Genomic DNA, 57,671 nt, shown 5'->3' with positions numbered 1-57,671 from the left:
CAAACTAAACAAAATCGGAAGTCTAGATGATTCGACTAGACCGCCATTCTGCCCAAATCGCTCACCCCCCCCCCAACTAAGGTGCCTGGCGACTTTGCTCATTTGTCGGGTGGCGGTCGGCGCGGAAAGGTCACAGCCTCACAGCGTCCGGATGGAGAGCGAAGCGAGCGATAGGAGACCAGAGGCCGCGACGCGGGTGAGCAGCACGGCGCAAGGCGAACCAAGCAGGCGACGGCCATCGCCCAACTGACCTTCCGGAACGCCCCCGATGGAGAGGCCACGCATTCGATCGTTTGCAAGCCGCTCGCCCATTGCCGACTACGCCGTTTCGGCCTATCTTGTTAGCATTAATCGGCTTAAGAAGTCCAGGGTTGAGGGTAAGCCAGATGTTCGACCGCTCGGATCTGAAGAATGTCCTTGTCTATGCTTCGATCTTTATCCTCATCGTGTCAGTGCTGATTCCCTGCTTTGTTCCTCACACTGGACAGGACTGGCCGCCCACCCTGGGCGACTGGGGTGACTATCTTGGCGGTATGGGGACCCTTTTGGCTCTGATCTGGGCAATTGGCGGATACTTCTACGTTCATCTTGAGAACCGCGAAACCCAGCAGGTTATCGAAGACCAACTGGACATCAATCGCAGCTCCGTCGGTGCCTTAACCCAGATCGCCGCCAAAATGCAGGCCGAATTCGCGGAAGCAGTCGATGCGGCAACGCCGCGGTTTGTCAGCCTTGGTAGCCTCGCCCCGACTCCCGACCCTACGAACCGGTTTGTCCGGGCCATCTCCCCCACTGGATATATCGAGTTGCGTAACGACGGCGCGGGCGTGATGATCCATTCGGTAGAGAGTCGGCTCGGAACGTGGAAGATCCAACTTCAGAAGACGGGGTTTATCCGGCACGGGGAGCAACTGAAGCTTCTCGTCGAGACGGAGAAAAATATCAGGGCGGGAGGACCGATTCAAGCGATCATCCGATTCGAGAATCGCCTCGCCATGCACGGTTGGTTCGAGGTCAAATCCTCGGCTACCGCTGAAGACATTCAGGTTGGTGATCCGGTTATGGGCGAGCCACCGGCAAAGGAAGTGACCGCGTAAAACGTCGTCGAATCGCCTCCAACTTCCGCTTGCGCTTCCTGCACGGGGAGCGGAAGGGAATAATTCGGTGTCAGATCATAATTAATCCTGATGCTGTCTGAGCGACCGCAGAGAACATCGAGAATAATATGATCTGACACCGAATTATTCCCAAGGGCGAGCGGGGAGTGTTAGCTCCCTATCTGCTGGCCAATTCCAAACCCAAGCGACAAAGCCAGGGTGCTCACTTACCAGCGTCGAGCTTGGTGTGGGCTTCGGCCAGGTCGTTGGAGATGGCATCGTCGGGGTCGAGCATGGGTGTACCCACGTCTTTGGTTGGGAGACTGGGGCAATTGTAAGGTGGGGCCAGCTAAGGGGATAAGTGGACGGGTGGGGGGGGGGGGGTCGGGAGCATTGGCGGAGTTGGTTGATCCTTTGGAGGTGACAAGGGGGCTTCACAGCAATGAAGCGTTCTGAGAAGAGTCTGCCATTGCGATAAGCGAGGATGGTCGGATAAAGTCAGAGATGTTAGGCAGCGGTGGCGGCATTTGAGGCGGGGTGACACGTGACCCGAAACGAAGCAATAAAAATATTAGCCGACAAATATGAGAATGAAGGCTACATGCTAGCTTTCTATCCTTATCATGAATACGCCACATTTTTTGATGTTCCTGATATTGATCTAATTGCGACAAAGGGACCTGAAGTCTTAGCGATTAGTATCAGACTCCACGACGGCAAGGATGAGGAATCGCAAGTTACGGTGTCAGGCAGGATTCGCTTAGATTACAGTTTGTCGTTGCTCAGAGAAGCGGAAGGCCTTTTGAGTCCGCAATCTCAGCGCGCCGCCTTGTTGATGTCATGGATAGCATTCGAAGCGGCTGCAAGAGAAGTACTAAAGGAAGAATTGCCTCGCAGCACATTCGCGCCTGGAGTACTTAACGAACTTCTGAGCAAGAATTTCATCAATCGAAGTCAATTTGAGATGCTCCGGCATGCTAGACACGTCCGGAATATGATTGTTCACGGCATTGAATCCGACGAGTTATCGCCAGAGATCATTTCGTTTTTGCTGGGATTGGTCCGAAAACTCAAACATCCCCAATTGATGGAGCAACTGCAATTTCATGGCGGCGCATCCGCTACAATTATCAGAAAGGGTGTTAACCAGAATCCGCGGTTGTTGAAACAAGTCGAGGTTGCGACCAGGGTTCTGGGCGAAGTTCTGGGTGCATCCCGTAGTCTTGTCTCAATGGACTGGGATCAGGGCGAAGATGGCCAAGGCCAGCCAATTGTTATCCTCAAACTTTCTGATTTCACTGGCACGGTTGCGGCCACATTCACGCCAGAAGAATTAGTGGATGAAGTCCACATGAGAACTCGGCTTTATGGGCTTTGGGGCGATCTTCTCCAGATTCGTAATAAAGAGCGATTGGAGCGAATTACGGGGAAGAAGGGGGACGCTTAAATTGCCTTTCAGCAAAGCAGAAAATGAGAGAGTCTCCGAGATCGAATCGCTTGCAAAAGGCCTCTCCCAGGAATTGGAAGCCTTTAAAGGTCTTGTCAAAGGCCTTGCCCTAGAGCGCCTCACAGTTGCATAGCATACGCCGCACGGTCCTGGAACCATCCGGCGATGTTTTCGTGTGCGTCCGGTGAACCCCTTCTTGTGGCCCATGCTACGATCGGAGCATGGCCGAAAGGGGGTGAACGATGGGCCGAGTGGCAGGATCGAGAAACGGGCGGGAGCCGTACTGGCGGCTGGTTCTGGCCCGGTGGAAGCGGAGTGGACTGTCGGTCCGGGCGTTCTGCCTGGCCGAGGGCGTGAGTGCGCCGTCGTTTTATTGGTGGCGGAGGGAACTTCAGCGGCGCGACCAGCCCAAGCCCGCGTTTCTTCCTGTGCATGTGCTCGCCGACAAGGCTGAGTCGCCCGCCGGGAGCATCGAGGTCGTACTGGCCAACGGACGCTGCTTGCGGGTCGGGGCCGGGTTCGACCCCCAGACCCTCGTGCAAGTCGTTGAACTGCTCGAAGCCGGAGGACGGTCATGGTGAGCTTGGCTCCGACCGTCCGGATCTGGCTCGCGGCGCAGCCGGTCGATCTGCGAAAATCGTTCGACAGTTTGGCGGCCCTGGTCCGCGAAGGGCTCCAGGGCGATCCGCTCTCGGGAGACGTCTTCGTCTTCCGCAACAAGGCCGCCGATCGCATCAAGCTCTTGATCTGGGAAGAGGACGGATACGCGATCTGGTACAAGCGATTGGAAGCCGGCACCTTCCGCTTTCCGCCGACTCTGGAGGCTCAGCCACGCCTCGAGGTCCGCGCCGCGGACCTCGTCATGCTCCTCGAAGGGATCGACCTCTCGAGCGTGAAACGCGGCAAACGCTATCACCGACCCGTCCCCAGAGCCACGGTGTGAGTCCCCGGCCGGCCGCGGTGTTTTTCCGAAGAATCATCGAATAATATAAGGACCTCATACGTCTAAGAGGGCATGAGCGCAGACGCCCGCCCCATCACCCCTGAGACCCCTGCCGATCCCACGGCGACGTTGCCCAGTGACCCCGCCTTCCTCCAGCAGATGATCATCGAACTGCTCGCCGCCCTCCGCGACACACGGCGTCAGAACGAGGAATTGCAGCATCGCCTTGACCTCCTCTTGCGGCGGATCTACGGCCCACGCACCGAACGCTTCGACCCCAATCAGCCGCTGCTCATCCCCGACGCCTTCGAGCCGCTCGCCCCGGAACCGGAACCCGCGGCCACCGGCGACGCGGTCCCACCCGAGTCCGAACCGGGAGCGACCCCCGCGAAGAAGGCACGCCCCCACGGCCGCAGGCCCTTGCCCAAGGACCTCCGCCGCGAGCCTCGGGTCTATGAGTTGACCGAAGCCGAACGCCGCTGTCCGCAATGCGGCGAGACCCGGGCCCAGATCAGCGCCGAACGCAGCGAGCAGCTCGACTACGTGCCGGCGACCCTGTTCGTGGTCGAGCACGTGCGCTGCATTTACGCCTGCCCGCACTGCGAAGGTCAAGTCGTCACCGCCGGCAAGCCAGCCCAGCCGATCTCCAAGGGCTTGCCTGGACCGGGATTGCTCGCTCATGTGATCACGGAAAAGTATGCCGATCATATTCCGCTCCATCGCCAGGAACGCCGCCTGGCCCGGCAAGGGGTGGAGCTGTCACGCTCAACCCTCTGCGACTGGATGGCCGGCGCCGCCCAAACTCTCAAGCCGCTCTACGACCTGATGAAGACATTGATCCTGTTGTGCGGCACGATTCACACCGACGACACCTCGGTGAAGCTGCGGGACTCGGAGCGAAAGATTAAGGCCTTGGCCCGGCTCTGGATCTACTTCGGCGATTATCTTTATCCTTACAATGTTTTTGATTTCACGAGGAGCCGCAAGCGAGACGGTCCGAGTCTGTTTCTCAAGGGTTTTCGCGGTTATTTGCAGGCTGATGCCTTCAGCGGCTACGACGGCATCTACGCGGGCGGCAACGTCGTGGAGGTGGGTTGCAACGCCCACGCCCGCCGCAAGTTCGTCGAGGCGCAGAAGACGGACCTGGCGCGAGCGAGTACGGCCCTGGCCTACTACCGCCAGCTCTACGCGATCGAGAAGGAGATCAAAGCGGAGCTCGCCAAGCTGCCCGAGGACGCCGACGAGCCGACGCGGGCCGCGATTCGGCTGCGGGTCCGCCAGGAGCGGGCGGTGTCAGTTTGGGAGCGCCTCGAGAAGTGGCTGAAGGAGGAGCGACCGCAGGTGCTCCCCAAGAGTCCGATGGGAGGCGCAATCGGTTACATGGAGAACCACTGGGAGGCGTTGAAACGGTACACCAGCTCGGGCTACCTTTCGATCGACAACAACGTAGCCGAGCAACACATGAAAACGATTGCGACTGGACGAAAGAATTGGCTTTTCACCGGCAGTGAGACCGGCGGGAAGACGATGGCTGTGTTATTCAGCGTGGTGTCGAGTTGCCAGCGTCACGGTCATGACCCGTTCGTCTACTTGCGTGACGTGCTGTCCCGGTTGCCGACCCTTCCCAAAGAGAATCTGGCCGACCTTCTCCCCGATCGTTGGTCGCCTCCCCAAGTCGCCGATCCTCCGGCGACCCCAGAGGGTCCCATCGCCGACGGTTCCCCGAGCTGACAACGGCTCCCGCCGGCACTCGAAACGCGGCACGCTCCCACCGCGGAGTTCGGGCCAGGCTCGACACGGGTTGAAGAGCGCGTCGCGTCTGCTGACGCCGGATCATGACACCGCGTGGGGTTCCAACCGACGGTCACCAAATTGGCCAAGGCCCCTCGGCCAATTGCCAAGGGGGACGTGGTCCGCCGGACGCACACATGTTTTCGGGGGTGACGTCATGCAAGGCCGAACCGAACGCCGCATAGACCGTCTCCTTCGTTCGCGCCGCCGCCGACCTCATCGCACCCTTGACCTTCGAAAACATCTCCTCAATCGGTGTCAGGTCCGGACTCCACGGCGGCAACGGCACCACCTCCGCTCCGGCCGTCTCGACGGCCTCGATCGCATCTTCCGACTGGTGCGGCTTGAGATTGTCCCAGATCACCACGTCCCCCGACTTCAACTCCGGGACCAACACCTGTTCCACGTAGGCCTCGAACACGTCGGTGTTGGTGGCGCCCGGGAAGGCCAACGTCGCCGTCACCCCGGAGAGGCCCATCCCGCTGGTCAGCGTGATCGAATCCCAGTGCCCGGGCGTCGTGGAGTAGACGCGTTCTCCCACCGGGGCGCGGCCGTAAGTCCGGGTCATCGCCGTGTTGGCCCCGCATTCGTCCACGAAAACCAGGCGTTTCGGGTCCACGCCAGCGAGTCGCTCGCAGAATTCGCGCCGCTGCTCCTGGACGTCCGGGCGGTCCTGCTCCTGGGCACGGGGCACCTTCTTCTTGCGCGGCAGCCCCAATTGGCTCAAGGCGCGCGAGATGGTCATCAGGCAGCACGAGAGGCCGAGTCGTTGGCGGCATTCCTCGAGTGTGGCATCGGGTTGCTGGCGGATCAATTCTCGAAGCCGTTCCAAGTCCTCGGACCCGAGCACGGCGGGGTTGCCACCGCCGTGCGGTCTGGGTTCGACCGAGCCGGTCGTGCGATGGAGTTGGAGCAAGCGTGTGACGAAGGAGATACTGACCAGGAACCGTTTCGCGATCTGGCGTACCGACCCGTCACCGCGCTGGATCGTCTCGAGGACCCGCAGTCGGAGATCTTGAGAATAGGGTGTCATCGGCCACCTCCTAACTCAGATCTCCTTTCAAATGGCGTGCCATCCAACTGTTAGGCGCTCTAGAGAAGGCAGATATTAATAAGACTGTCACGAGCCAAACAACGAGCATCGCTGTCCACGAACACCAACTGAAAGAACTTACAAGCTGGAAAGACGGTTTTGGCACAATAAACGACATTTTAGTGAAATTAGCAGTTATGCAAACCAATATCGATGATGTGCGTAGACGGCAAGATGAGGAGAAGAAGCAAAGGGACGAGAACGGCAAGTATTTGTGGGGAGTCTTGTTGCTGATTATAGGTGGAGCAATCAAATGGGGTTTTGATCAGTTTAAGCTCTTCAAATAACACATCGCCTCCCCTGCTCCGCCCACAGAAGCGGCTCCACCCAAAACGGTACGGACGCGTCACCCTTCCCCCACCGGCGAACCGTGCGGACGTTGAGGTGTGTGCCGTCTGGCTTCTTCAGGAAGCGGGCACAGCCGATCTGCCAGCCACGCTTCCCGAAGAGCTCGATGCAAAGGGAGCGGAAGTCGTCGGGGTTCATGCGGCTCCCGCTTTGCGATCCAGATACCGCTCGACCAACTTCCTCGGACGAGAGAACGACCGCGCCGTAAGTCCTCATAGCCAATCCTCACCCAACCTCACGAAAAAGGCGTCCTTGCCCTCAATTTGGGCGGGAAGTCCCATGGTCAGATTTGAGGCCAGTAGCAGAGAGTCAACACGGGGATGACGAGCGTAGCGGCACAATTGCCGGTAAATTTCCTTCTTCCTGACTCCTTTGAGTTTCAGTTCGAGCCCGATGCCCTCGACCAGGAAGTCGACGATGTCCGATTCCGTAAGACGGACTTCGCGCTCGTAGGCGATTCCTGCCGCCGTCAGGAGCTGCTCCACGTCCGCCTGGGCTCGCTTCTCGTTCAAGAGGTCGATTCTTGCAGTGCGGAGCAGGTTGATTACCTCGGAGATCATCCTACCACCCTCACGACCGCCGGGCCTCATTGCCCGTGCGGAGCCGAGAATAGGGCAGGTTGTCCGGTTTGGTCAAGGATTATTCGATTCGCTGGCCCCCCCGAAGTGCCAGCATCCCAGATCGCCCTCCATTGTCTTCGTGGGGCCCGACCTCGCCCACCAGGTCAACCTGCGGGATACCATCAAGATGACCGAGACCGTCAATCTCATGGCGGCCACACACTTCGGCCTCTAGTTCGCGGGGCAGAGCGTCGTCATCCGGGAAGTTCGGACACCCGTCATCGGCGAATTGCATAATCTGGTAAGCTTCGGAATCGTCATCTGCGCGCATAGCGTCCACCTCTCGCCCGGCCACGCCGGGCGGCTGAAATTGGCTTCGTGGATCCTGCCGGAGGAGTCCGCCCCCTGGCCCACCCGAATGATTCGGCGATAGGGTTCAGGGGTCGAGGGGAATGGCCAAGATAGCCTGAGATCGTTGAGAAATCGCGGACTTTACCGGGTATTGTTTGAATTGGAATGCGATATCAATTTCATTTAATCGAAAACGCCAAATTGCCCATTTTCACATTTTTGCGCCGATTTTGCATTAATCATTCTCTTTGATTCTCGATCGGTCTAGACCGCACTCGCCAATTTTGGCGTCGTCTAACAGTGGCTATTGCCGCAAGCTTTTGTCCCATGGACCAGGTGTCCATTAGGGGCTTCTATGAACCGAGGCTCGGGATCCCGCTGGCTTCAACGAACGGCTGTCTTCGAGCAGGGCTTTTCACCTGCCCGCTTCAATCCCGCGTCCTTGAGGATGGCGTGATACGTCTTTTTTCGGGATAAGCTGTTGTCGAACGAAGAATTAACCTGCCGCACGGCGGGATGGGCGAGATGCCACCTCTCTTGACGTAACTCCGCGAGACCAGAGAGAATGGGCGTTTTCCACTGGAACCGTCCAGCAGAGGCTTCGATGAGCAAGTTCGACAAGGGAACGAAAGAGTTTGCCAAGAACGTCGCTCACGCAGCGGCTTGGATGGAGAGGCGATACGACGGCTCGAAGCATTGGTGGAAGTCTTGGGTTCTCACCGAGAGGCATACCAGCGATCCCGACGGCGGGCGGCCTGTTTTCGACCCTGAAATGGCTCAGGCGATCTTCAAGAACCTCAATGATCGCGGCCTTTTGGCAGGCGAGGATATAAACGGCGACAAGTTTCCGACCGACGAGCCAGGCGAACCAGTCTTCTATATAAACTTTGATCGGGAGGGCTGGGATAAAGCAGTCAGTGACGGGCGACCGATCTATGGACGTTTTCGGAAGCTTAGGCGGTCCTGGCATATCCTGCTTCTAGGAATTGCCATTGGTCTTTGCATTGACACAATCAAAGACATGATTAAAGATAAAATTACGGCTGGTATCGAGAAAGTGGAACAACGAGCTGAGAAGGCGATTGAGGCGTCCAGCAAGGTGAAGCACAGGGAAGAGAAGAAAGCCGGGCCACTTCCAGAAATGCCTAAGCACGAATCCAGCATTAGGGCTTTGGACAAGAGCGATCCAAAGTCTAAACGCTGAACCCATCGGATTCAAAACGGAACCCCATCCTCTTCGGGATCGCAAACCACCGGCAACTCCACGCTGGCGATCCGCTCCCCCTTATCCAGCCGCTCTTGTAGCACGCGGTCCACGAACCCGCCTACGCCGTGCTCCCAGGCCCTGGCACGCTGGACGCGGAGGTACGCTGCGGAATCGCCGTCAAAGTAACGGTCCACGGTGGCCCGGAAGCCACGCTTTCCAATCTCCTGCATCCAGGTGCGGCCACGCTTCTGGTCGCAAAGCACTTTAAACCCCAGTCCACCTATCCCCATGCGCCACCCCCAACTTACAATTACTCCGTCTCCCAAACCCAAGACGCGGGTACTCCCATGCACGACCCCGACGCGTTCTCCAACGACCTAACCGAAGCCCACGCCAAGATCGACGCCACCCGGAAGGCGTTGCATACGGCAGTCATGGCCAGGCACTTCAAAGGAGGGACTTGGTGAATTTAGGGGAAACAGCTGCCGCGCTGCCAGCCCCAATTCACTACCAAGTACCCCGGCTATACCCAGTCTTAGGTGCCTGGCCGCCGATCCTCCGCGGCGATGACCTGGGAGCGGGCCGAATCTTCGCGACCCGGCTCGGCACCGTCCTCGGTGACGCCTTGCGCCAGTTCCACGAGCGTGGCGGCCTGATCCTGGGCATCTGCAACGGCTTCCAGGTCCTGGTCCGAGCCGGGCTCCTCCCCGGTGGGCCGTCGCCAACCCAGGCCACGCTGACGCATAACGAATCGGGCCGCTTCGAGTCGCGCTGGGTGCGAATGCAGCCTCAGCCCGGCCTCTCGCCGTTCATTACCGACGCGACCCCCATCGAACTTCCCGTCGCCCACGGCGAAGGCAAGTTCCTCCTGGCCGATCCCAATGCCCTCGCCACGCTGGAGGCCGCCGGCCAGGTCGTGCTTCGCTATGTCGACGCGTCCGGCGCGGTGACCGAGGAGTATCCGGCCAATCCCAACGGAACCCCGGGCGCGGTGGCCGGCCTTTGCGACCCGACCGGCCGAATCTTCGGATTAATGCCCCACCCCGAGCGGTTCATCGATCCGATCCACCACCCCCGATGGACCCGACGCGACCCAGGCTCGGCCCCGTCGTGCGATGGCCTCCGCATCTTCCAGAACGCAATCGCATCACTTCGCTAAATGCCGTCCGGCGTTGGAATGTCGAATGCCTTCGAAACGAGAGTGGGGAGCAAAAGCTCCCCATTTTCGTTTCAACACATCATGCCTTGGCAAAACTAAGTTTCCACCCTCATCGCCCGTACAGCCCGACTTTACTCGCTGCGTACGTAGGGTGCGATAAAAGTCCGCATCGCGTCGAGCACTTGGTCGCCGCCCGTGGCGAAGAAGTCATTGTGGCCGGCGTCTTCCACCGTGAATCGCATGACCGGGGCGCGAGCGGCTTTCGCCAGGCGATCGGACATCGCGTGGGGGATCAAGGTGTCGCGGCGACCGTGACCGAGCAAGATCGGGCAGGTCACCTTGGCGATCTTCGTCTCGTTATCAAAGCGGTGTCGCAACAGGAGCGACGCGGGGAGGAGCGGGAGATTGCGCCGAGCCATCTCGGCCATGCTGGTGAAGGTGCAGAACGCGATGACGCCTTGGACCTTACCGCGCGAGGCGAGGTCGAGGGCAACCGCTCCGCCGAGCGACCAGCCGGCGGCGATAATCTTGGAGGGATCGACGTCCTTGCGACTTTTCAAGTGAGCAAGTACGGCATCGGCCGTGGCCTGACAACCCGCTTCGGAGGCTTTGCCGCCGCTCATTCCATAGCCGACGTAGTCGGGTGCGAGCACGTTGACGCCAAGCCGTCGGAAGTGATCGACCTGGTCGATGGCGTCGCTTAGGCACATCGCGTTGCCGTAGAAGTAGATCAGGCTCGGGCACGCGGCCGCGTTCGGGTGGGGTTTTCCGTCGGGGGTCAGCGCCGGGGCAAACAGGGCGACGACGCGGTCGTCATGCGTGGTGGTCAGCGTGACGATTTGTTCGTCGGGACGTGCTTTCACGAGGGTGGATGGATCGCCCTGACGCTTGGCACCCGGGAAGATCAGGTCGACCTGAATCGCGAAGAGCATGACGCCCACACCGATGTAGATGGTGACGGGGAGGCGGAGCAGACGGCGAATCCTCCGGATCAAGCCTGGGGCACGGACGGGCTGCCTCGGCTCCGACTCCGGCTCGGGACTCATGGAGGATGATTCTTGCTCGGTCGTTTTCATGAAGACCGATTCTACCATGATGGGGGAAGCTCCCGATATCACGAAACGAAAGCCACGGCGCGGAGTGGCGCCGTGGCTGGTCGGGATCGGGTCAGCGGAACGCGTCGTTCGGCCGGTCGGTTGATCCAGCCGAAAGACGCGAAGCGCTCAAAGTCCGCTGGCGAAGCCCTGTCCGGACTCGCGGTCGGAGGCAACGCCCTCGACCGAGCTCTCCTTGCGAGGGGGGACGTGGGGCCCGCGGAGCACGGACTGATTGCCCCGGGTATGCTGGGTGTGGCCCCGGAGCGGACCGCGACGCAAGGGGGGCTCGCCCACGGCGCCGATGGCGCCCGGTGCGGTGCTTTCCAACGGCACTTCGTATTCGCCGTCGAGGTCATCATAACGCGAGACGTAGCCGGGCATCTTGGCACGTTCGAGTTCGTCGGCATAGGAGGCAAGGACAGCGCCTTGGATCTTCTCACGGCACATGGAATTGATCGGATGCGCGATGTCGGCGTGCAGCTTGGCGCGGCCGTCGGCGTCACGGATGGCTCGATTCTCATCCAATCGACTGCCACACTGGTTGCAGAACCGGCTCCGCAAGTGGTTCTTCGTTCCGCAGTGGTGGCAACGATCGGTCAACTTGCGGGAAGGCATGGCGACAAAGAAGCCCTTGGCGCCCTCGATGATCTTGAGGTCACGAATGACGAACATGTCATCGAAGGTGATGCTACAAAAGGCTTGCAACCGCTCGTTGCTGCCCGAGTTGTCTTCCATGAGCTTGATGCGGACTTCGGTGATCTCCACAGCCGGTACTCCTTTACGAGGCGTTCTCTGCTGCTCTAGGGCCGCAGGATACGACCCGGACTCGTCCTAGTCCGAGCGTTTCAAGGTGCTGGGCGGCGGCGAGTGCCGCGCCTTGGTTGCGACAAAGCCCAAAGTAGGCTGAGCCGCTCCCGCTCATTAGGTGCCCGTCAAGTAACGGGCCAAGGCTCGCCAGGGCGTCACGGACCCGCGTCAATGCGGGAGCGAGCGTCTCGGCGACGGGTTGGAGCCGGTTGAATAGGCTCTGTCCCAGGGCAGCCGGCCGGTCTTCGACCAGCGATTCGACAACCGGCCCGATCGGCCGAGGCCGTTCGGGCAGTGTCAGATTTCGGTACACGTCGGCCGTGCTCATGCCAATCGGCGGACAGACCAGGACGAAGTGGAGCGGCCTCGTCAGAGTCAAGGCTTCCACGTACTCACCCCGACCTCGGCAAAGGGCGGCCGGACTCTTCCGGAAGAACGCCACATCGCTGCCAATCTCCCCGGCCAAAGCATCCATGGCGCCGGGGGGGTCCGCAAATTCCAGAGCCGGTCTAGGGCCACCAGAGTGGCAGCCGCGTCGCTCGAGCCGCCCGCCAGTCCAGCCTGTGCCGGAATAGCTTTGCGGAGCTCGATCGACGCCCCGTGAGGGCATCCCGATCGCTCCCGAAGACGCTCGGCTGCCTTGACAACCAAGTTGTCGCGGCCAGTCGGGAGGGTGGGATCATCGCATCGGAGCGTGATCTTCCCCGTGGGGTCATCGGTCAAGATCAAGGTGTCATACAGGTCCACGGCAACCATAATCGATTCGATCTCGTGGTAGCCGTCGGGCCTGCGGCCCAAGATTTCCAGAAACAGGTTCAACTTCGCCGGGGCGAGGACTTCCACGCCGCCGGCGATGGGACGGACGATCATTGAACTTTTGTCCAGAGTTCGGCCGTCATGGCAAGACTGAGATCCCGCGACGAATTTGGTAAGCGGTCGTTCCGGAAACCCATTGACCTGTCCTGAGTTTCGTCAATCGGCGTTTCCGCCGAGGTGGGCTTCGGAGCGACTCCAACCGCATCCGTCTCGAACTGCGGATCTTCTATCCCGTTCCAGAAATCATCGCAAGCCGAAAAATCCTTAAAGTCGAAAGATCCGGGCGACCGGTACCCCTCCCGCGCGGTCGGGAGCAGGCCCCGCCAATCGCTAATTCTTCTTTGGCTTTCCGGGACCGCGGGAAGGACCCGACAGGCGGCTCCGCCGTCCCGCGATCAGGGCCTCGGCGATGTTCCGGAGCGACTGCGCCTCGTTCGGCAGACTGAGCGCTTCATAACACTCGATCAGACCGTCGATCGCATCGTAAAACGGGCGATTCGCATCCCGATGTTGCGGGAGACACCCATGGAAACCGGGAGGAAAGGCCCGCTCGGCCAGTTCGAAGGCGTAGCCGAAGTGCCCCCGGGCCAGCGTCGCGTCATTGAAGTCCTCGAGCGCGATCCGCCCCAGCGCCACGTGAACCCACATATTGTCGCCGCACCCCTGCAAAGCGTACCGCAGCGCATCGCGGGCCGCCTCGGGATCGCCGGCCTTGCGGCACTCGATCCCCTCCTCGTAGTCGAGCTCCATCTCAACAACACACTTGGGATGGTCGAGCTCGAAATCCTGGCCCTCGCCCCCCATGAGACGTTTCAGGCGAAGTCCGCCACGTCGCTTCGGCCCCGGGCTCGGCCCTCCGCCGGCCGGTTTGTGACTCCCCTGGCCAGGTCCGCCAGGTCGCTTCGGCGGTCGACTCTCCCCTGCCCCTTGATCCGACATCGTTGCCCCTTGCCCCTTCGTTCGCCCTTGCACCTGCGTCCGGTCGATCATTCTGCACGCCAATGCTTCCAGCATATCGTCCCCCACCCCAGGCGCGGAGTCCTCCCCACGGCCCCAAGTGGCCGAACCAGGCCGCTCGATGGCCCACCCCGCGGGCGTTTCAACAAGCCGTACGCCTCGAAACCATTGACGATCCTCCCCCCAATAAAACTCCCTCTTTAAACGTGTGAGCCCTTCCCCAACGAGGCCCTACGGAGCAAGCCCTTTTTTTTGGCATGCCCGCACAGCTTAAAGGCAAACGCCGGTTTGACGGCCGGGAGCCACTCCCTCGGGTCGACAAACTTAACTCGTTTCCATGAAATCGTTTACAAACCAATATTTCGATCATTTCGGTCTCTGGCATTCGATCTGCAAATAGTGCTGGCGATGATCGAGTCAGGGTCGTGCCTAGCTCATCAATCAGCTCCGAAAAAGACGCCACGCTCATCCGCTTTCGAGGGGATGCGACGCGTAACGAGACCGAGGGCGTGAACTGCTTTCGGGGCGTTATTCCCGGCTCTCCGGGGATGGTGGGAGAATGAGCGTTCCAACCAGCGCGGAGACTTCGACGATGACCAAGGGGCAGCGTGCATTCGTGGCGGGGGCACTCTCCGCCCTCGGACTGTTGGGATTGCCGGTCTGGGCGAATGCGGCGGAGGAAGCCGCCTCGGCGGCCGTTCCCGAGATCAATGGCGCGGATACGGCCTTCGTGATGGTCTGTGCCGCCTTGGTGATGTTGATGACCCCGGGGCTGGGCCTCTTCTACGGGGGCATGGTGCGGCGTAAGAACGTGCTCGCCACCTTCCAGCAAAGCTTCGTCCTCCTGGGCGTGGTCGCGCTCCAGTGGGTCCTCTTCGGTTACAGCTTGGCGTTCAGTCCCGACGTCTACCATGGCCTGATCGGCGGCCTGGATTATGTCGGGCTCAACAATGTGGGCTTCGCCCCCAACGCCGACTATGCCGCCACCATCCCCCACCAGCTCTTCATGGTCTTCCAGCTCATGTTCGCCGTGATCACACCCGCCTTGATCTCGGGTGCGTTCGCCGAGCGGATGAAATTCTCGGCCTACATCCTCTTCACGCTGCTCTGGGCCACGTTCGTGTACGACCCGGTCTGCCACTGGGTCTGGAGCCCGAACGGCTGGATCAAAGGTCTGGGGGCGCTCGACTTCGCCGGCGGCCTGGTCGTCCACATCATCTCGGGGATCGCGGCCCTCTGCTGCGTTCTGGTGATGGGCAAGCGAAAAGGGTTGGGGAGTGAGGATATGCACCCCCACAACCTGACCATGACCGCGCTCGGGACCGGGCTCCTCTGGTTCGGCTGGTTCGGGTTCAACGCCGGCAGTGCCCTGGCGGCCAACACGTCGGCGGTCGCCGCCTTCGTGAACACGAATATCGCCGCCGCAGCGGCCACCGTGAGCTGGTCGTTGATCGAGTATCTCCATAAAGGCAAAGCGACCGTTTTGGGCACCTGCACCGGGGCCGTCGCCGGCTTGGTCGCGATCACGCCCGCCGCCGGCTTCGTCACCCCCTTGGGGGCCACGATCATCGGCCTGCTCGTCTGCGGCGTCTGCTACGGGGCGATCCTCATGAAGAGCAAGCTCGGGTATGACGACTCACTCGACGTCTTCGGGGTCCACGGTGTCGGGGGCATGTTCGGCGCCGTCGCCGTCGGCCTCCTGGCCAAGGCGGGCATCAGCGCGAATCCGGCGGGCCTCTTCTACGGAAATCCAGGGCTGCTGACCTCACAGGTCCTGTCCGTGGCCGCCGCGGCGACCTACAGCTTCATCGTCACCTTCGGAATTTTGAAGCTGGTCGACGCCTTAGTCGGACTTCGCGTCACCGAGGAAGAGGAAGAGGTAGGCCTCGACCTGACCCAGCACGGCGAACGTGGCTACATCATGGGCGCGGGCGAATTCCTGGGCGGCCTCCCCGACCAGGTCCACCCGGCGATCGCGCTGAAGAAAGCGGCCCCGGTCGAGTATTCAGTCACCGTCTGAACAACAACACTCCTGGAAATCAACCCAAGTCCCTCCGTCCGGGCCTTAAAAGCCATGGACGGAGGGGCTTTCTTTGCGCTGTCGTCCCGGCGACTCCCGTACCGATTTCTCCTGGATGGGACCAAGTTGGCCGCCCCGGCGACTTATTTTTTTTGCCCCTTCCGGATCATGATGACCGCTTCTACTATGGTAGGACGACCGACTTCGATCAATTCCAAGAGAAGCACGGCCCAACCCTTGGGACAGGGAGAACGTCGATGATCGGTAGAGTCACGAGCAACCTACTCGGCCTTGTCGGTGCCACACTTGGAGCGATCCTCGGCTTCTATCTCTTTCAGTGGCTGGTGCGCCAGAACCTCTATGGCTTGATGATTCCAGGTGCCATGCTGGGCCTTGGGTGCAGCCTGCTGGCCCAACACCGATCGCCGCCGCGCGGGGTTGCGTGCGCGGTTGCGGCGCTCCTCCTCGGCCTGTACACGGAGTGGAGCTTCTTCCCCTTCGGAGCCAATAGCGGGTTCAAATACCTCGTCGCTCACTTCTTCGACTTGAAGCCGATCACCCAGCTCATGACCGGATTCGGGGCCGTCTTTGCCTACTGGATTGGAAAGGACGCGAGCCCCTTGTTCTCGTTCATTCGAATCGCCGGTAACGATCAACAGCCCACCAGGCCGAATTCCAGCGAAACGACGACCAAGGACTGAAGAGGCGGCGGTCCGCGACCTTTCTTCGAGGCGATGTCGGGGTAGAATTCTCAGTGGGTTCCCCTCCGAGCCATTATTGACCGGTCGGTCGGTGCGACGACCGGACCACACGCCTTTGAGGAGAGTCGTTATGTCCGTCACCGCGTCCGACCGCGCTCACGGTTCTCCCTTGCAGGATCCGCTTCGCGCGAAGCAGGTTCAGCAGGCGGAAGAGCTTCTCTTCTCGGAACCATCGCGAGGGGGATTCGCCAAAGCCTTGTTTCGCGGCGAGTTCCGCAAAGAGGTCGTCTTCCCCTACCCCGAGCTGCCCGAGGCCGATCGGAGCCGGGTCAATGAGGCCGTCGCGGCGGTCCGGCGCTTCGCCGATTCGAGCATCGACGCGGCGGCCATCGATCGCGACGCGGATATTCCCGCCAGCGTGATCGAGGGCCTCGCGAAGCTGGGCGTGCTGGGCATGACCGCGCCTGGCGAATTCGGCGGACGCGGGTTCACCCAATTGGGCTATTGCCGGATCATGGAAGTGATCGGCGGCCACTGCTCGTCGACGGCCGTCTTCGTCAATGCGCATCATTCGATCGGGATCCGCGCACTCTTGCTCTTCGGGACGCCCGAGCAGAAGGCGAAGTGGCTCCCCCCCCTGACCAGCGGCGAGAAGCTCGCCGCCTTCGCCCTGACCGAAAAGGAGGCGGGGTCGGACGCGAGCAACGTCCAGACGGTGGCCGTTCCCAGTGAAGACGGCAAGACCTATCGACTGACCGGCACCAAGCGCTACATCACCAACGGCGCGATCGCCGATGTCCTGACCGTCATGGCCCGCACGCCCGACCCGAAAGGGGGCGACTCAAAAGTGACCGCCTTCCTGGTCACGCCCGACCTCCCTGGGTTCGAGGTGGTCGAGGCGCGGATGCCCAAGTGCGGGATCCGAGGCACGGCGACCGCCCGCCTGGCCTTCCACGACATGCCGGTGCCGGCCTCGAACATTCTCGGCCCGTTGGGGAAAGGGTTGAAGGTCGCGCTGACGGTGCTCGACTTCGGCCGCACCACCTTCGGCGCCAGTTGCACCGGGGCGGCCAAGACCTACCTGGCCGCCGCAACCCGTCACGCCGCCCGCCGCAAGCAGTTTGGCCGACCGCTGGCCGACCTCGAGCTCATCAAGAAGAAGCTGGCCTTCCTCGCCGCGACGGCCTACGCCATGGAGGCCACCACCTACGAGACCGCCGCCTTGATCGATCGGGGGGACGAGGACTACATGCTCGAAACCGCGATCCTCAAGGTCTTCTCAACCGAGATGCTCTGGCAAGGGTCGTACGAAACCTTGCAAGTCCACGGCGGCCAGGGCTACTTCTGCGACGAGCCCTATGAGCGGATGATGCGCGACGCGCGGATCAACACCATCGGCGAGGGGGCCAATGAAGTCCTCAAGGCCTTTATCGCCTTGGTCGGGATGCGCGACATCGGCGAAGGGTTCAAAGCAACCCTTGAGGGCCTGAAACGCCCCACTCGGTTCGTGCCGACCCTTTGGCGGTTCGGTCGAGACCGATTGGTCAGGATGGCACATCCACCGGCGATCCCAGTCGCCTCGCCCCTGCTCCGCCGCGCGGGCGATGCCCTGGCGCGGCGCGTGACCCGGTTCGCCTGGGCGATCGAACGGACCTTGATCAAGCATCGTGAGGCGATTCTCGAAGCCGAGTACATTCAAGAGCGGATCGCCGACGCCGCGATCGCGCTGGTGACCTCGGCGTGCACTCTCGCTCGGCTCGACCGCGAGATCGAGACCGAGTCGGTCTCGCCGGCCAATCGGGACGCGGCTTTACTCTACCTGAGAATGGCAAATCGCCGATTCGACCAGGCCCTGCTCGACCTCGACAACAATGACGACCACCTCACCTCCCAGACGGCGAATGCCCTGGTGAGGGAACTGGGTGAAGGTTAGAGGTCCTTTCGTTGGCGTGGACCCGAACCAGACCAGACGTGGACGACGCGAGGGCAATCTGACTTTTGTAGGGTGGGCACGGCCCACCAGGTATCACCCCGAGAACGATCGGGGCCCCACTCCGGCCACGCCTCTCGTCAAAAGGCGTGGTGGGCCGTGCCCACCCGACGAGATCCGTTCTCACTCTCGCTCCAAGGAACCGGCAAGGACCGACGCGGATTGTTCAGAAGATTCCGGGTTCTTTTGAGAACGATTGGGTTAAGATACTGTCGATCCATCGGTTTCATTGGCCCCTGGCTAACGATCCGCAAGGGTCTCTGTTGAGATTCCCCCTGCCTTCGCCCCCCACCCCCTCCGACGCGAGGCCCTGACATGTTGACGCTCTTCGACCGGGACGCGCGGCAGAGTCGACGATCGTTTTTGCGGATCGGAGGATCGGCCGCGCTCGGGGCGGGTGGGCTGACCTTGTCGGACCTGGCCACCCTACGCGCTCGGGCCGAGGGAATCCCTGGCGTGCTGACGGGGAAGTCGGTGATCTTCCTGTTCCTCCACGGCGGCCCGAGCCAGTTCGAGACCTTCGACCCGAAGATGGGTATGCCCGACGGGATCCGGAGCGCGACGGGCGAAGTCGCCACTCGGATTCCGGGCCTGACCTTCGGCCAGTCGTTCCCCCAACTTGCTGGCCTTGCCGATCGGCTGACCATCGTCCGGTCGTACGTACCGGGGGACGCGAACCACAACCTCAAGCCGCTCGTCGGCCGCGACAGCTTCGAAGCGAATCTCGGGTCCGTCTATTCCCGAGTCGCCGGTGCCAATGACCCGCAAACCGGCCTGCCCACCAACGTCGTCCTCTTCCCCCGCGCCGTGGATGATTCGACACGTCCGGTCACGACCAGCTTCGGCCGGTTCAACGCAACCGGCCCGCTCTCCTCGGCCGACGCCCCCTACGATCCCAGCCAGGGCGGCTCCGCGGCGAACGACTTGCGGCTGGCGATCCCGCGCGAGCGGCTCGACGACCGGCGCACCCTGCTCGCCGTACTCGATCAGCTCGCGCGACGGATGGATCGGAACAAGGCCCTGGAAGGGGTCGATGGGATGCGCGATCAGGCCTACCGCCTGCTCACGGGAGGGCTGGCCGAGGCCTTCGACTTGAGCCGCGAAGATCCTCGGCTCGTGGCCCGCTACGACACCGCCCCCTTGGTCCGGCCCGACGCCATCAGCAAGAAGTGGAAGAACCATAAAAACTACGCCGACAACGCCAAGTCGCTGGGCAAGCTGTTGCTGCTCGCCCGTCGCCTCTGCGAACGCGGTTGCGGGTTCGTGACGGTGACGACCAACTTCGTCTGGGACATGCACGCCGACGAAAACAACGCGACGATGGAAGAGGGGATGCGCTACATGGGTCCCCCGCTCGACTACGCGCTCTCGGCCACGCTCGAAGACTTACGGGCCCGCGGCCTCGACGAAAAAATCCTGCTCGTCGTCTGCGGCGAGATGGGCCGCTCCCCCCGGATCAACACCAAAGGGGGCCGCGATCACTGGGGGAAACTCGGGCCGTTGTTGCTGGCCGGCGGCGGCCTGCCGATGGGCCAAGTCATCGGCCTCTCCAATCGCGACGGCTCGGCCCCACAGTCGGAAGCCGTGACCGCCCGCCACCTGATCGCCACGATCATGCATACCTTGTTCGACGTCGCCCAGTTACGACTCGTCCCCAACCTCCCCCGAGAGTTCGCCCAGACGATGGTGAGCTGGGATCCGATCCCCGGCCTCGCGACCTGAGCCATCGTCATTGGCAACGGAAAACCGCTGCAAGTCGCCCCCTAAATCAACATCACAAAAATTTATATCATTATACAAAAAAAATCCATTGTGATTGCGAGTGAGCGGAGCGTGACCTCCACTCGATCGCGATTCCATTCAACAACCGAAAGCGACTTATCGCTCGATCTTGCCCCCTCGGTCGGCAATAATGCGCTCGACCTTCGGTCACATCCTCGAGGAGATTGTAGGGCATGCCCGCATCGAGCACTCAGCGTGTGTTGGTCTTGGTCTTTATCGCCGTCGCGGCGACTTGGTTCCAGGGATCGACGGCCGCGGCCGAGCCGGCCGCAACGAGCCCGCCACCGAATATTGTCGTGGTCTTCGCGGATGACCTCGGCTATGCGGACGTCGGCTGCTTCGGCGCCAAGGGATACGCCACTCCAAATATTGACCGGCTCGCCGCGGAAGGCATCCGGTTCACCGACTTCTACGTGCCCCAGGCCGTCTGTTCCGCGTCGCGCACCGCGCTTTTGACCGGCTGCTATCCCAACCGCGTCGGAATCCTCGGAGCGCTTGGCCCCGCCTCGAAGAACGGGATCGCCGAAGGCGAGTCGACGATCGCCGAGGTCCTCAAGCGACGCGGCTATGCCACCGCAATCTACGGCAAGTGGCACCTCGGCCATCACGACAAGTTCCTCCCGACCCGACACGGCTTCGACCAATACTTCGGCCTCCCCTACTCCAACGACATGTGGCCGGAGCATCCTACCAACAAGTCCTTTCCTGATCTCCCTTTGATCGAAGGCGAGAAGATCATCGCGACCAATCCCGATCAGCGGAACCTGACGACCTGGTACGCGGACCGGGCCGTCGGTTTCATCAAGGAGAACAAGGACCGTCCGTTCTTCCTCTACCTCGCCCATAGCATGCCCCACGTCCCGCTCCACGTCTCCGCCCAGGGGGCCGGTCGGACGAGTCGCGGCCTGTTCGGCGACGTGATCGAAGAGATCGACGGGTCCGTGGGCCGAATCCTGGCCGAACTCGAGGCGCAAGGACTCGACCGGAAGACCTTGGTCATTTTCACCTCCGACAACGGCCCCTGGCTCTCGTACGGCAACCATGCCGGCTCCGCCGGACCGTTCCGCGAAGGTAAGGGCACCTCCTTCGAAGGGGGCATCCGTGAACCCTTCGCCGCCCGCTGGCCCGGTACGATCCCGGCCGGTTCGGTCTGCCGCGAACCCGCCATGACCATCGACCTACTCCCGACCTTTGCCGAGCTCGCCGGCGCAGACCGGTCCGGCGATCGCCCGATTGATGGCCGAACCATCACTCCCCTGCTCCTCGCCCAGCCCAACGCCAAGAGTCCCCACGAATCCTTCTCGTTCTATTGGGGCCGCGAGCTCCAGGCGATCCGTTCGGGCCGCTGGAAGCTGCACTTTCCGCACAAGTACCGCAGTCTTGCCGGCCCACCGGGCGCCGACGGTAAGCCGGCCCCCTATCAAGAGCGCGCGATCGGACTCAGTCTCTACGACTTGGAGTCCGACCCTGGCGAGAAGTCCAACCTCGCCGCCGAGCATCCCGAAGAGGTCGAGCGACTCTCCCGCCTGGCCGATGCCGCGCGCGAAGATCTCGGTGATTCCGCCTCCAACCGTCAGGGCAAAAACGTCCGACCCGCGGGCCAACTCTGATCGGTCGATGAAAGCCGGTTCGTCGTGCCCCACAACCTCATAGGAAACCATTGATGCGACGTGCAATCCGCCTCGCTCTTGTGTTAGTTCCCACTATGTTGATCGTGCCGGTTGTCGCGCGGGGCGAGCCGGTGGCGGCCATCGTCGACACGAACCTGGAGACCGGTTCGCGGCAGATCCGACAGTTCGCCTTCGATGGCGACGCCGAGACCTTCTTTGCCTCGAAGGAAAACCTCGGCGTCTCCGACCATTTCACCTTGGTTTTCGATCAGCCGGTCTCCGTCAAGTCGATTGCGGTGGTCACGGGCAAGCCCGGTCCGGAAGGCACTGGCAAGCTGAAAACAGGGGTGCTTGAAGTCTCGACCGACGGCACGACGTTCACCGAGCTGGCAAAGTTCGCCGATGGTGAGGCACGCGAGGATCTGCAAGCCAAGTCAATTCGAGCCGTTCGAATCCAGCCCACGGCGGATCAGGAACATCCCCTGACGGTCCGCGAGTTCACGATTGCGTCCGACCCGCCGGTTGCCCGCTTCGAGTATCCGGTCGAAATCGCGGTGGACTGCTCGGACTCGCCCGAGTTGCAGGAATGGGCCGACAAGGTCGCCCGGCTCTGCGAGCTCTGGTATCCCCGGCTGAACGAGGCACTCAAGAGCGACGGATACAAGCCGGCGAGTTACATCAAGATGCGGATCAGCTCGTCGTACAACGGCGTCGCCCAGGCTGGCGGAGGCAACATCCTCGGCTCATCGAAATTCTTCAAGGCCCATCCCGATGACGTCGGCGCCATGATCCACGAGACCGTCCATATCATCCAGCACTACCAGAGCCGCAAAAACCCCGGCTGGCTGGTCGAGGGCCTGGCTGACTACATCCGCTTCTTCCTCTTCGAGCCCGGCAAGATCGGCCCGATCAACGCAAAGCGGGCGCGTTACGACGGCAGCTATCGCACAACCGCCGCATTTCTTGCTTACGTGAACGACAAATATGACCAATCGCTCATTTCCAAACTCAATGTGCTGATGCGCGAGGGGACGTACAAAGACGAGGTCTTCAAGGAACTGACCGGCAAGACGGTTCAAGAGCTTGACGAGGAGTGGCGGGAATCGCTTAAGCGTTGATGGGTGATCATTTTGAGGCCATGACAAATGTCCCCATTTTAACCCGAAAGACTGCCCCACGCCCCGCCGCCACGGGGGCCAACAAGTTCGACGAGGATGTCCACCACGGAGGCATTCCTCTCCGAACACAGCGGCTGCGAGGACAAGTTCCGCATGGCGGCGAACCTCAACCGCGATCCCGACCTTCACAACGACGTGGCCCTGACCATCGTCCCGCTCCCAGGAAGAAGGCCACATCCTGCTGGGACGACCTCATAGACGGAAAGTACGAGTGGTCGTCCGTCGCCAAGCAGCTTTGGTGGTAGGGGCTTGTTGCTTCGTTGGCCCCGTCAAGAATTGAGTCAGGAAGACTCGGCAACCCGAACGATACAGGACAGACCCATGAGCTCGATCACGATCCATGAGGCCCAAACTCGGCTGTCGGAGTTGATCCAACGGCTGGCCCCCGGCGACGAGCTCATCATCACCGATGACGATCGGCCCGTAGTCCGTCTTACTTTGGCCACCCCGACCGAACGGAAACCACGCCAACTGGGCACCCTCAAGGGGACTGTCCTCTCCATGGCCCCCGACTTCGACGAGCCGCTCGACGACTTCGCGTGATGGCTGAAGCCGGGTCGATGCCGCACTCCATTGCCCCCTCCAGGCGTCCAAGATGCTCGCGACGGTGAGGAAACTGGGGAGGGGCGGGGCCTCGGTCCAAGTAAAGGCATGCCCCCATTTCCATTCCAAGGTGAACGGCAACCGTCAGCAAGCACGCGCTTTCGCTACCCTATGGTCCGCTCGAGCTCGTCGGCCGCCTGGAGCTCGCATTGGTAACGCACGCGATCTTCGTCGGAGAGAGCAAGCCGTCCCAACTCAGCCCGCGTGGACCGGGCACATGCCTCATCTCCCATCGCCACCGCCAACTCGGCGCGGGCGGCGAGCACGCGGGCCCGCTCGACCGGGGCGGCCTCCGGGTTCTTGGCCAGCGCCAAGTCGAGCACCTTGGCCGCAGCGGCATCCATGCCCCGCATGTCGCGGAAGTTGGTCGCCGTCTCGAGCGCCCGCTCCATCGGCGACAGCTTCGACCACTTCTCCTTGTCTGGGTACTCGTACTTCGGCTCTTCACGCGCGATGTAGATCATCGAGTTGCCGCCGGGGTCGACCACGGTGAAGCGGCACTGCCCCGGCTTCAGTCGCGTGATCCGCGGGAGCCCGGAAGTTGGCACCCGACCGTATTTGCCCTTCAAGCCCTTGAAGAAGGACTGATGGTACGGCTCCACTTCCTCGACCATCACCAGGCAGATGCCGGCGTTCCCCTTCGGGTCCGGCTTCCCGCCGCCATGGAAGTGCAAGTTGAACCCGCCCAGGCGCATCGCCAGGTAGATATACGGCTTGACCTGTCGGTGGGTGACCTCGAATCCGAGCGCCTGGTAGAACTCGAGCGTCTCGTCAGGCAAGGCGCATGGGAACACAGGGATTGCCGTCACCTCGGCCATCGGTATCTCCCTTATTTACGGGTTTTCCGCGTATCCGGGGTCGCGTCCGCCTCAAGGCTCTGCCGCGCCCGCTTGAGCCCCTCTGCCGCCGCCTTTAGGGTCTGCAGGCCGATCACTGCCCCGAGCCGGTCCGCCCACTCCACCTGGCGCGCCTCGACCTGGCGCAAGGCCGCGCGTCCCTTGTCGGTGAGCACGATTAGCTTGGCGCGGCGGTGGTGGGGATTGTTGCTGTATTCGACGAAACCGTCCCGCTCGAGAGCGTCAGAGGTGGACTGCACGGCTTGACGGGTCAGCCCCATGATCCGGGCCACATTGGCGACCGGGGCCGGGCCGTGATCCGCGACGCCGAGGACCTGCCATCGAGCCGCGGTGAGCGCCGCCGGTTCCGCGAGTTGGTCCCCGGCGGCGAGCAGCAGCCCGTTGAGACGAAACACCTCGAGCACCAGGTCAGAGAAAGCCTCACCGTCTTGAGTTCGTTTCGTCATCGACAGGATTATTCCGAATCGACAGTATCTTGTCAACGTTCCAGCGGGGCGGTAAGTCATCTCAGGCAACGCGGTGAGCCGTAGTCGCCTCCCAATCCACGCCGGTCGGCCGATCGGTCATGGCTCGGTACTCCTCAAGGATCGGGAGTCGAATGCCGCGAACTCGATACGACAACGGCTTGACTCATTCAATCTTGGTCGCGTGACCGAGCAAATCGCTTTTCTGACGCGGCTCGGCCAGAGATTTCCTTGGACGAATCGGCGATGTCTGTCACCTGTGTATGTCATGACCGAACAACCGACCAGCGAAGACTTGGTGCGACAAGCGAAAGCCGGCGACGTCCAGGCATTCGGCATGCTGTATGACCGGACTGTCCGCCTGGTACGGGCAGTCGCGGCCGATGCGGGATCGGATCTCGATGAGGACGTGACACATGACGCCTACCTCCGGGCCTATCGCAACCTGGGTAAATTACGAGACCCAGAGCGGTTCGCAGCCTGGCTGGTCGGAATCACGCGTCTGATCGTGCGGGAACGGCGGCGGGCCAGGCGATTCGAGCCCCTCCCCGATGACGTGCTGGGGGCATCTGTCACGGCCGGAAGCTTTGAGGGGGACGCGGAGGAGCTCCTCCGGGCAGTCGCCAGGCTGCCGGAGGAGGAGCGCCTGGCGATCCGGTTCTTCTTCCTCAATGAGCGGAACATCGACGAGACGGCCAGACTACTCGACCGCTCGAGGTCGGGGACCTATGCGGTCTTGCAGAGTGCGAAGGCCAGACTCGCCCGTTGGCTGAGGGAATGCGGGGTGGGCCCATGAACGACCTGTCGCCGGAACACATCGAGCGTCTCGAATCGGCCCACCAGATCTTCGACCGTGCCGACGGAGTCGCCAAAGCGCGACTCCTTGCGGCATTGGCGGCCGATGGGCCGCCACGCTCCCGTTCACCCTGGAAAGCGAGGTTCGAGGTCATGCGGCGAAATAGAACCCGAATGGCGATGGTGGCGACGTTGATTGTTGCATTGTTCAGCGTTTGGCAACTGGCTCAGCCGAAGGGTGTGTTCGCCCGGACGGTCCGGGCGATGATCGAGGCGAAGGGGTACAGTTGCGACTTCATTGAGGTGCGCCCGGCCAACGGCGGCGGGGAGGACGCGACCCTCGCCGGTCGCCTGTTCTGGGCGTCGACTGGGGAGTTGCGGTTCGACGGGATCCAGGGGGGCGACGTCCAGGACGTCGAGATCCGCCGACCTGGAGGGACGGGCTTGAGCATCCTGCCCAAGGCCAAGCAATACTCCATCCTGCCCAGGACCTACGCGCAGGAGTTTTCCTTCGGGCTCTTCAGCCACCTCAGCGAATACAAAGGGAAGGCGGGACCGGCAGTCGGGATCAGAGAGATCCGAGGACGCAAGGCCGAAGAGTTCATCGTGCCATGGGCGCATGTGGTTGAGGACGTCTCCAACGGAGATGCGCGAATGCACATGTGGCTCGACACCGAGACAAGCCTGCCCGTTCGGGTCGATCTGATCGACCTCGGCCCTAAGGGGGGCGAGATCTACCGACTTGAGAATTTTCACTGGGGCAAGCAGGATCCGAAGTTGTTCGACACAACAGTCCCCGCCGGTTTCGCGAAACTCCCGACCCTGGACTTGAAAGCCGAGCAGATCACCGAATATGTGGTCTTCGGCCTCTCGACCTTCGCGAAATACAATCACGGCAAGTACCCGGCCGTGAAGTATGTCTACGGTGACCAGCAAGGCGAAGCACTCCGCAAGTTGATGGGCATGGGTCCGGAGGCTATCGGCTGGGTCGTACCCAGCAAGGAAACAAAATGGAGCGACCCGAAAGCAGGCGAGTTCGCCCATGGGAGTTATGGTATGTCCTGGATCAACAGCCTCCAACGCGAGCATCCCGAGTGCGTCTATCACGGCAAGTCCGTTACCAGCCAGGATGCCGATAAGGTGCTTCTCCGCTGGAAGCTCGACGACGACGAATATCGCGTGATCTACGGGAATCTGAAGGCCGAGAATGTGTCGGCCGAACGTCTCAAGGAACTGGAAGCGAAGTGATCTCAGGGCGCGGCGAGTGAAATATCGACGGCCCCGGTGAAGCCGCCGGGGCCGACTCTTCCAAAACCATAATTTCAATAAAACATACACTCATTGGTTGCCAGACTACCTGGCTCCTTTCGGGAGCGGTGGATCCAGGAGCTTGTGGAGATCGTTCGTGAGGGACTCGCATTGCCGAGCCAGGTCGGGCCGCGCCGTCGCGACACTGTCGAGTGTTTCGATGAAGCGGTCGAGAACCGGGCTGATGAGCGATTCGGCAAGGGATGGATCGGAGTTTTGCAGCAGTTCGCGGAAGTTGCCGAAGTCGCGATTGAGCCGGTCAATGTGCCACTGCGTTTCTGGTGAAGTGGATCCGCGACCTGCTTCGTCGCGCAGGCCGACGATCAACTCGGCAAGGCAACAGCCGATGTCAAACATGCGAATCCCGAGTGGCACTTCGGCGATGTCCCCCACCGAGACGCTGCGCGACCAATTCTCCGTGGAACCCTCTTCGCGAGGCACGGAATCCGTCACGCCCAAACGCTCACGTTCGGCCCATTTGGCGTTGAAACGGCGGATGTGCTCCTCCCACTGGCGTCGTTCTTCGTCCCACGTCTCGCGCGTTCGGTGATAGATGTCGAACGCGAAGTCGTCATCCATGCTGCTGCCGTCGAGTTGCCAAAACGCCGGCCCGGGCATTTCAGCCAGCATTTGGCAGCAGGGACAGTCGGGGTCCACCATCGCGTCGTGGCCGGACATGCTTTCGGGAAGCCGGGCGCGTTCGCGGTCGATGATCGAACGCGGCGTTCGCCCGTGGTAATCCGGATCGGGAGTGTCGAGCCACGCTTCGCGGACTTCTTCAAGACGCGGAATCTCGATCGTGAGAAAGTCGCCGATTGTGAGCGATTCCGCTTGCGCCATTTCAGGGAGCCGTTCCCAGCAAGACCAAAGCAATTCGCGAACGAGATGGTAGTACATGACCAGCTCATGCGTGCCGAATCCGGCGTATTGATAAGCGTGAGACGACGCGTCCAGTCCGCGCGGGCACTCGCCGAGCCGCGACCATTGTGCGCAGCGGTCTTGTAAATCCCGCATGAGGTGACCGTGTCGTTCGAGTGCGATCGCGCGCGGACAGGCACCGCCGAGGTCGTCGCGCGGCGTCAGCAGCCAGGCCGCATGAATTTGTGGAGCCGCGTTGGCAATCTCCTCGTGTCGGGCGAAGGCGGCCAGGGCTTCCCTCGCGATAAACTCGAGCATCGGTCGACCATAAAACACCGCGCGGGCATCCAGAATCGATTTCGCGATCCGTTCTCGCCGCCTCTCGTCCGCCACGCATCGCCATTGGCCGCGATCGCTCGAAATGAGCCAATCGTCGGCCAGGTGATACCGCAGACCGGTCTCCGTGCAACATTTCTCGTCGTGATACTCGACGACTCCTTCGGGTCCGGCGGAGGAGTAGGTCGAATCCACAACGACCAACCGTGCGATGAGATCGATGACCACCAGGCCCGCGTCATGCGACTCAGAGCACATGCCGAGCGAGAGATTCGCGAAGAATCGGCGCTGTGCGTCAGGCTTCGCAAATCGCGCGACGGCGGCATCCAGTTCCATCAGCGTGACGGGGTCCGCACTGAGCGCCGCGATCGCCCGATCCGCACAACTTGCGTGGATCGTCCCGGACCAATCGTGACTCGCCTCGCGCACAACCAGGCGTACTTCGCTCATGGCACTTCCCTTTTCGGATAGGCTCCCAGTCGAGAATGATACCGGTCAATCTCGACTTCACCCTCATCGATAGACTCGACAATGAAGTCATTATCTCTGTCCGTCACGATACAATCTTCCAAAAATGATGGCACCACATTCAGCGGCATAGCACAAGGAGGATTCCGGCGTGGCGAAGGCGAAACAAGTAATGGTCAAGCTTCTGGGCACGCTCGGGGCATCGTCTCAGTTTGTCGCATCCGCCAGCGCGACGCCCGTATTGCCGGGTTTGGAGGATATGAGAGCTATACCCAGCGACTGAGACGGACACGGTGCGTGGCCTCTCAAGACCTCGTATTGCAAAGCGGAAAAGCATCTCACGATCACAAGTTTATCCAGCCCGCACAGAATGTGTTAAGAATTAAGAATGTCACCAATAGTGCCAATAGTGTCCGTACAGACGCTTTCGGATCGTCGCCAGCCTCACGCCTCCGTTGACCAGCTCGGTCGCGTGCATGACGCCAATGCGGTTCGGCAAACCAAGGAGCATTGCACCTAAAAACAGCTTCCGGCATTAGGGATCAGCGATATTGACAATCCCGAATGCCGGAAGTAGAATTGGGGCATAATAAAGACGCTCACTTGTACGAAAGGGGCTGAAAAGATGCCTGACGAAAAGGACCTCCTGGAAACTCACCGCAACCACCTAATCTCACGAAAAATGGTCCACAAGTTTGTTGAGAGTCACCCTGGCACCGAACGGGACCTTGAGTCGCTCCTCGACTGGTGCCGGACGGTCGAGAAGTCCGACTGGCGAACCTTCGCAGATGTCCGGGCAACCTACTCTCACGCCGACCAGGTTGGCGAGATGGTTTACTTCAACGTCTGTGGGAACAAGTATCGCTTCCTGACGTGGGTCAATTACCGGCCGAACACGGCCGCGAAGGTCCTGCTCCGAGCGGTTCTGACCCACAAAGAGTACGACAAGCTGAGCCTGAAGTAGACAGCGACGCCCTCCCCGGAAAAGGGGAGGGTGGCTTCATCGAACATCGGCTTTAACTTTGATTTTGAAAAAGGAATCCCATCATGACCACCGTGGCATCACCCAGCGAAAGCTATCTCGCCCTGATCCGGGAGTTCCCGCTCCGACCGATCCGGAGCGAAGAGGAGCTCGACGCGGCAATCGCGATGACCCACAAACTGATCGACCAGAAGGTCGGCGGGAAGGGACTGGACGAACAGGAGTTCGACTACCTCGATATCCTCTCGGACCTGATCCACGTCTACGAGGCGAAAACCAACCCGCTTCCCGACATGGACCCCGTGCGGGCGCTCCGCCACCTGCTCGAAGAGAACGGCATCACCCAGGCCCAACTCGCCGAGGAAACCGGGCTGGCGGTGACGACCATCTCCGAGATCCTCAACGGGCGGCGTAACATCAGCCCCAAGGCCCGCAAGGCGCTGGCCGATCGATTCCGTGTCAGCCCATCGCTGTTCGCTTGATCCGACTTCATTCGAACGGTGTCGCCGAACCGCGTCGTCTTGCCAGGCAACGACTCGGAAACGGAGTCAAGCCGCTTGGGAAACCGCGAAGTCAAACTGGACTTGGAACCGGGTCGTTGAAATCTGGCCCCTGACCACCCCCAATGCGCCGCCCCCTCCGCCCCCAATGACCCTGGTGGTACGCCAGTCGAGGCCGATTCGAGTCGTCTGAGTGTGGAGGGATTCGAATGGAATGCCATAGAAGATTTCCGAGTCCGGTCAGCCTCCATTAAAATGTTCCTGTGTACCGCCGTTGCTTGACCCGGGCGCGATCGCCGTTGATACTCTTCGCGGCGGACCTGAAAGCAAGGGCATGGAGAAGCTATGGTCCTGGTTTGCGTTGTGCTTGGGATCGCGTTGGCGATCGTCACCTTCATTGCGCTGCGGTCGCGGCGGACGCTCGCGAAGCTGGAACGAGGCATTGCCGCGCTCGGCAATGGCCGGCCGACGCGGCCGATCGCCGCAGGTTATACGTGCCTGGCCGGGCCGCTCGCTCGGTTGTTCAACGTCGTCGCTCCCAAGCTCGAGGCGCGGATCGCGCTTCAGGAACAGGACCGGCAGCAACTCCGCGCCGTGCTGGGGGGGATGTCCGAAGGGGTCATCGCGATCGATGCGCGGCGCCGGCTCTTGTTCGCGAACGCCAGCGCCAATCGACTGTTCGGGATCGATGCCGACTCGGTCGGCCGGCTCATTCCCGAGCTGATTCGCAGCACCCAAGTTCAAGGGGCCGTGGAAGCGACGCTCTCGAGCCTGAATCCGTACCAAGGGGAAGTGACCCTGGCGACGCGGGAATCGGTCCTGCGGGTCCACTCGCGGATCCTGGCCGTCTATGGAACCCCACTCCCCGGCCCGCCGCCCGGGGCCGTGCTCGTCTTCCACGACGTCACCGAGCTGCGAAGGCTGGAGCGGATGCGGCAGGACTTCGTGGCCAACGCGTCCCATGAGCTGAAAACCCCGCTGGCCTCGATCAAAGCGTATACCGAGACGCTGCTCGACTGGGCGCTCAAGGACGAGGCCGTCAACGTCCGCTTCCTCGAGCGGATTGATGAGCAGGCGGAACGCTTAAACCAACTGATTCTCGACATGCTGAGCCTGGCTCGGTTGGAGTCGGGCCAAGAGGTTTTCGAACATGGCCCGCTCCTGCTCGCCCCGGTCATCGTGGCCTGCCTCAACTCGCATCGCGACCGTGCCGATACCAAGGGGCTGAACCTCGGTCTCGAGCTCGGTGAGCTCGACGACCAGAGCGAAATCAAGGCCGACGAGGAGGCGATCCGGCAGATTCTCGACAACCTGGTCGACAACGCGATCAAGTACACCCCCGAGGGAGGATCGGTCCTAGTCTCGTGCCGCCAGTCGACCGACGCCATCGTCGTCGAAGTCGCCGACTCGGGCATCGGAATTCCCCGTGACGAACTGGCTCGCGTCTTCGAGCGGTTCTATCGCGTCGATAAGGCGAGGAGCCGCGAGCTCGGCGGCACGGGGTTGGGCCTCTCCATCGTCAAGCACCTGGTCCAGTCGATCGACGGCCAGGTCACGGTCGTCAGCCGGCTCGGCGCGGGAAGTCGATTCACGGTCCATTTCCCCCGATTCCGCCCGCATTGAATCCAGGGATTGCCCCTCTTTCCCCAGAGTGGTTTCGTGAATCCGAAGGCCCATCACACAATCTTCACACTTGGTCGTTAGACTCAAACGGCAGAGGCCGTTCCATACGCTGAGGAAACGATCGCAATGCGACACGCGCGGAGTGCGAGACTGGCGGCGACACTGATCGCCACGATCCTGGTGGGTTGCGGAGGAGACGGCGGAAGCCCCTCAGGCGCCTCGTCCACGGTCGACATCGACGGCTCGAGCACCGTCTTTCGGATCAGCGAGGCCGCCCGCGAGGCGTATAGCGCGGTCGAACCGAACGTCACCGTGGTGGTCGACAACCACGGCACCGGAGGCGGGTTCAGCAACTACCTGAACGGTGAGATCGACATCGTCGACGCCTCGCGGCTGGCGAAGCCCGACGAGGAGGCTAAGGCCAAGGCGCAAGGGATCCCGTGGACCCGGTTCGTCGTCGGCACCGACGGGATCACCGTGGTGGTCAATCCCGACAACCAGTTCGTGAAGTCGCTGACCGTCGCCCAGTTGAAAGCGATCTGGGAGCCGGGCAGCAAGGTCATGACCTGGAAGGACGTGGACCCGACTTGGCCCGATCGGAAGATCGTGCTCTACAGCCCGGATAGCGATTCGGGCACGTTCGAGTACTTCACCGAGGCGATCGTCGGCAAAGCCAAGCAACAGCGCGACGACGTCCAGCCCAGCTCCGACGACAACACCCTGGTCAATGGTGTGGCGGGCGACGCCGACGGAATCGGCTACTTCGGACATGCCTACTTTGAAGCCAACGCCGATAAGCTTCGCGCAATTCCGATCCAGAATGGAGCCGACGCGGCGCCGATCCTCCCGTCCGAAGCCACGATCCTCGACCAGAGCTACAAGCCCCTGTCGAGACCTCTGTTCATCTACGTCAAGAATTCCTCGATTCGACGGCCCGCCGTGCTCGGGTTCTTGAAGTATTATCTCGAGCACATTGAAGCGCTGGCGAAAAAGGGGGGGTATGTCCCTCCGACCGCCGAGGAACGTGAGGCGAACCAGAAGGCGATCAAAGCCGGCGGAGACGCCTCGGCTCCCACCTCGAAGGACGCAGCGTGAGCTCGACCACACTGAGACCCACGGACGCTGACGACGAACTTTGGTCAGGGGGTTCGAAGCTCCGCGCCGTTCGCGAGTCGGGAGTCTCGTTATTCCTGCTCTTCTGCGCCGCGGTCACGGTCCTGACAACCGCCGGGATCATCGTCGTGCTTGGTGTCGAGACGGTCGAATTCTTCCGGAAATCGGGGGTGGGCCTGGTCGATTTTCTGACGGGCACCGAGCTCAAACCCGACCTCCACCCGCCCAAGTATGGGATCCTTCCCCTCGTCTGGGGAACGTTCGTCGTCGCGGCCGGTTCGACGATCATCGCCTTGCCGGTCGGACTGCTGAGCGCGATCTACCTGAGTGAGTACGCGCCTCGAGGCCTGCGCGCGATCCTCAAGCCGACGCTCGAGCTCCTCGCCGGCATTCCGACGATCGTCTACGGCTATCTCGCGTTGCTGGTCGTGACCCCGGTCCTCAAGGCGATCTTCGAGCCATTGGGGATTCGGGTCGAGACGTTCAACGCCCTGAGCGCCTGCATCGTGGTGGGGGTGATGATCATCCCGATGGTCTCCTCACTCAGTGAGGACGTGCTCTCGGCCGTTCCCCGCGGCCTTCGCGAGGCCGGCTACGGGCTGGGGGCGACCAAGTTCGAGGTCTCGACCCGGATCGTCGTGCCCGCCGCCCTCTCCGGGGTGGTGGCGTCGTTCATCCTGGCGCTGAGCCGGGCCATCGGTGAAACGATGGCCGTCGTGCTCGCCGCGGGGATGCGGCCTCAGATCAGTCTCAACCCGTTGACCTCGATCGAGACGATGACCACTTATATCGTGGCCGTGACCAACGGCGAAGCCTCGTACGGCTCGCCGAAATATCTCTCGCTCTTCGCGGTGGGGATGGTGCTCTTCGCGATCACGTTAACGCTCAACATCGTCTCGGGATTGGTTCTCCGTCGGTATCGCGAGGTCTACCAATGAGCGCGCCGGGGTCGTCCTTGTATGCGCCACATCGTCGCGCACGGCGGTTGCTGGGTCCAATCTTCGGGGTGGCCTGTTTTGTCGCCACCTTGACCGGCGTGGTTGTGCTCTCGGTGGTGCTCGGAGCCGTCATCGCCGCCGCGCTCCGCCGCCCCGGAGCCGAGCCCTGGTACGCGATCGGAAGCAACACCCGAAGCTTGCTCGAGCTCCTCTGGGGGTTGGCCACGAAATCGCAGTCGAGTGACCCGACCCTGGCCGGATTCCGGGCCGGGATCGCGGGTAGCATGTGGCTCCTGGGCCTGGTGGCCGTCTTTGCGATCCCGATCGGCGTCGGCGCCGCGGTCTTTCTCGAAGAGTACGCCCCCCCTGGGCTGCTCCGGCGGATCATCCAGACGAACATCGCCAACCTGGCGGGAGTCCCCTCGATCGTCTACGGAATCCTCGGCCTGGCTCTGTTCGTGCGAGCCTTTGGCATGAAGGAGCTGGCAATGGGTCGCACGCTCCTGGCCGGTGGCCTGACCCTGAGCTTGCTCGTGCTGCCGGTCATCGTCATCGCGACGCAGGAAGCGCTTCGGACCGTGCCGAATTCACTCCGCCAGGCGGCGCTGGCCCTGGGGGCGACGCGCTGGCAGATGGTTCGCGACCACATTTTGCCGGCGGCCTTGCCCGGAATTCTGACCGGGACCATCCTGGGGCTCTCGCGTGCGATCGGCGAGACCGCCCCCTTGCTGATGGTCGGCGCCGCGGGTTCGATCGGTGTGCTGCCGCGTTCTCCGTTCGACCGCTATACCGTCTTGCCGGTCGAGATTTACAATTACGCGAAGAATCCCAAAATCCAGTTCCAGACCGTGACCGCCGGGGGGATCCTGATCCTGCTCGTGCTGCTGCTGACGATGAATGCCACGGCCATCGTCATCCGCAACCGGTACGGTCGCCCTGGCCGAGGCTAATCGCCATGAGCCTTCCTGAATCGTCCGTCGCGCCGGTCGTCCCGGTCCCGCAGCAGCAGCCCGCGACTCCGGCGGCCCCTGAGCCGATCGTCCTGGCCGCTCGAAGCCTGCGGGTTTTCTACGGAACGTCGCTGGCGCTCAAAGACATTAATATCGAAATCCCAAGGCGGCAGATCACGGCCTTGATCGGCCCCTCGGGATGCGGCAAGAGCACCCTGCTCCGCTGCTTCAACCGGATGAACGACCTGATTCCGGGGGCCAGGATGGAGGGAGAAGTGATGTTCGACGGCGCGAACATCACCGAGCCGGGCACCGACCCGGTCGCGCTCCGCAGGCGGATCGGGATGGTTTTCCAGAAGCCGAACCCGTTCCCCAAGAGCGTCTACCAGAACGTCGCCTGGGGAGCACGGATCAACGGTTATCGCGGCGACATGGACGAGCTCGTCGAGCGCTCGCTCCGCCGCGCCGCACTTTGGGACGAGGTCAAGAACAAGCTGCATCGCTCGGGCCTGGAGCTCTCCGGCGGCCAGCAGCAGCGGCTCTGTATCGCGCGCACCCTGGCCGTCGAACCCGAAGTCATCCTGATGGACGAACCTTGCTCGGCCCTCGACCCCATCTCCACGGCGCGGGTCGAAGACCTGATGGACGACCTCAAGGACGAGTACACCATCGTGATCGTCACTCACAACATGCAGCAGGCCCGCCGCGTCAGCGACCTGACCGCCTGCCTGATGCTCGACGAATCCGCCAAGGACGGGCACCGGACCGGGGTGATCGCCGAATTCAGCGCGACCGACCTCCTGTTCACGAATCCTAAGGACTCACGCACCGAGGCTTATATTACCGGGCGAATTGGTTAACCGGACGCTCGAATCATCGCGTCTTCACCGTTTTTTCTCGCAATCCTCACACCAGTGACACTGCGCATTGTGAAGATAAGATAAGGTCCCTCAACGTCCCGACCGATAGACCCAACGGGTCCCGCCGACCATGCCCAAAGCCAAGATCTTGATTGTCGAAGACGAGCGTGCCCTGGTGGAAGTCCTCGCCGCGAATCTCGAACGCGAAGGGTTTGAGGTCCTGACCGCTCATGATGGCCTGGATGGTCTGCGACAAGCTCAGCTCAAGCTACCCGACCTGATCGTGCTCGACCTGATGTTGCCGGTGAAGCCCGGGCTGGAGGTCTGCCGTGAGCTTCGCAACGGTGCCCGGACCCGGGAAATCCCGATCGTCATGGTCACCGCCAAGGCCGAGGAAACGGACGAGCTGGTCGGATTCGCCGTCGGCGCCGACGATTATGTGACCAAGCCGTACAGCGTCAAAATCCTGATCGAGCGGATCAAGAAAGAACTGCGGAGGCGTCAGTCCAAAGAGGAACCGACCAACGGCACCATGATCGAGAGCCAGGGGGTGGCCATCGACCGGCACGGCCACCGCGCGCTCTACCTCGGCGAAGAATTGCCACTGACGCCAACCGAGTTTCGGCTACTCGAGGTCCTGCTGCGCCAGGCAGGCCGCGCCTTCACCCGTTACGAATTGATGGACGCCGCGATCGGGGAAGACGCCGTGGTCCTCGAGCGAACCATCGACGTCCATATCAAGAGCTTGCGGAAGAAGCTGGGGGATGCCGCCGACCTCATCGAGACCGTCCGGGGCGTCGGTTACCGATTCCATGTGCCCCGACTGATTGAAACGTGAGCTCGTTGCCCGCTTCGGCTCCGGCCTGAACTCCCACTAAGGGACGGACCGACGCGTTCGCATTCTGAGTCGCTACGTTTCGGTTCCGCTCCGGCAGTAATTCCGCGCGAACGACTGCAATTTCGCGTGGCGCTTCAATCCCGAGGCGGACCTGGCCGCCTTCAAGACGGACGACGGTCACGCAGATATCGTCGCCAATGTAGAGTTTTTCCATCAATTTCCGCGTTAAGACCAGCATGGCGCACTTCCTTAGGGGAACGTCACCCACGTTTCGATCACGCTCTGATCGACAACCCCCGGCTCTGGGGAGTTGGCTCACCTGAGTAACTTAGGTTACAAGTCTCGCCCAGTTTGAACCCGGCGAATTTTCTCACCTCGGTCCCCCCGTTTTCTCGATCGGTTCGCGGGCGGATGGCAAGTCCTGACCCGCCCTGTCACGAAGTCCATGACGTAGGGCTCGAGTGGCTGCTGCACCTGCCTGTGTGCAACGGCACGAGGTCGCTGGAGTTCAGCGTCCCGCCGGATGCCGACCTGGAAACGCCGAAGCCGTGTCCTGAAGCCCTGCGGAAGCCGATCGTCGTCCACAGCACGTCGATAATCGGCTGGCGCGGTCCGGCTTGTGACAGGGTTCGTTAGCCCGTCTGGCGACAGCAGTGGCGGGCAACCGCCGACCGGCCAACCAAGCGATGTCGTCGAGCCGACGCTCCCAATGCAGCGTCAGAGTGCCCCCATGCCGCCATCGACGAAATAATTGTGCATGGTGATCCAGCGCCCCCGGTCGGATGCGAGCAAGGCGACCATCTCGGCGACGTCCGCGGCCTCGCCGAAGGTGCGGAGAGGAACCTTTTGCAGCAGCGCCTCGGGCGGCATGCCCATGGCGTCCAACAGATACCTTGCGGATCAGATTGGCGCCGGGCGTCGACACCGGCCCGGGAGTGACGATGTTGACGCGAATTTTGCTGGGAGCGAGTTCCTGCCCCAGGGCGACCGTATAGGTATTCAGCGCCGCCTTGGCCGAGGCGTAGTGCAACAGCGGCCCCAGCGCCGGGCCGGCGCCGACCGCCGAGACGTTGATAATGCTCGCGCCCGCCGTGGATTCCTTCAAAGCCGACAGCACCGCGTTCGTCATACGTACCGCCGACAGGAAATTGATGTTGAGGGAATCGAGCCATTCCTCATCGGAGATGGCGGACGAGGCCGGCAGATGAACACGGGCTGCACCGGCGTTGTTCACCAGGATATCCAGCCCGCCCAGCACCTGGAGCGCGGCGGCGGCGACCGTATTCACCCCCTCGACAGTCCTGAGATCGGCCGGGATGAAGGTTGCGTCCTTGGGCATCTGTTCATGCGGTGACCTGGCCGTCACGACGACGGTGGCGCCCCATCAAGCAGACGCTGCGCGATCGCCGCGCCGATGCCGCGGGAGCCGCCCGTGATCAGCGCGCGGCGTCCGACGAACTCTTCGGAAATGTCAAATAGCATATTTGCCACATGATCTCCTTCTTTGTTTTTCAATCAAAGTTTCAATGGAAATGCTTCGCATCGATCGACCGGAGCCGCCGCTGTTCAGTGGCTTCCGCGCCGAGCCCGAGGCCTTCCACTTGAATGACGGTGATCGATCCTCAAATGCGCACGAATCGAAGGATGCTGTCCAAGGAGGTCGCTTGGTGGTCCAGTGCATTGTTGGGCGAGCCGGGCGTGCCGATGCTCCCCCGCGACGAATGCGAGCTTATGAGTGAATTCCTGAAGCCATGATCAACAGTCCCTAGACCCGTATTTTCCAATCGATCAGTTTGAAAATAACGCAGGACACCCATGCCCGCCTCTTGTTCATTCCCCAGGTGGGCTTCCATTCACTCAGGAATAGGGCAGGTTCATCGAGCCCGAGCCTCACCGCAATCAATTTTCCAACCGATTGGTTGGAATATGGATGGTTGGCTTCCGCGGGTCAAGCGGATATCCTACTGATTGGTATGAAAAACCAGTTGCCGAGAAAGAATCGGGGCCGACCGCTGGGGTTCTGCACGGAGCAGGCCCTTGATGCGGCCACGCGCGTCTTCGGGGAGAAGGGATTCGAGGGCACTTCGTTATCCGACCTGGAGCGAGCGATGGGGACCACCCGGGCGAGCATCTACGCGACGTTCGGGAAGAAGGGGGAACTGTACTGCAAGGCTCTGGACCGGCACATGACGTCGGGCGGGAATCTCGTGGCAGAGTGCCTCACTGCCGGTCGTACGGCGCGACAGGGCGTCGAGTGCTTCCTGCGAGCTGCCGTCACGATGATCACGGACGGGGCGAATCCGTGCGGATCTTACATCACGCAGGGTCCGCTCAAGGGACCCGACGCGACGGAAGAGACGAGGCGATTCGTCGCGGAGAAGCGCAACGGGTTGGAACAGGTGTTGCGGCGCCGATTCGTCAGCGCAATCGAGGTGGGGGAGTTGCCACGCGACGTCTCTGCCGAGAAGCTCGCGAAGTATTATGTGGCGGTGATCCGGGGCATCGCCCTCCAAGCCCAGCACGGCGAAACGCGGGAAGAGTTGTTCGACGTCGTCGACCTGGCGATGGAGTCGTGGCCCAAGGAACAGTCGAAGTGAAAGCGACCGACGACTCGATCTGTCTTCGGTCCAATGGTTGGCCTGCCGAAAGCCATCGGGAGACTGACGGGATGCCGATCGGCACTGGCTCGGAGCTGATACCGAATGGTACCGAGCTCGCCGGCAGGCCGGTCATGTTGAACGGCGAGGTGGCCCGCATCCAGGCACGGGATCGCGCGGTTCGGTGCGCTTACGAGACTCGGCGGCCGGTTTCCGGGGCAGAGAATTCCGGTCTGTGCTGGACAGCGCCGCGATTTTTGGCAGCATAGAGCGAATAATGAGTTTGAAGACCATCGGCGGAGGGGGTACTTCCGTCGCGGCCGGTCTGCCTCTGGCGAGGAAACGATGTCCCATTCACGGGTGATTGTCATTGGGTCAGGCTCCGCGGGATTGACCTCCGCTCTCTACACAGCGCGGGCCAATCTCTCGCCCCTCGTCCTCGAGGGACACGAGCCGGGCGGCCAATTGACATGGACGACGGTCGTCGAGAATTTCCCCGGGTTTCCGGAAGGAGTGCTCGGCCCCGAGTTGATGGAATTGATGCGTAAGCAGGCCCAGAAATTCGGCGCAGACTGCCGGTACGAGACGGTGACCGAGGTCGATTTCACCCAGCGTCCGTTTCGGGTCAAGACCTCCACGGATCCCAAAGATCCCGAGGCGGCCACGGCGGAATATACGGCCGACGCCGTCATCGTGGCCACCGGCGCTTCGGCCCGGACGCTCGGCCTGGATAAAGAGATGCACTACATGGGCTACGGCCTGAGCACCTGCGCCACCTGCGACGGTGCATTGTATCGCGGCAAGCAGGTCGCGGTCGTCGGTGGTGGCGACTCGGCGGTCGAAGAGGCGAACTTCCTCACGCGTTACGCGTCGAAGGTCACGCTTATCCATCGCCGCGATGCGCTTCGTGCCTCGAAAATCATGCAGAAGCGGATCTTCGAGAACCCCAAGGTCGAATTCGCGTGGAATGCCGGGGTGGATTCCTACCTGGGCGTCGACGAACCGCATCGCTCGTTGACCGGGGTCCGGCTGACCGCGCTTGGCGGTAACGGCGAAGCCGGGACGACGCGCGATATTCCGGTCGACGGCCTCTTCCTGGCGATCGGCCATACCCCGAATTCCGCCATCTTCCGCGAGAAGCTCGCGATGACGCCCGACGGCTACCTCCTGACCCCCACGGCCTTGGCTTGGAAGGGGACCCCCGCTCCCGAAGGCCTGCGCGACCAACTGATCAACTTCGGCACCGCCACCAGCGTGGAAGGGGTCTTCGCCGCCGGTGATGTCGTGGACACACATTATCGTCAGGCCATTACAGCCGCCGGATCGGGCTGTGCCGCCGCAATCGATTGCGAAAAATGGCTCGAGTCGATCCACGGTTAAAATTAAGCCGCGGTGGGGCGCGAACTCTCGCTTTTTTCGTCACGAATGCGTCGATCCCGGTGTCGTGTGCCGAGAGCGAAATTCGACGGAAAGTAGAGAATTCGGGCCCGCCCGCACCCCTTGTCGGTAGCCTCCCGATGAGGGACAAATGAAGTTGGGTTCGATCGCCGTACGATTGATCCTGAATTTTCGGATTATTTCCGCTACAATGCCCTGACGGCGGCAATCGGGATGCGATGCCCATGCCGCGACAAATCGTTCGGGAAGATTTTTTCTTTTGGGAATTGAGATCGTATGGAGAGTCGACCTCCGCAAGAACCTTCCCGACGATCCGCGGGCGGCCGCAAGCCCAACGCGGCCGGTGGGTCTCCCACTCCGCCCTGGCTTTGGCTCTTGCTTATTGTCGGATTCGCCTTGATCTTCTGGCAACTCTCGTCCAAACCCGAGACCACGGTCAGCTACGTCCCCTTCTTCCTGGACCAGGTCCAGGACGGCAACATCAAGTCGTTGTCCATTCAAGGGGGGGAAGCGCGCGGTGAACTCCGCACGAAGCAACTCTATCCGTCGGTAAGGATGCCCAATCCGTCGGGCGCATTACCGCTCCCGATCACGAAGTTCGTCGTGAACTTCCCGTCCGAGCAAGCCATCAATGATGTCGTGAACAAGCTTCGCGACAAGCAGGAGAAGGAGAGCAAGCCGGAAGGGAAGGAGAGCAAGCCGGGTCAGGAAGCCGTCAAGATTGACATTCAGCCGCCGAACACGGCCAACACCCTGATCTGGGTCACGTTCCTGCTGCCGACCTTTCTCATTCTCGGCCTCGTCTACTTCATGATGAGGCGGGCTCGCGACCAGTTCGACGGTGGAATCCTCGGAAGCTTCGTCAAGAGTCCGGCGAAACGCCATGACAAGTCGAAGCAACGCACCACATTTGACGAAGTCGCCGGGCTTGAGAACGCCAAGAGCGAGTTGCAGGAGATCGTCGAGTTCCTCAAGAACCCCGAGAAGTTCCAGCGGCTCGGCGGCCGGATTCCCAAGGGAGTCCTGCTGATCGGTCCTCCCGGCTCGGGCAAAACCCTGCTGGCACGCGCTGTGGCCGGAGAGGCAGGAGTTCCCTTCTTCTCGATCTCCGGATCCGAGTTCATCCAGATGTTCGTGGGCGTCGGTGCCAGCCGGGTTCGCGACATGTTCAAGACGGCCAAGGAGAGCAGTCCTTGCATCTTGTTCATCGATGAAATCGACGCCGTCGGCCGAGTCCGAGGCGCAGGCCTGGGAGGGGGACATGACGAACGCGAACAGACCCTCAACCAGATCCTCACCGAGATGGATGGGTTCTCGCCCAACGAGAGTGTGATCGTGCTGGCGGCAACCAACCGGCCCGACGTGCTCGACCCCGCCCTGCTCCGTCCTGGCCGCTTCGACCGTCACGTCACGGTGGACCGACCGACGAAGAAGGGACGGCTCGCGATTCTCAAGGTTCACAGTCGCAACATCCCGCTCGACTCCGACGTCGATCTGGAAGGGATTGCGCGGGGGACCGTGGGCATGAGCGGAGCCGACCTGGCCAACCTGGTCAACGAGGCGGCCCTGCTGGCCACCCGCGAAGACAAGAACCAGGTCGACATGGCCGACTTCGACGCAGCGCGCGACAAGATCATCATGGGGGCCAAGCGCGAGGAGTTCATCACCGAGAAGGACAAACGCGCCACCGCCTACCACGAGATTGGCCACGCCCTGGTCGGCTGGCTCTCGCCGAACACCGACCCGGTCCATAAGGTGACGATCATCCCTCGCGGCCGCGCCTTGGGGGTCACCCAGTTCCTCCCCGAGGAGGATCGGCTCGGTTATAGCGAAAGCCAGGTCGACGCCAAGCTCGCCGTCCTGTTGGGCGGCCGCGCGGCCGAGCGCCTGATCTACGATGACCTCACGACGGGAGCGGCGGAAGACCTCAAGCAGGCGACCCGCTTGGCCCGAATGATGGTCACGCAGTGGGGCATGAGCGAACGGATCGGCCCTGTCTTCTTCCGAGCCTCGGAAGAGCACCCGTTCCTGGGCCGGGAAATGAGCGAGACGCGGGACCACTCCGAGCACACGGCGCAGGTCATCGACGAGGAGGTCGCGCGGATCCTTCGCGAGGCCGACGAGCGTGCGTTCCACATGCTCGAGGATCACCGGGAAGATCTCGAACGTTTGACCGAAGCCCTGATCGAGCGCGAAGTCCTGAGCGTTTCCGAGATCGAGGAATTGATCGGCAAGCGGGCCGGGCCCCCCACCAATGTTGCCGGTGATGAGGTTGCCGCATCGCTCGACAACCCGGTTTGATCGGGAAGGCCTAGGGACACTCCCACCTCTCTGGTAGACTCTCTCCCCAACGGTCGGAGTTCCAACTCCGACCGTCTGGGGATGCCCGGTCGATGGATAGGTTCGGGAGCCGATCGCTGTGTCGACGAAGTTAACGAACGCTTGCCCGGTCGTTTGCGCGGGGGTTGTGGTTGCCGACCATCTCTGCACGCCGATCTCACACCTTCCCGCCGCCGGTGAGTTAGTGGCGGCCGATGACCTGATCTTGAATATCGGGGGCTGCGCCTCCAACGCCGCGGTCGCCCTGGCCAAACTGGGCATTCGCGCGGCAATCTGCGGCAAGGTCGGCGACGACGCTTTCGGTCGCTTCGTTGCCGAGACGCTGGTTGCCTACGGCGTCGACGTGCGCGCGCTGGCGATCGACCCCACGCGTGCGACCAGCCAGACCCTGATCGTCAATGTGAAGGGGCAGGATCGGCGGTTCATCCATTCGTTCGGGGCCAACAAGGGGCTGACGGCAGCGGACCTCGACCCGGTCCTGGCCGATCATCCCCCCCGCGTGCTCTACGTCGGTGGCTACCTGATCCTCCCCGCCCTCCACGCCGCGGCGCTGGCCGAGCGATTCTCCCGCGCCCGGAAAGCAGGCACCGTCACCGTGCTCGACGTCGTCACCCCCGGCCCTGGCGATTACCTCCGCCACCTGCGCGCCGTCCTGCCCGAGACCGACGTCTTCCTGCCAAACACCGACGAGGCCGCCCTGATCCTGGGCGAAACCGATCCGGTTCGCCAGGCACTCGCCTTCCGCGACCTCGGCGCCGGCTGCGTGGTGATTACCTGTGGTGACCGTGGCGCAGTGGTCGTTTCCGACTCACTCCAGGTTCGACTCGGGACCTATCCGGTCGCTTTCCTCGACGGCTCGGGCGGCGGTGATGCCTTCGATGCCGGCTTCATCGCCGGACTGATCGATGGGCTTTCCACCCTCGATTGCCTGAAGCTCGCCAGCGCTGTGGGTGCGAGCTGTGTCCGCGCGGTCGGAACCACCGCCGGGGTCTTCACTCGTCCTGAGGCCGACGCCTTCATCAAGCAGCATGAGCTGTCCATCGAGCCGGTCTGAACTCGACCCCGGACCGTCGCTTCTCGCACGCGATCACGCTCAGATATCGAGGATCATTTCCGCCACCCATTCTTCGCCGATTCGCGCTAAGGCAAGGCCGTGGTGGGTGACGGCCTTGACCTCATGATCGAGGACGTGCCGATCGTGATCGATCGGCTCGCCACCGATCACAGCATGCAGACTTCGGCCATCATCGGCCACGGTCACGTCGAATTCGACGAAGAGCCGATGTTCGGTCTCGAGCCGGTAGATCAGCTCGTTGAGCCAGGTCGTGAGCAGCTCGCTGGGAGAATCGGCCGCGAGCGAGAGCGTATCGCACTGTTCGATGCGAACGTCGCGGCGATTGACGACAATATAGTCGAACACCCCCTGCGCCGCGGTTTGAAAGAGGTCGTTGAGATCGCGGCCGCGAATCTTGAACCCCACATCAGCCGTATGGTCGAAGATTTCGATCGATCCCAAGGGAGGAACTCCGTCCCGAGTCGGGCGCTTAGGGATGGCCGAGAGCTTTCCTCTCGACTTGCTGTCTATCATACTCGCAGAGTCACGCCCGAATTCCAGGTTCGCGCGCACCAGGTCCGAGACATTTGCGTCATTGGGCCGTCCGAAACGAACGACTTAACCTCCGGAACCATGCCGGAAAGCGAGAACCGACGATGATTGAATCCGGCCAACCCGCTCCTGACTTCACCCTCCCCGACCAGCGAGGCCAGGAGGTAACGCTCTCCCAACTCAAGGGAGCGCCTGTGGTCCTCTACTTCTATCCCAAGGACGATACCCCCGGCTGCACCAAGGAAGCCTGCGCCTTCCGCGACGCCCGGGCCGACTACGAAGCGGCCGGAGCTCACGTGATCGGGGTCAGCCCGGACAGTAGCGCGTCGCACCTGAAGTTCGCCGAGAAATACGAGCTCCCGTTCACCCTCGTTGCCGATACCGACCGTCAGGTTTGTGAAGCCTATGGCGTTTGGCAAGAAAAGAACAATTACGGCAAGATATCCATGGGGGTCGTGCGAACGACCTTCGTCATCGATCGCAACGGGATCGTCCAAAAGACCTTCCCGAAGGTGAAGGTCGATGGGCACTCGGAGGAAGTCCTCGCGACCATCAAAGCGCTTTGAGCCAAGCTCAAAGCGATGCGAATCGACCGAGAAGACCGACACCGGACTGGAGTCGGTCTTCTCTCACCACGGCTCAGTGGGCCTTCGCTAGCCGTGAAGGACGAGCCCGAAACAAAACGAACCTCGCAGCATGCGAGGTTCGCGACGTCAATACCGAGGGGTGGAATCGAGAGGTGCCGCTCGACAAATCAGCTTGATCGACTGATTTCCATTTCGAGGGGGGTAGACTCCACGGCCACGGCCACCAACTCGAGCTCGTCGCGACGGCCCGCGAGGTATCGCTCGAGCTTTCGGAGGGCTTTGTATTTCTCGTCGCTGACGCGGGCCACGGGAAGGCCCATCTTTTCGCCGATCTCCGGCACGGTCCAACCACGCGTCCAAAGTTCGACGATCTGATCCTGGCGGGCACTCAGCACGGCCTGCCGAGCGGCCTCGAGAATCTCGCCGAGTTCTTGGCGATTGCGCTCACGCTGATCGAGATCGGGCCCCGGGGTCAGCCGGTCGTTCAACGGCTGATACCGCTTCGAGCGCTGGACGCGCTTCCGGACCATGTCGATCGCCCGGACCAACTCGCGTCGCTCGGACGTATCGTCGGCCAGAACCAGATTGAGGTCGAGCTGACCCGCCCGCGCTTTGCCCAAGAGCCGACAGCAAACCTCCTGGGTGCAATCTTCCCAGAGGCCAGGATCGAGCCGGGCATTTCTCCAGCACACCGTGCAATAGCGTTGAATGTCCTGGACCAGGTCCGTTTCAGAGGCGTGTGCGGTCAGGGCGGCCAAACCAATGACCAGCGCCATGGCTGTCGGGCCGGCCCGCAGGGCACGATGCCCCTTCGAGGGGGCGGCGACTTCTTGTGACATAACCATTCGCTCCGCCAATGAGTGTTCGAGCCAGCTCGACGAGATCGTCACCCGCCCGAATCCGCCAACTCCGTAGAACGGACGGCTCGCTTTGAGGAAATCGCCCGAGGCCAGCGAAATCGAGTCAGAACGAGAGAACGCCGATCCTAGCGATCCAATTCGCCACGGACCGACGACCGAGGCCGGCGCGGGCTCACAATATACCAGCCGCGCGCCTTTGCCAGTTGTTGCAGCTTTCGGTGCGGATGGACCACGACCGCAGTACCGACGCGCTGTAACAACGCCCGATCGCTCCAATTATCCGCATAAGCCACCGAATCGTCCAACGAAATCCCATGATCCTCGGCCCAGCGCTCCGCCCAATAGAGCTTGCCCTCTCCGTAACATGGTGGGCCAGAGCCAATTCCGACCAACCGACCGCGTTCGATGATGACCGGCGTCGTGATCGTGTCCGTACAGCCGAGATAGAGACTCAACGGCTCGATCACGATCCCAGGAGAGGAAGACACAAGGACCACGGCCGTTCCCGACCGCCGCAACGCGTTCAGGTGCTCGACCACCCCCTCGTAGAGCCGAGGCCGGACAAACTCGACGAAGTTATCGTAGGCGATCCGTTCCAGCTCGACGACCGGGATCCGCGCGATGCTCTTCAGACCGAACGCGATGAGCATGCCGTAGTCGAGCCGGCCAAAACGGTGCTGGAGCCCATGGAAGAGCGCGCGGAGGACGAACGACCGCTTGATGAGCCCGCGTCGGCGGAGGATCCGGGCGAAGAGTAACGTGGTGGTCTGCGCAAGCAAGGTCCCATCCACGTCGACGAAAGCGGCGACCGGGGGTCGGTCGAACGTCGGCCAGCTCACGAAGCGCCTCCCGAAGTCACCCAACGTCCGATCTGATCGGCGAGCGCACGCGAGGTTGCCGAATCGGCCGACTCGGCGATGACCCGGACGATCGGCTCGGTGTTGCTCGATCGGACATGGACCCAGCGATCGGACCAGTCGAGTCGCAGCCCATCACGACGGTCGGACTTGGCCTCAGGATAGGCCGCCGTGATCTTGTCCCAGAGCGCAGCGATCCCGTCGGGGCCACCGTCCCGCTGGAGTGGGTATTGATCCTTCACCATCGCATACTTCGGCAACGCATCGACCAACCGGGAAAGTGGCTCCTCGGTCGCGGCGAGCAAGTCGAGCACGAGGGCCATGGCCACGAAGCTGTCGCGAACGAAGCCGACCCGCGGGTCGATCACGCCGCCATTCCCCTCGCCACCGAGCACGGCTCCCACCGCGCGCATTCGCTCGACGACGTGGATCTCACCGACCGGGGTGCGGTGGACCGGACAGCCAAGGCGCACGGCCAAGTCTTCGCTCACCCGTGAGGTCGAAAGATTGAGGACCAAGGGGCCGCGGACCTGAGTCAGACGGCGCGAGACCGCCAGCGCAAGGGTCAACTCCTCGCCAATGTACCGCCCCGTCTCGTCGACCAAGGCGAGTCGATCGGCGTCAGGGTCCTGAGCGAAGCCGACGACCGCGCCAGTGGCGGGCACAATCGCGGAGAAGGCGTGCAAATTCGCCTCCGTCGGCTCGGGAGGATGATCGTAGCGACCATCAGGAAGCGCCCCGAGCACGACCGCCTTGCAGCCCAACGAACGAAGCAGAACCGCCCCCAGACGCCCCCCTGCCCCATGGCAAGCGTCGAGAACCACCGTAAACTTGCGACGACGGATCGCGTCGACGTCGACGATGTTGAGCACGTGCTTCAGGTGCGCCTGATCGGGGTCGTCCAGCGAGCGAACCCGCCCGAGCGCATCCCAGGGAGCCCACTCGAAGGCGCGGCGATTGAGGCGATCGAGAATGGCTCGCCCCTGGGCCGCGCTCAGTACCATCCCCTCGGGCTGAAAAAATTTGAGGCCGTTATATTTGGACGGGTTGTGCGACGCTGAAATTTGGATTCCACCGGCCGCCGCCTGGTCACGGACGAGTCGGCCAATCGTCGGAGTGGCCGTGGGGCCGACCAGCAAGGCATCGCGGCCCGTGGCGGTCACGGCGGCCAACACAGCCGAGGTAAAAACTTGCGCCGAGACCCGCCCATCGTGCCCAACCACAATCGGCCCCAACGCGCAGCCCGACGCGTAGGCGGCCGCGAACTCGACCACGACCGTGGGGTCGAGGCCATCGCCGACCACGCCACGCAACCCCGACACACTAGCAATCCGAGTCCCGCCCACGTCGTGCCTCGTTTCCTTCCGATACCCCGCGCGGAAATCCAAGGCCCCAAGTTAGAGAATCTCCCGCTCGAGGTGAAGACCATTCAGACCACGAGGAATCGAAACACCACCTCCACCCCCATCATAAACCAAAGGATCGGGCCGCCCACCCAAAACATCGAAACCCGCAAGCCGCCGCTTCCCACCATCAGGCACCGGCAAATCAAGGGGGAATGGGGTCTGCTCGGAGTCATGACGTCGGTGAATGACCTGATTCAGCAACGGATGCCACGATGCCCTGGCCATGGACCTGGAACACCGGACTCACCTGATTTTCAAAGGCTTCCCCACGCCACCCTCCAAGGTTTGTTCCTTCCCGATGATGGGTTGACGGTCGAGTTTCGAGCCACCGCTTCGGTTCGAATCTCAGGGCGGATCAAAACCTATGTTTCCCTTTCAGTTCTACCAAGACAACTGGCCCGTTACGACCGGGCATCTGGTCTTGCCCACGTGCACGACCAGCCAATAAACTGATTCTCACCTGACCCGGCTCGCCCTGTGGGCACGACAACAGATCCTCTTGAAACTCAAGAACAACGGGACTCAGGCAGAAAGTTCCCGAGGTGCTCCACGTCTCGCTGAAGACCTTGTAGAGATGGGGACCGGACCGGGAAGCCCCATCACCAGCATTCAAAGGTCCTACCACCTGCACCTCCGCGATGAAGTGTTGAATTCTACCCGGTCGAGTGCGGTTCGATCGGAAGCTGAGGAGGACGGGGTTTGATGACGGGTGCTCACGCGGAGAGACTGGGCCATCCGCATCACAGCTTCCTAGGCGGCGGTGGTAAGATGGGCACGCTGATGCGCGGTTTCGACTGGTCGAGCACGACGCTCGGGCCGGTCGAGAGCTGGCCCCAGAGCCTCCGGTCGGCGGTATCCATCTGCTTGAACTCGTGTTATCCGACCGCCATCTACTGGGGCGAGGACCTGACCCTCCTCTACAACGATGCCTGGAGCCCGATCGCCGGCGGCAAGCACCCCGGTGCGCTCGGACGTCCGGCCCGGGAAGTCTGGGCGGAGATCTGGGACGTGATCGGCCCCCAGTTCGCCCACATCTACGCGACCGGGGAAGGGGTCTTCTCCACGGACCAGCTCCTCTTGATGCATCGGCATGGGTACACCGAGGAGTGCTACTTCGACTACTCCTTCGGCCCGATCCGAGGCGAAGGAGGGGGCATCGCCGGCTTCTTCAATTCGGCCGCCGAGACCACCTACCGCGTTTTAAACGAACGAAGGACCTGTCTTCTGAAGGACCTCGCGGCGAAAACCGCGTTCTCGAGAACCGGCTCCGAAGTCTGTACCCAAACCCTGGAAGTCCTCGCCAGCAACACCGCCGACATCCGGTTCGCGCTCCTTTATCTCGCCCCCGGGACGGGCGATGTCGCTCACCTCGCGGGAAGTATGGGGCTTGAGCCGGGAGACCCCTCGAGCCCCGCCCTGATTTCCCTCAATGGCACCCGACCTGGCGAGGAGGTCTGGCCCCTTGCAACCGAGGTTCATTCCACCTCTAACGAAAACGCAGTCGTCGTTCTCGACCCGCCCCTTGGCCCACGGGAAGCAGCGCGCGAAGCCCTGATACTCCCGTTGTCCGTGGCCGGCCAGGAGCGCATGTCCGGAATCCTCGTGATTGGCCTTTCCCCTCGTCTCGCCTTGTCCGACGACTACCGACGATTTCTCAATCTGGTCGCCGGACACGTGTCAAATGCGATCGCCAGCGCCCGGACCCTGGAAGCGCTCTCGTCCGCTCGCGACCGCTTGGAGGGAATCCTGTCCGCGGCCGAGATCGGCGCCTGGACGGTGAGCTTCGAGACCGGCCGCGCCAGTGTGGACCGAAACGTGGCGGCACTGTTCGGTGTCGACGAGCGGGAGTTGGCCGACGTCGGACCCGACTTTTTTATCGAACGCCTCCATCCCGACGATCGCGAGCAGGTTGCCGCGGGCCTGGCTCACTCGCGCGAAACGGGTGCCCTCTACGAGGCGGAATTCCGGATCGTGAAACCGGATGGGTCCCTCCGCTGGGCCGCGAACCGCGGGCGGCTCCGATGCGACGCAGCGGGGCGGCCACTCGCACTCGACGGGGTCGTGCTCGACATCACCGAGCGCAAGCAGGCAGAGCACGACGTGGCCGCTCACCTCGCGACCGAAACCAGGCGTTCAAACCTCCTCAGGCAGGTCGCCGCCGCGTCGCGAAGCATCAATGCATCGCTCTCGGTCGAGAGCGTCGCGCGAATCGTCAGCGAGGAGGCCCGAGTCATCATCGGAGCCCACTTCTCGATCACGCATCTGACGGTCGGCGAAGACTGGAACCAAGCGATCCAGACCGTCTCCCAGTCGAACGCGTCCAACGCCTTGAGTCCCGACGTCGAGGCATTCGACGGGACGGCGCTGGACGCGCTTGTCCGCCAAACGAACCAGCCGATTCGTCTGAGCCAGGCCGAGCTCGAAGCCCATCCGGCCTGGAAGAAGTTCGGCGGGCCACGGGAGGACAGTCCCAACGCGACCCACGGCTGGCTCGCGGTCCCGCTCATCGGCCACGGCGGCAGGAACCTGGGCCTGATTCGGCTTTCGGGCAAGGATGAGGGGGAGTTCACCGAGGAAGACGAGGCGGTCCTCACCCAACTTGCCGCCATCGCCGCGGTCGGCATCGAGAATGCCCGGCTCTACCAAGCGCTCCGGGAGACGGACCACCGCAAGGATGAGTTTCTGGCGACGCTCGCGCATGAACTGCGGAACCCACTCGCCCCGATCCGTACCGGGCTCCAAATCTTGCGGCTCAGGCGTGAGGCCAATCAGACCGATCAGACCCTCGACATGATGGAGCGACAACTCGGGCACATGGTCCACCTGATCGACGATCTGATGGACGTCTCCCGGGTCAGTAGCGGCAAGATCACGCTCCGTACCGAGCGGATCGAGCTCAAGACCGTGGTCGAGAGTGCGGTGGAGACCAGCCGGCAGCTCATCGAGGAATCCGGACACGAGTTGGTGATCAAACTCCCGGCGGAGCCGATCGTCCTAGAGGCCGATCGCACCCGGCTCGGCCAGGTGCTGGCCAACCTCCTGAACAATGCCGCCAAATACAGCGAGCCAGGCGGACGCATCGAGCTGACCACCCAACGTGTTGGCGATGAGGCCCTCATTCGCGTCAAGGACACCGGAGTCGGAATTCCCGCGGAAATGCTCCCCAAGATTTTCGACATGTTCACGCAAGTGGGAGCATCGCTCGAGCGGTCGCAAGGAGGGCTCGGGATCGGCCTGACCCTCGTCCGCAGGCTGGTCGAATTGCATGGTGGGCGGATTGAGGCACGCAGTAAAGGATCGGGGCACGGCAGCGAATTCGAAATCCGACTCCCGGCGGTCGGAGCCAATCCGGACGCTCAGCAAAGTGTGAAATCCAGTCTCGAGCGTGAAGCGTCCGAGCCGGCCGCCAAGCCTCGCTTACTCGTCGTGGATGACAACCAAGACTCGGCCAACACGCTCGCCCGGCTGCTGAAGCTGACAGGTCACGAGGTCAGAACCGCCTACGACGGAAACGAAGCCCTGAGAGAGGCCGACGCGTTTCAACCCACGCTGGTCCTGCTCGATATTGGGCTGCCAGGCATGAATGGGTACGAGGTTGCCGAAGAGCTCAGGCGGAATCAACGGCTCGAAGGGGTAACGCTCATCGCCTTGACCGGCTGGGGCCAAGCCGAGGATCGCCGACGCTCGCGCGAAGCCGGGTTCGACCACCACCTGGTCAAACCGGTCGACCCCGATGCCCTCCAAGAGCTGATGCGATCGATCGCGCAGGCCGGAAACTAGGACACCCCGCTCAATGACCTGGTTCAATCCGCCAAACAATCCAATCAATATTTTTGCACACGTAAACCCTAAGCCAGCGGCGGGACGATTGGGGGGCCATGCCCAGTCAACGACTTCCCGAAATCACTCCGGTTGCACAGGGCAACAGTGGAACGACGACAGTGCCACTGGTTCCCAATCGGGCCAACTGGCTGTTCTCCAGAGACAAACCACGCGGCATGCAATATGCTCTGAGATAACCCAAATCGCTTTCGCTCCTGGCCCAACCTTACGGAACGGTCGGTACGCCCCACCTTAGGGACGCGATGCGTCGGAGACCGCCCTTGGACTTAGGTGTCACCAACGCCCACAGCTCTGCACCTTCGAAGGGCTGCGACCATGGGATCGCGGGCGAGGAAACGGCCCGGGCCGGCGCCTTGCTTGACGGGTCTCCTACCGGCGTCCCGTTTCCATCGAAAAAAGTTCCCCGACATCTCGGTTTTTGAACCATGAACACCTCTTGGTTACTCGAACTGGATCGTAGCCGTTCGTCCTACTTGCTCTTGGCCTCGTTGGCAGGACTCGGGGTGGCCGCCGGTGTCCTGTACCGCGTCGGGTTGATTGGCTGGATCCTCGAGCTCCTCGGCATCGTGGTGAGGGGGAGCATCCGCAAGGGGTTTCGGCTCTGGGAGCGTTGGCTGGCGTGGGCAAGCTGGCCCCTTTTCGTTGCCCTCGCCGTCGGATTCCTCTTCATGGGGAGCGTCGCCAGCGACTCCTTGCCAGGTCTCAGGATCGGATGTGGCCTGGCCCCGCTGTTCATGGGGACCATCGCCTGCCTTGCCTACATGTTCATTGATATCGAGCGATACGAGGTCGAGCGGGGCCACAAGGCCATCCATAATCCGCTGAAGGGTCAAACACAGGCGACGCACCTGGCGCGGTACGGCGCGCAGGTCCGCGTCCCGTTGTTGGTCGCCGCCACCGTCGCCATCATCGGCGGGTTCGCCCTGCTCAATCAGGGTCTCTACGACATCGTCGGCAGGCGCTGGTTCGCGGTGGGGGACGGAACCGAACAGCCAGCTTATATCGATTTTCTTGCTTATGCCATCACGAAACTTCTCGGTCTGCTCGACGTGCTCGATCTGGCCAAGTCACGTCACTGGCTGCGCGCCGAGTTCATCCGGCCGGCTGCCTGGCCGGCCTCCACACTGCTGGCCGCGTTCAAGGCATTCTTCAGCCTGGTGTTGCTGCAACAAGTCTTCGCTTCGCTCCGGCAAGGGAAGTTGCTGGCGGAAACGATCGCCGACTTCTGGAGTCCGCACGTGCCGATTCACGAGCGGGCCCGGAACGCGCTGGCCCAGTTCGGCGGCGGCGCCATCGGTCCGCTCCTGGTTTCCTTACGATCGGTCCCGTCGCTGACGAAGGAGCAGCGGGACCAGTTGCCGCTGGTGTTGGCGACGATCGGGCCGTCAACGATCCCGGCCCTGGTCCGCCATCTGCACGACCCGCAGGAGCACGTTCGGGCCGTCGCCGTGGCCGCACTCGGCTTGCTTCACGCCGTGGACACGGTCCCCCTGCTGGCGGGGCTCAGCCAGGACCCTTGCGCCTTGGTCCGGCAGAGCGTGGCCCAAGCATTGGGGACCCTTGGCTCGGCCCGGACGGCAACATCTGGCGTAGCGCGTGCCCGCGTCCTGCGCCTCGGGTTGAGGGACCATGCGAAACGATTCTGGTTGGCCCGCCGAAGCAGGCGTGCGACGCCCGAACCGCCACGCGACCCGGTCGAACTTTCGGTCGAGACGTTGGAGGCCGCCTTCGCCGACGACTCGGCGGCGGTGCGAACCCAGGCCGTCCAATCCATGGGCCGGATCGGACCACCGGCGTCGACCGCGGTCCACGGCCTGATCGGACGGCTCAAGGACAACGACGAGACGGTCCGTTGCGAGGCGGCCGAAGCGCTGAGCTTGGTCGGAGGATCGGCGGAAGTGACAGTAACCGCCCTGATCGAGTTATTGCAGGATGCCAGCGGACCGGTCAAGGCGGCGGCCGCACGCGCACTCGGGTCACTGAACAAGGCCGCAAGTCCCGCGATCTCCACACTCGTCCCGCTCCTCCAAGACCGTGAGGAGTCGGTACGCACCGCGGCCGCCGAGGCCATCGCCCGGGTCGGGCCCCTGAATGAGGCGGCCACCGACACCCTGGCCGAAGGGCTCGAGAGCCTAGACACCGTCGTGCGCGCTCAGACTGCCGAGGCGTTGGGGACCATCGGCGCCGCCGCTGATGAGGCCGCTCCGGCCCTGGTCGAGGCAATGAAGGATGAAAACGACGAGGTGCGGGCCAAGGCCGTGGAGGCGCTGGGCAAGATCGGCGAAACGGCCGCGGAGGCCGCCGTCCCTGGCCTGGTGCGTGCGTTGAACGATCAAGACAACCGGGTGAGCGCCCTGGCGGCTGAAGCCCTCGGCCAGATGGGCGAGTCGGAGAACGGGGTGGTCGCCGCCCTGATCGGCTCCCTCGAGCACCTCAACCCGCAGGTCCGCGGCAACGCGGCCGAGGCGATTGGCAACCTCGGAGACGCTGCGGCCGGTGCGCGGCGGGCCCTCGAGCAGGCGGCTCAGGACGAGGACAGCGCGGTTCGCGGTCAGGCGATCCGCGCCCTGGGCGCGATCGGCGTTCCCACGTCAGCGACGGTCCAGGTAATCTTGGCGGGGCTCGAGGACGCCGACCCGTTGGTCCGAGCCGCCGCCCTGGAATCAGTGGGGCGATGGGGCAATCCGGGCGAAGCCGTCGTGAACGACCTCATTCCCCTCCTGGACGACGCGAACGACGGCGTAAAGATCGAGGCCATCTTGGTACTCCCCAAGCTGGCCGGGGCCACGCCCGCGGTGCTCGCCGGGTTGTGCCGCCGGTTGCTCGAGGATGACAGCACGTCAGTCCAGACCCACGCCGCCCTGGCCCTCGGCCGACTCGGTCCCGCAGCCAGAGCCGCGGGTGAAGCCTTGCTTCAGGCCGCCCGGACCGGCGATGTCAGCGTGCGTGAGAAGGCGATGCGGGCGATCACGCTGATCCAACCCCCGGAGACCATCGAGGCCCTCGCCGCCGGCCTCAGAGATGCTTGCGGCGACATCCGGATCGTGGCCTCGGCGGGATGGATGCGCGCGGCGGTGATCCCCAAGGAAGCCGTCCCCGACCTGGTCGAGGCTCTCCGTGACCCTGAGGTCCAAGTCCGAGCGAACGCCGCGCACGCCCTCGGCCGACTCGACACCCTCCCCCGCGACGCCATTCCCCTGCTCGTCGAGCGGACGACCGACGCCGACGAAGGCGTGCGACTGAACGCGGCCACCGCACTGAAACTGGCCCCCGCCGACCTCGTCGGAGCGGTCATGCAGAATTTACTCACCGATTCGAATTCTCGGATCCGCTTGATCGCCGCCGGATCCCTGCTTGCCACGGGACTGGCCAACCCCCAAGCGGACCTCGCCCTGGTCGAGGCCCTGGGAGACCCAGCCCCCGAATCCGCAAGGCCGCGCTCGAACTGGTCGAATCCCTCGCCCCAGACGACGGCTCACTTCTCGAAGTCTTGGAAGATCGCAAAGGCCGAGAGGGGTCATCCGATTTACGAAACGCCGTGACCGACCTGATCGAGCACCTAAAAAGGCAGGCCAAGACTCATCCACAGCCCGTCGTTCCCGCGGAGTAATTTCGCCTTCAGAGGATCAGCGCTCCGCTCGCTTCCGTCCGATTCGATGGATGGTGCGGATTTTCCTGTCTCGCAGCACCGGTGCCAAGAATCCCATGTTGGAGAACGTCGTGGGATGGCCATAGCTGAGACCATAGCCATAACTCGTACCATCGCCGTAGAAGGGAAAGCCGGAGCCGCCGTAGACAGCAGGGGAGCCACCATAGCCCAGGTTATTGACCCCCGGGTTGTAGCCATATCCGCCCATGCCCCCGCCGCCACCATATTGTTGAGCCTTTGCCGTTGAACCGGTCGTGATCCCGATTGTCAACACCAGGGCAAATGCCAACGTGACGCGTGGGCCACCGCGTTGTAACAGCGAAATCATTGGTGCGTTCCTGTAGGTGTGTTCCTTTGGGTGTATTCCGACCGACGGGTTCGTACCCTCCGAGCCGATTCGGTTGGGATGGACCAAGCCCCGCAAGGCTGACTCGGAGTGGCCACCAATTCAGATGTCCCCCAGAAGTTCTGCGGAAAAAGCCGGGAGAACCCTTCATTGTTCACCTGGGAAGGTGCGGGGTCAGCCCGAGGACACAACCGTGGCTGTCACCATGCCGTGGTCGTGCGTCTCGTGGAACGGCGCCGGCGAAGGAGGAGCGCAGCGGGGAAGTAATCTCCGCCTGGGGACGACTTCGCCTACCCTCCCGCTCCATCGGCCCTCAGCCGTCGCGGTCACTCCCTGTGGATTCGGTAGCCAATCACTCAAGGATGGCAGGGGCCGAACGACAATTCCAAGATACGTAAAAGGTAATTTTTCTTGAGACATCAATGCATTTTATCAACCGCCAAAGGACTTACGTCAACGGCATTCCGTATCGCCTCGAACCGAGAGGGACTTTGAGCGAATCCAATTACGCAAGAAACAATAAAATTCACTATCATGTTTGCTTTTCGTGATCAGCGAGTCAGGGGAATTAATTCCTTGAGACGCCATCCTCTCCGGGCCGATTGCCGACGTCGACTCCGGGCTTCGGGCTCCGTCGTCTCGGCGGGCCGGGAGGACCGAGGGGGCATGGCACGAGGGTACATGGTTGCCTCGTCGATTCGCCCGGCCGCGCGGAGCGCGTCGCCGAGGTCGTGAAAGGCCAGTTCGCCCCGGGGCGGATGGCCAGTGCGACGGAATCGTAGCGGACCGCCTCGTCGGGACGGCCCAACTTGGCCAAGAAGCTCGCGAGATCGCGGTGGACCCAGAAATCGTCCGCGGACCCGTCGGTCGACTCATCGCCGCGAGGTGATCGCATTCCCGATCGGCCCGGATAGAATGTACCGCAGTCCATGCAATCCCGGGATCGAACGTCCCGAGGAATACCCTCCATGCCGGACGACAGATCTGGCTGGGCGCGATGACCACCAGCTGCCTCAAAGCGAAGAGGTCGGGCGGGGATGGCGGCGGCGTGGTCGACCCGACGAACGAGGGCTGGCGATGGGTCGAGTTCCGGAACGTCACACCGTAAACGGTAAACTCCAATGGTCCATCATCTCACTCCGGATGCTTGAGCGCCCCTCCTCCGCGTCAAAAAGCAAAAGTTTCAGGAAAGGCGATGATGGCTCAATTCCACCTTCCCAACACTCTCAGGGCTTTCGTCCAGCACCAGAAGACCATGCCGGTCAAGGACCTCGGGGACGGGATCGGGAAGTTGGAGGACTCGCCGTACTTCAGCTACTGGTATCGAGCGGTCGCCTGCATCCTCTTGTCAGGGCGCGTTGAGGCCAAGCGCGACGGCGCCCCCAACATGATGGACGTGAACCGCGTCGGCAAGGAGGCGAACTTCAATCAGTACCTCACTGAGCGGATCGGAAAGCTCCTAATCGCCATGGATGTGGTCCGGTTCAATCGCGCTGACAAATACGAAGCGGGACCGAACCTCGCCGCCTTCTGGGATCATGACGCCGAGCGCATCCCGGCAATCGCGCGGCAAGGGATCGTCCGTCTCGTCCACTACCTGACCGGCCAAGCCTTCGGGTATCCCCACGCCGAGAAGGATTCGCACCCCATCGAGTTCCTGTCGCTCTTCTTCGCATCGTTCCAAGGGCTGGCGCTGGTCGAAGCCAAGGTTGGCGAGACGTTCCATGCCTTCGCG

Annotated in this window: 51 protein-coding genes and 1 pseudogene (1 of these 52 only partly in view); 33 read left to right on the top strand and 19 right to left on the bottom strand. The window is 62.2% G+C overall.

Features of this window, described 5'->3' with window-relative positions:
* Positions 1–386 precede the first annotated feature (386 nt).
* From BUS42_RS06940 to tnpC, 5 genes are all read left to right on the top strand, one after another.
* The gene (locus BUS42_RS06940) at positions 387–1,097 is read left to right on the top strand and encodes a hypothetical protein (RefSeq protein ID WP_074306293.1); all 711 of its coding nucleotides are present in this window, start codon (positions 387–389) and stop codon (positions 1,095–1,097) included.
* 544 nt (positions 1,098–1,641) lie between these two features.
* Complete coding sequence (locus tag BUS42_RS06935; RefSeq protein WP_143206264.1) at positions 1,642–2,544, top strand: hypothetical protein; 903 nt, start codon at positions 1,642–1,644, stop codon at positions 2,542–2,544.
* Between the two features lie 242 nt (positions 2,545–2,786).
* Positions 2,787–3,125, top strand: a complete 339-nt coding sequence (gene tnpA / locus BUS42_RS06930; RefSeq protein ID WP_074306291.1) for an IS66 family insertion sequence element accessory protein TnpA — start codon at positions 2,787–2,789, stop codon at positions 3,123–3,125.
* Positions 3,119–3,487 carry an IS66 family insertion sequence element accessory protein TnpB gene (gene tnpB / locus BUS42_RS06925; RefSeq protein WP_074306290.1) on the top strand — a complete coding sequence of 123 codons (369 nt, stop codon included), beginning with the start codon at positions 3,119–3,121 and terminating at the stop codon, positions 3,485–3,487. Before tnpA ends, tnpB begins: the two co-directional genes overlap by 7 nt.
* Before the next feature lie 72 nt (positions 3,488–3,559).
* The gene (gene tnpC / locus BUS42_RS06920) at positions 3,560–5,218 is read left to right on the top strand and encodes an IS66 family transposase (RefSeq protein WP_074306289.1); all 1,659 of its coding nucleotides are present in this window, start codon (positions 3,560–3,562) and stop codon (positions 5,216–5,218) included.
* A 133-nt stretch (positions 5,219–5,351) separates the two neighbouring features.
* Here the strand turns inward: tnpC and BUS42_RS06915 are convergent, their stop codons facing one another.
* Both BUS42_RS06915 and BUS42_RS06905 read right to left on the bottom strand, forming a co-directional pair.
* Positions 5,352–6,311 (bottom strand): IS630 family transposase, encoded by a 960-nt coding sequence (locus BUS42_RS06915; protein WP_074306288.1) that lies wholly within the window; start codon positions 6,309–6,311, stop codon positions 5,352–5,354.
* 620 nt (positions 6,312–6,931) lie between these two features.
* A complete protein-coding gene (locus tag BUS42_RS06905; protein ID WP_143206263.1) occupies positions 6,932–7,231 on the bottom strand; it encodes a hypothetical protein in 300 nt (99 codons plus the stop codon).
* A gap of 1,003 nt (positions 7,232–8,234) precedes the next feature.
* Here BUS42_RS06905 and BUS42_RS06895 point away from each other — a divergent pair.
* Positions 8,235–8,834: a hypothetical protein gene (locus BUS42_RS06895; protein WP_143206262.1), complete on the top strand. Its 600-nt coding sequence runs from the start codon at positions 8,235–8,237 to the stop codon at positions 8,832–8,834.
* 11 nt (positions 8,835–8,845) lie between these two features.
* Here BUS42_RS06895 and BUS42_RS06890 read toward each other — a convergent pair whose 3' ends face one another.
* Entirely contained in the window at positions 8,846–9,127 is a 282-nt protein-coding gene (locus BUS42_RS06890; protein ID WP_074306283.1) for a hypothetical protein, read from the bottom strand.
* Positions 9,128–9,300: 173 nt separating this feature from the next.
* Between BUS42_RS06890 and BUS42_RS06885 the strand changes: the two genes are divergently transcribed.
* Positions 9,301–9,996 carry a phosphoribosylformylglycinamidine synthase subunit PurQ gene (locus BUS42_RS06885; RefSeq protein WP_254053352.1) on the top strand — a complete coding sequence of 232 codons (696 nt, stop codon included), beginning with the start codon at positions 9,301–9,303 and terminating at the stop codon, positions 9,994–9,996.
* 131 nt (positions 9,997–10,127) lie between these two features.
* On the opposite strand, the gene BUS42_RS06880 is transcribed toward BUS42_RS06885, so the two are convergent.
* The 5 genes from BUS42_RS06880 to BUS42_RS06865 form a co-directional block, all read right to left on the bottom strand.
* Positions 10,128–11,090 (bottom strand): alpha/beta hydrolase, encoded by a 963-nt coding sequence (locus BUS42_RS06880; RefSeq protein WP_254053351.1) that lies wholly within the window; start codon positions 11,088–11,090, stop codon positions 10,128–10,130.
* A gap of 129 nt (positions 11,091–11,219) precedes the next feature.
* On the bottom strand, positions 11,220–11,858 hold the full coding sequence (locus BUS42_RS06875) for a SpoVG family protein (protein ID WP_074306282.1): 639 nt from the start codon (positions 11,856–11,858) through the stop codon (positions 11,220–11,222).
* A 13-nt stretch (positions 11,859–11,871) separates the two neighbouring features.
* Positions 11,872–12,288, bottom strand: a complete 417-nt coding sequence (locus BUS42_RS44830) for a 4-(cytidine 5'-diphospho)-2-C-methyl-D-erythritol kinase (protein ID WP_254053350.1) — start codon at positions 12,286–12,288, stop codon at positions 11,872–11,874.
* A complete protein-coding gene (locus BUS42_RS44825) occupies positions 12,276–12,770 on the bottom strand; it encodes a 4-(cytidine 5'-diphospho)-2-C-methyl-D-erythritol kinase (protein WP_254053349.1) in 495 nt (164 codons plus the stop codon). The genes BUS42_RS44830 and BUS42_RS44825 overlap by 13 nt, the downstream gene beginning before the upstream one ends.
* Positions 12,771–13,046: 276 nt before the next feature.
* Positions 13,047–13,706: a tetratricopeptide repeat protein gene (locus tag BUS42_RS06865; protein ID WP_254053348.1), complete on the bottom strand. Its 660-nt coding sequence runs from the start codon at positions 13,704–13,706 to the stop codon at positions 13,047–13,049.
* A gap of 526 nt (positions 13,707–14,232) precedes the next feature.
* Here BUS42_RS06865 and BUS42_RS06860 point away from each other — a divergent pair.
* From BUS42_RS06860 to BUS42_RS06830, 8 genes are all read left to right on the top strand, one after another.
* Entirely contained in the window at positions 14,233–15,693 is a 1,461-nt protein-coding gene (locus BUS42_RS06860; RefSeq protein ID WP_074306281.1) for an ammonium transporter, read from the top strand.
* Between the two features lie 257 nt (positions 15,694–15,950).
* Positions 15,951–16,394: a hypothetical protein gene (locus BUS42_RS06855; RefSeq protein WP_074306280.1), complete on the top strand. Its 444-nt coding sequence runs from the start codon at positions 15,951–15,953 to the stop codon at positions 16,392–16,394.
* 130 nt (positions 16,395–16,524) lie between these two features.
* Positions 16,525–18,327 carry an acyl-CoA dehydrogenase family protein gene (locus BUS42_RS06850; RefSeq protein ID WP_074306279.1) on the top strand — a complete coding sequence of 601 codons (1,803 nt, stop codon included), beginning with the start codon at positions 16,525–16,527 and terminating at the stop codon, positions 18,325–18,327.
* Positions 18,328–18,699: 372 nt separating this feature from the next.
* Positions 18,700–20,106, top strand: coding sequence for a DUF1501 domain-containing protein (locus tag BUS42_RS06845; RefSeq protein ID WP_074306278.1), 1,407 nt, complete (start codon positions 18,700–18,702; stop codon positions 20,104–20,106).
* A gap of 233 nt (positions 20,107–20,339) precedes the next feature.
* Positions 20,340–21,776: a sulfatase family protein gene (locus BUS42_RS06840; protein ID WP_074306277.1), complete on the top strand. Its 1,437-nt coding sequence runs from the start codon at positions 20,340–20,342 to the stop codon at positions 21,774–21,776.
* A 53-nt stretch (positions 21,777–21,829) separates the two neighbouring features.
* Complete coding sequence (locus tag BUS42_RS06835; protein WP_074306276.1) at positions 21,830–22,894, top strand: basic secretory protein-like protein; 1,065 nt, start codon at positions 21,830–21,832, stop codon at positions 22,892–22,894.
* A 96-nt stretch (positions 22,895–22,990) separates the two neighbouring features.
* Positions 22,991–23,152 carry a hypothetical protein gene (locus BUS42_RS43540; protein WP_159452183.1) on the top strand — a complete coding sequence of 54 codons (162 nt, stop codon included), beginning with the start codon at positions 22,991–22,993 and terminating at the stop codon, positions 23,150–23,152.
* Positions 23,153–23,275: 123 nt separating this feature from the next.
* A complete protein-coding gene (locus tag BUS42_RS06830; RefSeq protein WP_074306275.1) occupies positions 23,276–23,497 on the top strand; it encodes a type II toxin-antitoxin system Phd/YefM family antitoxin in 222 nt (73 codons plus the stop codon).
* A 164-nt stretch (positions 23,498–23,661) separates the two neighbouring features.
* On the opposite strand, the gene BUS42_RS06825 is transcribed toward BUS42_RS06830, so the two are convergent.
* Entirely contained in the window at positions 23,662–24,375 is a 714-nt protein-coding gene (locus BUS42_RS06825) for a VOC family protein (RefSeq protein ID WP_074306274.1), read from the bottom strand.
* A gap of 11 nt (positions 24,376–24,386) precedes the next feature.
* Complete coding sequence (locus BUS42_RS06820; protein ID WP_074306273.1) at positions 24,387–24,860, bottom strand: MarR family winged helix-turn-helix transcriptional regulator; 474 nt, start codon at positions 24,858–24,860, stop codon at positions 24,387–24,389.
* Positions 24,861–25,146: 286 nt separating this feature from the next.
* Between BUS42_RS06820 and BUS42_RS06815 the strand changes: the two genes are divergently transcribed.
* Positions 25,147–25,674, top strand: coding sequence for an RNA polymerase sigma factor (locus BUS42_RS06815; RefSeq protein WP_074306272.1), 528 nt, complete (start codon positions 25,147–25,149; stop codon positions 25,672–25,674).
* Positions 25,671–26,921: a LolA family protein gene (locus BUS42_RS06810; RefSeq protein ID WP_074306271.1), complete on the top strand. Its 1,251-nt coding sequence runs from the start codon at positions 25,671–25,673 to the stop codon at positions 26,919–26,921. Before BUS42_RS06815 ends, BUS42_RS06810 begins: the two co-directional genes overlap by 4 nt.
* Before the next feature lie 105 nt (positions 26,922–27,026).
* Here BUS42_RS06810 and BUS42_RS06805 read toward each other — a convergent pair whose 3' ends face one another.
* Entirely contained in the window at positions 27,027–28,625 is a 1,599-nt protein-coding gene (locus tag BUS42_RS06805) for a hypothetical protein (protein ID WP_074306270.1), read from the bottom strand.
* A 643-nt stretch (positions 28,626–29,268) separates the two neighbouring features.
* Between BUS42_RS06805 and BUS42_RS06800 the strand changes: the two genes are divergently transcribed.
* The 8 genes from BUS42_RS06800 to BUS42_RS06765 all read left to right on the top strand — a co-directional run bounded on the left by BUS42_RS06800 (position 29,269) and on the right by BUS42_RS06765 (position 36,447).
* Complete coding sequence (locus BUS42_RS06800; RefSeq protein ID WP_074306269.1) at positions 29,269–29,607, top strand: type II toxin-antitoxin system HigB family toxin; 339 nt, start codon at positions 29,269–29,271, stop codon at positions 29,605–29,607.
* An 83-nt stretch (positions 29,608–29,690) separates the two neighbouring features.
* Entirely contained in the window at positions 29,691–30,107 is a 417-nt protein-coding gene (locus BUS42_RS06795) for a helix-turn-helix domain-containing protein (protein WP_074306268.1), read from the top strand.
* 363 nt (positions 30,108–30,470) lie between these two features.
* Positions 30,471–31,748 (top strand): sensor histidine kinase, encoded by a 1,278-nt coding sequence (locus BUS42_RS06790; protein WP_074306267.1) that lies wholly within the window; start codon positions 30,471–30,473, stop codon positions 31,746–31,748.
* A gap of 126 nt (positions 31,749–31,874) precedes the next feature.
* Positions 31,875–32,843 (top strand): PstS family phosphate ABC transporter substrate-binding protein, encoded by a 969-nt coding sequence (locus BUS42_RS06785; protein ID WP_074306266.1) that lies wholly within the window; start codon positions 31,875–31,877, stop codon positions 32,841–32,843.
* Positions 32,840–33,799, top strand: a complete 960-nt coding sequence (gene pstC, locus BUS42_RS06780) for a phosphate ABC transporter permease subunit PstC (protein WP_074306265.1) — start codon at positions 32,840–32,842, stop codon at positions 33,797–33,799. The genes BUS42_RS06785 and pstC overlap by 4 nt, the downstream gene beginning before the upstream one ends.
* Positions 33,796–34,749 carry a phosphate ABC transporter permease PstA gene (gene pstA, locus BUS42_RS06775; protein ID WP_074306264.1) on the top strand — a complete coding sequence of 318 codons (954 nt, stop codon included), beginning with the start codon at positions 33,796–33,798 and terminating at the stop codon, positions 34,747–34,749. Before pstC ends, pstA begins: the two co-directional genes overlap by 4 nt.
* Before the next feature lie 5 nt (positions 34,750–34,754).
* Positions 34,755–35,609: a phosphate ABC transporter ATP-binding protein PstB gene (gene pstB, locus BUS42_RS06770; RefSeq protein ID WP_254053347.1), complete on the top strand. Its 855-nt coding sequence runs from the start codon at positions 34,755–34,757 to the stop codon at positions 35,607–35,609.
* A gap of 130 nt (positions 35,610–35,739) precedes the next feature.
* Positions 35,740–36,447 carry a winged helix-turn-helix domain-containing protein gene (locus BUS42_RS06765; RefSeq protein ID WP_074306263.1) on the top strand — a complete coding sequence of 236 codons (708 nt, stop codon included), beginning with the start codon at positions 35,740–35,742 and terminating at the stop codon, positions 36,445–36,447.
* Here the strand turns inward: BUS42_RS06765 and BUS42_RS46355 are convergent.
* The 3 genes and pseudogenes from BUS42_RS46355 to BUS42_RS46345 all read right to left on the bottom strand — a co-directional run.
* Positions 36,386–36,661, bottom strand: coding sequence for a carbon storage regulator (locus tag BUS42_RS46355; protein ID WP_410001697.1), 276 nt, complete (start codon positions 36,659–36,661; stop codon positions 36,386–36,388). The genes BUS42_RS06765 and BUS42_RS46355 overlap by 62 nt on opposite strands.
* Positions 36,662–37,164: 503 nt before the next feature.
* The gene (locus BUS42_RS46350; RefSeq protein WP_410001696.1) at positions 37,165–37,248 is read right to left on the bottom strand and encodes a hypothetical protein; all 84 of its coding nucleotides are present in this window, start codon (positions 37,246–37,248) and stop codon (positions 37,165–37,167) included.
* A gap of 151 nt (positions 37,249–37,399) precedes the next feature.
* Positions 37,400–37,786, bottom strand: a pseudogene (locus BUS42_RS46345) (SDR family NAD(P)-dependent oxidoreductase); the annotation flags it as partial.
* Between the two features lie 646 nt (positions 37,787–38,432).
* On the opposite strand from BUS42_RS46345, the gene BUS42_RS06750 reads away from it, so the two are divergent.
* From BUS42_RS06750 to BUS42_RS06735, 4 genes are all read left to right on the top strand, one after another.
* Entirely contained in the window at positions 38,433–39,044 is a 612-nt protein-coding gene (locus BUS42_RS06750; protein WP_159452182.1) for a TetR/AcrR family transcriptional regulator, read from the top strand.
* Positions 39,045–39,389: 345 nt separating this feature from the next.
* Positions 39,390–40,424 carry a thioredoxin-disulfide reductase gene (gene trxB / locus BUS42_RS06745; RefSeq protein WP_074306261.1) on the top strand — a complete coding sequence of 345 codons (1,035 nt, stop codon included), beginning with the start codon at positions 39,390–39,392 and terminating at the stop codon, positions 40,422–40,424.
* 294 nt (positions 40,425–40,718) lie between these two features.
* On the top strand, positions 40,719–42,743 hold the full coding sequence (gene ftsH, locus BUS42_RS06740) for an ATP-dependent zinc metalloprotease FtsH (protein ID WP_074306260.1): 2,025 nt from the start codon (positions 40,719–40,721) through the stop codon (positions 42,741–42,743).
* 118 nt (positions 42,744–42,861) lie between these two features.
* Positions 42,862–43,836, top strand: a complete 975-nt coding sequence (locus BUS42_RS06735) for a carbohydrate kinase family protein (protein ID WP_083670083.1) — start codon at positions 42,862–42,864, stop codon at positions 43,834–43,836.
* Between the two features lie 39 nt (positions 43,837–43,875).
* Here the strand turns inward: BUS42_RS06735 and BUS42_RS06730 are convergent, their stop codons facing one another.
* Positions 43,876–44,298 (bottom strand): archease, encoded by a 423-nt coding sequence (locus BUS42_RS06730; RefSeq protein ID WP_074306258.1) that lies wholly within the window; start codon positions 44,296–44,298, stop codon positions 43,876–43,878.
* Positions 44,299–44,492: 194 nt separating this feature from the next.
* On the opposite strand from BUS42_RS06730, the gene bcp reads away from it, so the two are divergent.
* Positions 44,493–44,954 (top strand): thioredoxin-dependent thiol peroxidase, encoded by a 462-nt coding sequence (gene bcp, locus BUS42_RS06725; protein WP_074306257.1) that lies wholly within the window; start codon positions 44,493–44,495, stop codon positions 44,952–44,954.
* Between the two features lie 188 nt (positions 44,955–45,142).
* On the opposite strand, the gene BUS42_RS06720 is transcribed toward bcp, so the two are convergent.
* The 3 genes from BUS42_RS06720 to glmM all read right to left on the bottom strand — a co-directional run bounded on the left by BUS42_RS06720 (position 45,143) and on the right by glmM (position 48,014).
* Entirely contained in the window at positions 45,143–45,814 is a 672-nt protein-coding gene (locus tag BUS42_RS06720; protein WP_074306256.1) for a sigma-70 family RNA polymerase sigma factor, read from the bottom strand.
* A gap of 146 nt (positions 45,815–45,960) precedes the next feature.
* Complete coding sequence (locus BUS42_RS06715; protein ID WP_074306255.1) at positions 45,961–46,674, bottom strand: HAD family hydrolase; 714 nt, start codon at positions 46,672–46,674, stop codon at positions 45,961–45,963.
* Positions 46,671–48,014, bottom strand: a complete 1,344-nt coding sequence (glmM, locus tag BUS42_RS06710) for a phosphoglucosamine mutase (RefSeq protein ID WP_254053346.1) — start codon at positions 48,012–48,014, stop codon at positions 46,671–46,673. Before glmM ends, BUS42_RS06715 begins: the two co-directional genes overlap by 4 nt.
* Positions 48,015–48,800: 786 nt before the next feature.
* Between glmM and BUS42_RS06705 the strand changes: the two genes are divergently transcribed.
* Together BUS42_RS06705 and BUS42_RS06700 are read left to right on the top strand one after the other, a co-directional pair.
* Positions 48,801–51,878, top strand: coding sequence for an ATP-binding protein (locus BUS42_RS06705; protein ID WP_074306253.1), 3,078 nt, complete (start codon positions 48,801–48,803; stop codon positions 51,876–51,878).
* 488 nt (positions 51,879–52,366) lie between these two features.
* On the top strand, positions 52,367–55,483 hold the full coding sequence (locus BUS42_RS06700) for a HEAT repeat domain-containing protein (RefSeq protein WP_254053345.1): 3,117 nt from the start codon (positions 52,367–52,369) through the stop codon (positions 55,481–55,483).
* 84 nt (positions 55,484–55,567) lie between these two features.
* Here BUS42_RS06700 and BUS42_RS06695 read toward each other — a convergent pair whose 3' ends face one another.
* Positions 55,568–55,918: a hypothetical protein gene (locus BUS42_RS06695; RefSeq protein ID WP_074306252.1), complete on the bottom strand. Its 351-nt coding sequence runs from the start codon at positions 55,916–55,918 to the stop codon at positions 55,568–55,570.
* A gap of 1,213 nt (positions 55,919–57,131) precedes the next feature.
* Between BUS42_RS06695 and BUS42_RS06685 the strand changes: the two genes are divergently transcribed.
* Positions 57,132–57,671: the start of a hypothetical protein gene (locus BUS42_RS06685; RefSeq protein ID WP_143206261.1), read on the top strand. 702 nt of this gene lie beyond the right edge of the window; only the first 540 of its 1,242 coding nucleotides appear in the window; it begins with the start codon at positions 57,132–57,134; its stop codon lies off the right edge, out of view.

The sequence above is a fragment of the Singulisphaera sp. GP187 genome (genome assembly GCF_900129635.1).
Lineage (GTDB): Bacteria > Planctomycetota > Planctomycetia > Isosphaerales > Isosphaeraceae > Singulisphaera.
Note: the sequence above shows the minus strand (reverse complement) of the source record. Positions and strands in the feature narration are given on the sequence as shown.

Excerpts from the sequence above, each read along its gene's own strand:
- BUS42_RS06880 (WP_254053351.1), bottom strand. The coding sequence starts at position 11,090 with ATGGTAGAATCGGTCTTCATGAAAACGACCGAGCAAGAATCATCCTCC.
- BUS42_RS06795 (WP_074306268.1), top strand. The coding sequence starts at position 29,691 with ATGACCACCGTGGCATCACCCAGCGAAAGCTATCTCGCCCTGATCCGG.
- tnpB (WP_074306290.1), top strand. The coding sequence starts at position 3,119 with ATGGTGAGCTTGGCTCCGACCGTCCGGATCTGGCTCGCGGCGCAGCCG.
- BUS42_RS06850 (WP_074306279.1), top strand. The coding sequence starts at position 16,525 with ATGTCCGTCACCGCGTCCGACCGCGCTCACGGTTCTCCCTTGCAGGAT.
- tnpA (WP_074306291.1), top strand. The coding sequence starts at position 2,787 with ATGGGCCGAGTGGCAGGATCGAGAAACGGGCGGGAGCCGTACTGGCGG.
- trxB (WP_074306261.1), top strand. The coding sequence starts at position 39,390 with ATGTCCCATTCACGGGTGATTGTCATTGGGTCAGGCTCCGCGGGATTG.
- BUS42_RS06805 (WP_074306270.1), bottom strand. The coding sequence starts at position 28,625 with ATGAGCGAAGTACGCCTGGTTGTGCGCGAGGCGAGTCACGATTGGTCC.
- BUS42_RS06825 (WP_074306274.1), bottom strand. The coding sequence starts at position 24,375 with ATGGCCGAGGTGACGGCAATCCCTGTGTTCCCATGCGCCTTGCCTGAC.
- BUS42_RS06700 (WP_254053345.1), top strand. The coding sequence starts at position 52,367 with ATGAACACCTCTTGGTTACTCGAACTGGATCGTAGCCGTTCGTCCTAC.
- BUS42_RS06940 (WP_074306293.1), top strand. The coding sequence starts at position 387 with ATGTTCGACCGCTCGGATCTGAAGAATGTCCTTGTCTATGCTTCGATC.
- BUS42_RS44825 (WP_254053349.1), bottom strand. The coding sequence starts at position 12,770 with ATGATCGTCCGTCCCATCGCCGGCGGCGTGGAAGTCCTCGCCCCGGCG.
- BUS42_RS06845 (WP_074306278.1), top strand. The coding sequence starts at position 18,700 with ATGTTGACGCTCTTCGACCGGGACGCGCGGCAGAGTCGACGATCGTTT.
- BUS42_RS06785 (WP_074306266.1), top strand. The coding sequence starts at position 31,875 with ATGCGACACGCGCGGAGTGCGAGACTGGCGGCGACACTGATCGCCACG.
- BUS42_RS43540 (WP_159452183.1), top strand. The coding sequence starts at position 22,991 with ATGTCCACCACGGAGGCATTCCTCTCCGAACACAGCGGCTGCGAGGAC.
- BUS42_RS06890 (WP_074306283.1), bottom strand. The coding sequence starts at position 9,127 with ATGGGGATAGGTGGACTGGGGTTTAAAGTGCTTTGCGACCAGAAGCGT.
- BUS42_RS06765 (WP_074306263.1), top strand. The coding sequence starts at position 35,740 with ATGCCCAAAGCCAAGATCTTGATTGTCGAAGACGAGCGTGCCCTGGTG.
- BUS42_RS06810 (WP_074306271.1), top strand. The coding sequence starts at position 25,671 with ATGAACGACCTGTCGCCGGAACACATCGAGCGTCTCGAATCGGCCCAC.
- BUS42_RS06835 (WP_074306276.1), top strand. The coding sequence starts at position 21,830 with ATGCGACGTGCAATCCGCCTCGCTCTTGTGTTAGTTCCCACTATGTTG.
- BUS42_RS06820 (WP_074306273.1), bottom strand. The coding sequence starts at position 24,860 with ATGACGAAACGAACTCAAGACGGTGAGGCTTTCTCTGACCTGGTGCTC.
- BUS42_RS06865 (WP_254053348.1), bottom strand. The coding sequence starts at position 13,706 with ATGATCGACCGGACGCAGGTGCAAGGGCGAACGAAGGGGCAAGGGGCA.
- BUS42_RS06705 (WP_074306253.1), top strand. The coding sequence starts at position 48,801 with ATGACGGGTGCTCACGCGGAGAGACTGGGCCATCCGCATCACAGCTTC.
- BUS42_RS06695 (WP_074306252.1), bottom strand. The coding sequence starts at position 55,918 with ATGATTTCGCTGTTACAACGCGGTGGCCCACGCGTCACGTTGGCATTT.
- BUS42_RS06790 (WP_074306267.1), top strand. The coding sequence starts at position 30,471 with ATGGTCCTGGTTTGCGTTGTGCTTGGGATCGCGTTGGCGATCGTCACC.
- ftsH (WP_074306260.1), top strand. The coding sequence starts at position 40,719 with ATGGAGAGTCGACCTCCGCAAGAACCTTCCCGACGATCCGCGGGCGGC.
- pstA (WP_074306264.1), top strand. The coding sequence starts at position 33,796 with ATGAGCGCGCCGGGGTCGTCCTTGTATGCGCCACATCGTCGCGCACGG.
- tnpC (WP_074306289.1), top strand. The coding sequence starts at position 3,560 with ATGAGCGCAGACGCCCGCCCCATCACCCCTGAGACCCCTGCCGATCCC.
- pstB (WP_254053347.1), top strand. The coding sequence starts at position 34,755 with ATGAGCCTTCCTGAATCGTCCGTCGCGCCGGTCGTCCCGGTCCCGCAG.
- BUS42_RS46350 (WP_410001696.1), bottom strand. The coding sequence starts at position 37,248 with ATGGTCGCCTTGCTCGCATCCGACCGGGGGCGCTGGATCACCATGCAC.
- BUS42_RS06720 (WP_074306256.1), bottom strand. The coding sequence starts at position 45,814 with ATGTCACAAGAAGTCGCCGCCCCCTCGAAGGGGCATCGTGCCCTGCGG.
- BUS42_RS06800 (WP_074306269.1), top strand. The coding sequence starts at position 29,269 with ATGCCTGACGAAAAGGACCTCCTGGAAACTCACCGCAACCACCTAATC.
- BUS42_RS06815 (WP_074306272.1), top strand. The coding sequence starts at position 25,147 with ATGACCGAACAACCGACCAGCGAAGACTTGGTGCGACAAGCGAAAGCC.
- BUS42_RS06915 (WP_074306288.1), bottom strand. The coding sequence starts at position 6,311 with ATGACACCCTATTCTCAAGATCTCCGACTGCGGGTCCTCGAGACGATC.
- bcp (WP_074306257.1), top strand. The coding sequence starts at position 44,493 with ATGATTGAATCCGGCCAACCCGCTCCTGACTTCACCCTCCCCGACCAG.
- BUS42_RS06840 (WP_074306277.1), top strand. The coding sequence starts at position 20,340 with ATGCCCGCATCGAGCACTCAGCGTGTGTTGGTCTTGGTCTTTATCGCC.
- BUS42_RS06860 (WP_074306281.1), top strand. The coding sequence starts at position 14,233 with ATGAGCGTTCCAACCAGCGCGGAGACTTCGACGATGACCAAGGGGCAG.
- BUS42_RS46355 (WP_410001697.1), bottom strand. The coding sequence starts at position 36,661 with ATGGAAAAACTCTACATTGGCGACGATATCTGCGTGACCGTCGTCCGT.
- BUS42_RS06895 (WP_143206262.1), top strand. The coding sequence starts at position 8,235 with ATGAGCAAGTTCGACAAGGGAACGAAAGAGTTTGCCAAGAACGTCGCT.
- BUS42_RS06855 (WP_074306280.1), top strand. The coding sequence starts at position 15,951 with ATGATCGGTAGAGTCACGAGCAACCTACTCGGCCTTGTCGGTGCCACA.
- BUS42_RS06830 (WP_074306275.1), top strand. The coding sequence starts at position 23,276 with ATGAGCTCGATCACGATCCATGAGGCCCAAACTCGGCTGTCGGAGTTG.